42 protein-coding genes and 1 tRNA gene (2 of these 43 running past the window's edge) are annotated in these 57671 nt (G+C 37.4%); 24 read left to right on the top strand and 19 right to left on the bottom strand.

What is annotated here, in order from left to right; all coding sequences use genetic code 11:
- From pheT to ACFINK_RS02055, 6 genes are all read left to right on the top strand, one after another.
- Nucleotides 1–565 carry the end of a phenylalanine--tRNA ligase subunit beta gene (gene pheT / locus ACFINK_RS02080; RefSeq protein ID WP_375611409.1) on the top strand. Its footprint begins 1850 nt before the window's first position, so the window shows 565 of its 2415 coding nt (coding positions 1851–2415); its start codon lies beyond the left edge, outside the window; its stop codon occupies nt 563–565.
- A 290-nt stretch (nt 566–855) separates the two neighbouring features.
- Nucleotides 856–1764 (top strand): metal ABC transporter substrate-binding protein, encoded by a 909-nt coding sequence (locus ACFINK_RS02075; protein WP_375611408.1) that lies wholly within the window; start codon nt 856–858, stop codon nt 1762–1764.
- Nucleotides 1761–2591, top strand: a complete 831-nt coding sequence (locus ACFINK_RS02070) for a manganese/iron ABC transporter ATP-binding protein (protein ID WP_375638161.1) — start codon at nt 1761–1763, stop codon at nt 2589–2591. The genes ACFINK_RS02075 and ACFINK_RS02070 overlap by 4 nt, the downstream gene beginning before the upstream one ends.
- Nucleotides 2588–3454 (top strand): metal ABC transporter permease, encoded by an 867-nt coding sequence (locus ACFINK_RS02065; RefSeq protein WP_375611406.1) that lies wholly within the window; start codon nt 2588–2590, stop codon nt 3452–3454. Before ACFINK_RS02070 ends, ACFINK_RS02065 begins: the two co-directional genes overlap by 4 nt.
- The gene (locus ACFINK_RS02060) at nt 3451–4356 is read left to right on the top strand and encodes a metal ABC transporter permease (RefSeq protein ID WP_273790250.1); all 906 of its coding nucleotides are present in this window, start codon (nt 3451–3453) and stop codon (nt 4354–4356) included. The genes ACFINK_RS02065 and ACFINK_RS02060 overlap by 4 nt, the downstream gene beginning before the upstream one ends.
- 410 nt (nt 4357–4766) lie before the next feature.
- Nucleotides 4767–5153 carry a YbaN family protein gene (locus ACFINK_RS02055; protein ID WP_375611405.1) on the top strand — a complete coding sequence of 129 codons (387 nt, stop codon included), beginning with the start codon at nt 4767–4769 and terminating at the stop codon, nt 5151–5153.
- Between the two features lie 1465 nt (nt 5154–6618).
- Here the strand turns inward: ACFINK_RS02055 and pncB are convergent.
- The 5 genes from pncB to aroA all read right to left on the bottom strand — a co-directional run bounded on the left by pncB (nt 6619) and on the right by aroA (nt 20657).
- A complete protein-coding gene (pncB, locus tag ACFINK_RS02050; protein ID WP_375638160.1) occupies nt 6619–7923 on the bottom strand; it encodes a nicotinate phosphoribosyltransferase in 1305 nt (434 codons plus the stop codon).
- Nucleotides 7924–8055: 132 nt separating this feature from the next.
- A complete protein-coding gene (locus ACFINK_RS02045) occupies nt 8056–16626 on the bottom strand; it encodes a glycoside hydrolase family 94 protein (protein ID WP_375638159.1) in 8571 nt (2856 codons plus the stop codon).
- A 226-nt stretch (nt 16627–16852) separates the two neighbouring features.
- Complete coding sequence (rpsA, locus tag ACFINK_RS02040; RefSeq protein WP_375638158.1) at nt 16853–18553, bottom strand: 30S ribosomal protein S1; 1701 nt, start codon at nt 18551–18553, stop codon at nt 16853–16855.
- Between the two features lie 131 nt (nt 18554–18684).
- A complete protein-coding gene (cmk, locus tag ACFINK_RS02035) occupies nt 18685–19332 on the bottom strand; it encodes a (d)CMP kinase (protein WP_375611402.1) in 648 nt (215 codons plus the stop codon).
- Nucleotides 19329–20657 (bottom strand): 3-phosphoshikimate 1-carboxyvinyltransferase, encoded by a 1329-nt coding sequence (gene aroA, locus ACFINK_RS02030; RefSeq protein WP_375638157.1) that lies wholly within the window; start codon nt 20655–20657, stop codon nt 19329–19331. The genes cmk and aroA overlap by 4 nt, the downstream gene beginning before the upstream one ends.
- A gap of 187 nt (nt 20658–20844) precedes the next feature.
- On the opposite strand from aroA, the gene ACFINK_RS02025 reads away from it, so the two are divergent.
- Both ACFINK_RS02025 and ACFINK_RS02020 read left to right on the top strand, forming a co-directional pair.
- Nucleotides 20845–21225, top strand: a complete 381-nt coding sequence (locus tag ACFINK_RS02025; RefSeq protein WP_375611400.1) for a TIGR02300 family protein — start codon at nt 20845–20847, stop codon at nt 21223–21225.
- Between the two features lie 117 nt (nt 21226–21342).
- Nucleotides 21343–21418: transfer RNA gene (locus tag ACFINK_RS02020), tRNA-Ala, on the top strand.
- Between the two features lie 1599 nt (nt 21419–23017).
- Here the strand turns inward: ACFINK_RS02020 and ACFINK_RS02015 are convergent.
- On the bottom strand, nt 23018–23605 hold the full coding sequence (locus tag ACFINK_RS02015) for a transglycosylase SLT domain-containing protein (protein WP_375612813.1): 588 nt from the start codon (nt 23603–23605) through the stop codon (nt 23018–23020).
- 111 nt (nt 23606–23716) lie between these two features.
- A complete protein-coding gene (locus ACFINK_RS02010) occupies nt 23717–24898 on the bottom strand; it encodes a DNA recombination protein RmuC (RefSeq protein WP_375612812.1) in 1182 nt (393 codons plus the stop codon).
- 90 nt (nt 24899–24988) lie between these two features.
- Between ACFINK_RS02010 and def the strand changes: the two genes are divergently transcribed.
- Genes def through truA form a run of 3 tightly spaced genes read left to right on the top strand, consistent with a single transcriptional unit; the run spans nt 24989 to nt 27199 of the window.
- A complete protein-coding gene (def, locus tag ACFINK_RS02005; RefSeq protein ID WP_375620854.1) occupies nt 24989–25525 on the top strand; it encodes a peptide deformylase in 537 nt (178 codons plus the stop codon).
- Entirely contained in the window at nt 25525–26454 is a 930-nt protein-coding gene (gene fmt, locus ACFINK_RS02000) for a methionyl-tRNA formyltransferase (RefSeq protein ID WP_375620855.1), read from the top strand. The genes def and fmt overlap by 1 nt, the downstream gene beginning before the upstream one ends.
- Before the next feature lies 1 nt (nt 26455).
- A complete protein-coding gene (gene truA, locus ACFINK_RS01995; protein ID WP_375612809.1) occupies nt 26456–27199 on the top strand; it encodes a tRNA pseudouridine(38-40) synthase TruA in 744 nt (247 codons plus the stop codon).
- 32 nt (nt 27200–27231) lie between these two features.
- Here the strand turns inward: truA and ACFINK_RS01990 are convergent, their stop codons facing one another.
- Nucleotides 27232–28095, bottom strand: coding sequence for an LOG family protein (locus ACFINK_RS01990; RefSeq protein WP_375611394.1), 864 nt, complete (start codon nt 28093–28095; stop codon nt 27232–27234).
- A gap of 106 nt (nt 28096–28201) precedes the next feature.
- Here ACFINK_RS01990 and dapD point away from each other — a divergent pair, with 106 nt between their 5' ends.
- Complete coding sequence (gene dapD, locus ACFINK_RS01985) at nt 28202–29050, top strand: 2,3,4,5-tetrahydropyridine-2,6-dicarboxylate N-succinyltransferase (RefSeq protein ID WP_375611393.1); 849 nt, start codon at nt 28202–28204, stop codon at nt 29048–29050.
- A gap of 574 nt (nt 29051–29624) precedes the next feature.
- Here the strand turns inward: dapD and lepA are convergent.
- Nucleotides 29625–31430, bottom strand: a complete 1806-nt coding sequence (gene lepA / locus ACFINK_RS01980; RefSeq protein WP_375611467.1) for a translation elongation factor 4 — start codon at nt 31428–31430, stop codon at nt 29625–29627.
- A 1036-nt stretch (nt 31431–32466) separates the two neighbouring features.
- Here lepA and ACFINK_RS01975 point away from each other — a divergent pair.
- A complete protein-coding gene (locus ACFINK_RS01975) occupies nt 32467–32622 on the top strand; it encodes a hypothetical protein (protein WP_375638156.1) in 156 nt (51 codons plus the stop codon).
- Between the two features lie 280 nt (nt 32623–32902).
- Here ACFINK_RS01975 and ACFINK_RS01970 read toward each other — a convergent pair whose 3' ends face one another.
- From ACFINK_RS01970 to dnaK, 4 genes are all read right to left on the bottom strand, one after another.
- Nucleotides 32903–33817, bottom strand: coding sequence for a DMT family transporter (locus ACFINK_RS01970; RefSeq protein ID WP_375611392.1), 915 nt, complete (start codon nt 33815–33817; stop codon nt 32903–32905).
- 32 nt (nt 33818–33849) lie between these two features.
- Nucleotides 33850–34755 carry an acetylglutamate kinase gene (argB, locus tag ACFINK_RS01965; RefSeq protein WP_375611391.1) on the bottom strand — a complete coding sequence of 302 codons (906 nt, stop codon included), beginning with the start codon at nt 34753–34755 and terminating at the stop codon, nt 33850–33852.
- Nucleotides 34756–36475: 1720 nt separating this feature from the next.
- The gene (dnaJ, locus tag ACFINK_RS01960) at nt 36476–37618 is read right to left on the bottom strand and encodes a molecular chaperone DnaJ (protein ID WP_375611466.1); all 1143 of its coding nucleotides are present in this window, start codon (nt 37616–37618) and stop codon (nt 36476–36478) included.
- Between the two features lie 158 nt (nt 37619–37776).
- Entirely contained in the window at nt 37777–39669 is a 1893-nt protein-coding gene (gene dnaK, locus ACFINK_RS01955; protein WP_273790233.1) for a molecular chaperone DnaK, read from the bottom strand.
- Between the two features lie 959 nt (nt 39670–40628).
- On the opposite strand from dnaK, the gene ACFINK_RS01950 reads away from it, so the two are divergent.
- On the top strand, nt 40629–41183 hold the full coding sequence (locus tag ACFINK_RS01950; RefSeq protein ID WP_375611390.1) for a copper chaperone PCu(A)C: 555 nt from the start codon (nt 40629–40631) through the stop codon (nt 41181–41183).
- Between the two features lie 110 nt (nt 41184–41293).
- Here ACFINK_RS01950 and lysM read toward each other — a convergent pair whose 3' ends face one another.
- On the bottom strand, nt 41294–41749 hold the full coding sequence (gene lysM, locus ACFINK_RS01945) for a peptidoglycan-binding protein LysM (protein ID WP_375611389.1): 456 nt from the start codon (nt 41747–41749) through the stop codon (nt 41294–41296).
- 386 nt (nt 41750–42135) lie between these two features.
- Here lysM and ACFINK_RS01940 point away from each other — a divergent pair, with 386 nt between their 5' ends.
- The 6 genes from ACFINK_RS01940 to thpR all read left to right on the top strand — a co-directional run bounded on the left by ACFINK_RS01940 (nt 42136) and on the right by thpR (nt 47182).
- Nucleotides 42136–42858 carry a response regulator transcription factor gene (locus ACFINK_RS01940; protein ID WP_005774392.1) on the top strand — a complete coding sequence of 241 codons (723 nt, stop codon included), beginning with the start codon at nt 42136–42138 and terminating at the stop codon, nt 42856–42858.
- A gap of 39 nt (nt 42859–42897) precedes the next feature.
- Nucleotides 42898–44682, top strand: coding sequence for a sensor histidine kinase (locus ACFINK_RS01935; RefSeq protein ID WP_375611388.1), 1785 nt, complete (start codon nt 42898–42900; stop codon nt 44680–44682).
- 23 nt (nt 44683–44705) lie between these two features.
- A complete protein-coding gene (locus ACFINK_RS01930) occupies nt 44706–45170 on the top strand; it encodes an HPr kinase/phosphatase C-terminal domain-containing protein (protein WP_375612806.1) in 465 nt (154 codons plus the stop codon).
- A gap of 136 nt (nt 45171–45306) precedes the next feature.
- The gene (locus ACFINK_RS01925) at nt 45307–45705 is read left to right on the top strand and encodes a PTS sugar transporter subunit IIA (protein WP_375611386.1); all 399 of its coding nucleotides are present in this window, start codon (nt 45307–45309) and stop codon (nt 45703–45705) included.
- A gap of 17 nt (nt 45706–45722) precedes the next feature.
- Nucleotides 45723–46016, top strand: a complete 294-nt coding sequence (locus ACFINK_RS01920; RefSeq protein ID WP_012754483.1) for an HPr family phosphocarrier protein — start codon at nt 45723–45725, stop codon at nt 46014–46016.
- Between the two features lie 626 nt (nt 46017–46642).
- Entirely contained in the window at nt 46643–47182 is a 540-nt protein-coding gene (gene thpR, locus ACFINK_RS01915; RefSeq protein ID WP_375611385.1) for an RNA 2',3'-cyclic phosphodiesterase, read from the top strand.
- Between the two features lie 106 nt (nt 47183–47288).
- Here thpR and grpE read toward each other — a convergent pair whose 3' ends face one another.
- Both grpE and hrcA read right to left on the bottom strand, forming a co-directional pair.
- Nucleotides 47289–47951, bottom strand: a complete 663-nt coding sequence (gene grpE, locus ACFINK_RS01910) for a nucleotide exchange factor GrpE (RefSeq protein ID WP_375611384.1) — start codon at nt 47949–47951, stop codon at nt 47289–47291.
- Nucleotides 47952–48075: 124 nt separating this feature from the next.
- The gene (gene hrcA / locus ACFINK_RS01905) at nt 48076–49146 is read right to left on the bottom strand and encodes a heat-inducible transcriptional repressor HrcA (RefSeq protein WP_273790224.1); all 1071 of its coding nucleotides are present in this window, start codon (nt 49144–49146) and stop codon (nt 48076–48078) included.
- A 513-nt stretch (nt 49147–49659) separates the two neighbouring features.
- Here hrcA and rdgB point away from each other — a divergent pair.
- Both rdgB and hemW read left to right on the top strand, forming a co-directional pair.
- Entirely contained in the window at nt 49660–50307 is a 648-nt protein-coding gene (gene rdgB / locus ACFINK_RS01900) for an RdgB/HAM1 family non-canonical purine NTP pyrophosphatase (RefSeq protein WP_375606138.1), read from the top strand.
- Complete coding sequence (gene hemW / locus ACFINK_RS01895; RefSeq protein WP_375638155.1) at nt 50304–51503, top strand: radical SAM family heme chaperone HemW; 1200 nt, start codon at nt 50304–50306, stop codon at nt 51501–51503. Before rdgB ends, hemW begins: the two co-directional genes overlap by 4 nt.
- Nucleotides 51504–53108: 1605 nt before the next feature.
- Here hemW and dapE read toward each other — a convergent pair.
- From dapE to ACFINK_RS01880, 3 genes are all read right to left on the bottom strand, one after another.
- The gene (dapE, locus tag ACFINK_RS01890; RefSeq protein ID WP_375611380.1) at nt 53109–54281 is read right to left on the bottom strand and encodes a succinyl-diaminopimelate desuccinylase; all 1173 of its coding nucleotides are present in this window, start codon (nt 54279–54281) and stop codon (nt 53109–53111) included.
- Nucleotides 54282–54502: 221 nt separating this feature from the next.
- Nucleotides 54503–55249 carry a M48 family metallopeptidase gene (locus ACFINK_RS01885; RefSeq protein WP_375611379.1) on the bottom strand — a complete coding sequence of 249 codons (747 nt, stop codon included), beginning with the start codon at nt 55247–55249 and terminating at the stop codon, nt 54503–54505.
- Nucleotides 55250–55280: 31 nt separating this feature from the next.
- Complete coding sequence (locus ACFINK_RS01880; RefSeq protein WP_375612802.1) at nt 55281–56060, bottom strand: alpha/beta hydrolase; 780 nt, start codon at nt 56058–56060, stop codon at nt 55281–55283.
- A 196-nt stretch (nt 56061–56256) separates the two neighbouring features.
- Between ACFINK_RS01880 and infC the strand changes: the two genes are divergently transcribed.
- Nucleotides 56257–56775, top strand: coding sequence for a translation initiation factor IF-3 (infC, locus tag ACFINK_RS01875; RefSeq protein WP_026500140.1), 519 nt, complete (start codon nt 56257–56259; stop codon nt 56773–56775).
- A 594-nt stretch (nt 56776–57369) separates the two neighbouring features.
- Nucleotides 57370–57671, top strand: the beginning of a protein-coding gene (locus ACFINK_RS01870; protein WP_375611377.1) for an ABC transporter ATP-binding protein. It continues 1465 nt past the right edge of the window; the window shows 302 of its 1767 coding nt (coding positions 1–302); its start codon is at nt 57370–57372; the stop codon falls past the right edge of the window.

The following is a 57671-nucleotide window of genomic DNA, read 5'->3' as shown; positions in this document are numbered from 1 at the left end:
TGATGCCAAAGCAGATGCTTTAGCTATTTTAGAAGCATGCGATATGGATGTTGGGAAAGTGCAGATTGAAGTTGGAGCACCGGATTGGTATCATCCTGGTCGTTCAGGTGTCATAAAACTTGGATCAAAGATTATTCTTGGTTTTTTTGGTGTTTTTCATCCTGCTACATTAGAAAAGTTAGATGTCAGTGGCCCTTTATGCGGCTTTGAAATTTTTCTAGATCGAATTCCAGAATCAAAGAAAAAAACGACCAAAAGCCGTCCTCCTTTGAAACTCTCACCTTTTCAAATGGTGCGGCGTGATTTTGCCTTTATAGCGGATAAAACTGTTGCCTCTTCTCTTATTATTCGTGCGGCAGGTGGAGCTGATAAAAAACTTATTCATTCAGTGCAGGTTTTTGATATTTTTGAAGATTTAAGCTTTGGTGAAGATAAAAAATCTGTCGCAATTGAAGTAACTATTCAGCCCATAGAACGGACTCTAACAGATGAAGATTTAGAAAAGCTTGCCTCAAAAATCGTGGATAATGTTACCAAAATGACAGGTGCATATTTGCGCTACTGAGTATTCTCATTTTTTATGAGATATTTTACATGAAGTGGGAGCTTGTTTGAGTACTCCCTTTTTGTTTAGCACTCAAGAGCTATAGAGCTTCTTGAAAGGGGATCTTATTACCAAAACAAGCTGCTTAAATCATCAGTTTTTTCAATATGAAAAAACTGTTTTTAAACATCTTGAAAAGTTATTTTTTCTCTTAATCCTTCATTGCAAATGTAAAAGATAACTGCTATTGCTAAATGATAATGCAAATTATTTGCAATAAAAAGAAGGCATATAAAGGAAAGAGAGAATCAATGAACGTAAGAACGTTTTTCACCATAGTTTTTGGAAGTGTTATTTTTTTTACACCCAATTTTGCTTTGTGTGCTGGTAAATTTAAAGCTGTTACGACATTCACTATCATTGCTGATATGGCACGCAATGTAGCAGGTGATGCCGCTGATGTTGAATCCATTACAAAACCAGGTGCGGAAATTCATGAATACCAACCCACCCCACGCGATCTTATGCGTGCTCAGGGAGCTAACCTTGTATTGTGGAATGGTTTAGAGTTAGAGCTTTGGTTTGAAAAGTTTTTTCAAAATATCAAGGATGTTCCAAGTGTTGTTGTTTCAAAAGGTATTGTACCCATTAAAATTGGTGAGGGCCCCTTTAGCGGTAAACCCAATCCTCATGCGTGGATGTCACCGACCTCTGCTTTGATTTACGTTGATAATATTCGCGATGCTTTTGTAAAATATGATCCTGAACATGCTGAAATTTATAAACAGAATGCTGAAATTTATAAACAGAAAATTCGTGCAACGATTGATCCAATTAGGGCTGAATTAGAAGCTGTACCGCAAGATAAACGTTGGCTTGTGACTAGTGAGGGGGCTTTTAGCTATTTGGCGCGTGATTTTGATCTAAAAGAACTTTATTTATGGCCCATCAATGCTGACCAACAAGGAACACCACAGCAGGTCAAGCATGTTATTGATATGGTTCGCAAATACAATATTCATGCAGTTTTTTCTGAAAGCACTATTTCCCCTGCGCCTGCTAAGCAGGTTGCCAGAGAAACAGGAGCTAAATACGGTGGTGTTCTTTATGTTGATTCTTTAAGTGAGAAAAATGGTGAGGTACCCACTTATATTGATTTATTACGTGTCACGAGTGGGCGTATTAGCAATGCTTTAGTAGAGGGAGTAAAAAACCAATGACGGAATGTGGAATTTTTGCCCAAGGAGTAACGGTAACATATCGTAATGGACATACAGCTTTACGCGAAGTGAATTTTGAAAGTCCAAAGGGTTCTATTACGGCATTGGTTGGTGTTAATGGATCCGGTAAGTCAACGTTATTTAAAGCGATTATGGGGTTTGTACGCCCCTCAAAGGGAAAAATTCGTATGTTTGATTTGCCCGTTGATATAGCTTTGAAAAAAAATCTCATTGCTTATGTTCCTCAAAGTGAAGATGTTGATTGGAATTTTCCTGTCTTGGTTGAAGATGTTGTATTGATGGGGCGGTACGGTCATATGAATTTCTTTCGCTATGCCCGTACACAAGATTATGAGGCCGTTCGTATTGCCTTAGAACGCGTTGATATGTTGGCTTTTGCCAAGCGCCAAATTGGAGAACTTTCTGGTGGACAGAAAAAGCGTGTTTTCCTAGCGCGCGCGCTTGCACAGAAAGCAAAAGCTATTTTATTAGATGAGCCGTTTACAGGGGTTGACGTTACAACAGAAGATAAAATCATTGCTTTGTTACAAGATCTCCGTAAAGAAGGAGCAGTGATCTTGGTTTCAACTCACAATTTGGGTTCTGTTCGCGAATTTTGTGATCATACAGTTTTAATAAAAGGTACTGTTTTAGCTTCTGGGTTAACAGAAAAAATCTTTACAAAGGAAAATCTGGAGAAAACTTTTGGAGGGTCTTTGCACCACCATATTTTTGATCTTCAAACCACAAAAAAAAATGATGTTTTCATGGGAAGAAAGCAGTCTAGCGTTTGTGAAGATATTGAAAGAGTGGAGCACGTTGCATGATTTCTTGGTTGCTTGAGCCACTGAGCTATCAATATATGGTGAATGCAATGTGGGTTTCTGGGTTAGTTGGGTGTGTTTGTGCCTTTCTTTCAGCTTTTTTGATGTTAAAAGGTTGGTCATTGATTGGTGATGCACTTTCCCATTCGATTGTTCCTGGTGTAGCAGGAGCTTACCTTTTAGGGTTACCTTTTTCACTCGGCGCTTTTTTTTCTGGTGGTCTTGCAGCAGCAGCAATGCTCTTTTTTAACCACCGGACAAAGCTTAAAGAAGATACCATTATTGGGCTCATTTTTTCTTCCTTTTTTGCCTTTGGGTTGTTTCTCAAATCATTAAAACCAATGGCTGTTAATATTGATACGATTGTTTTGGGAAATATTTTAGCAGTGAGTTCAACAGATATTCTACAATTGGCTTTTATCGGCTTTGTTTCGTTGCTTATATTGCTTTTGAAATGGAAAGATCTTCTTGTGTCATTATTTGATGAAACGCATGCGCATGCCATTGGATTAAACGTAAAATTTTTAAAGATTCTCTTTTTCACATTGCTTGCCGCTTGTACTGTTGCTGCGATGCAAACCGTTGGAGCATTCTTAGTCATTTGTCTTGTTGTGACACCTGGGGCAACGGCCTATCTTTTAAGTGATCGTTTCGTGAACATCTTGGTTATTGCAGTTGTAATTGGAACCTTCACAAGTGTCTTGGGTGTTTATGTGAGTTATTTTTTGAATGCACAAACGGGGGGGGTTGTAGTGCTTTTTCAAGCATCTTTATTTGTTTTGGCTTTTATTTTTGCTCCTAAACATGGGTTTATTGCTGCGCGCTTACGCATAAATGCGGCAAAAAAGGGTGTAATATTATCATGATTGATCAATTACTGCTTCCGTTTCAGTTTTCTTTTATGCTTAAGGGTATGCTTATTGTCATGATTCTTTCTATTCCCATGGCGATGCTTTCCTGTTTTCTTATTTTGAAAGGATGGGCGCTGTTAGGCGATGCCATTTCTCATGCAGTTTTTCCAGGTGTTGTTGTTGGTTATATGACAACACCATGGGTAATCGCATTTTTAACTTCTTTGCCATTTGCTTGGTTTCAGCATATGCGTCCAGAGAATATTACAATGACTTTGATTACTTGCGGTGCTTTTGTTGCAGGAATGGTGTGTGCACTATTAACGGGTTTTTTAGGGAGCAATAGCCGTATCAAACAGGACACGGTGATGGGTGTGGTCTTTTCTTCAATGTTTGGTTTGGGGCTTGTTTTAGCCACGTCTATTTATAGTAGCTTAGATTTGAATCATATTCTATTTGGTAATCTCTTGGGTGTTAACTGGCTTGATATAACGCAGACGGCAATCATTTCTGCTGTTGTCACTTTTATTTTAGCAGCAAAATGGCGCGACTTTATGCTGTATATTTTTGACACAGTTCAAGGACGTGCAATGGGGTTACCAATATCTCTACTCCACTATACCCTGCTAACGATGATTTCTCTTACAATTGTTGCGGCTTTGAAAGCTGTAGGTATCGTACTCGTTATTTCTTTACTGATAGCACCAGGAGCAATTGCCTATCTTGTCACAAAGCGGTTTTCTTTTATGTTAATGATCGCGATACTTGTTGCAGCTTTTTCTGGTTTTTTAGGGATTTATCTCAGCTTATTTATCGGCTCTGATTCTGCTTCCACAATTGTGTTGATCTTGACGTTGATTTTTATGGCTATTTTCATGATGATTTTCTTTCGTCGAAACACAGTTCAAGAGACTTGAAAGTGTTAAAATTCATGCATATCAGCCATGCATTTTTATATATTGTTTCTCATTTTTATTTTAATTAGAGTTTGGGGTGCTAGGTTATTTTTCCTCCTAATATCTAGCAGGTGAATGCAGTAAATTTTCTCCCCCCCCCAACACTGCATTCTTAATTAAGAGGCTGCATTGATTTTTTCTGCAGCCTTTTTATTTTTTTGTTTTTCTAAAATCTCTCCTCTTTTCTTGAAATCATTTAAAATGATTATAATATTGTGTAAGCTATTCGGTATTTTCAAGGAACTTATAACAGCAAAGACACTTACGCATGAAGGGGTAGAGCGTAATTGTACACTCAGACATGTAAACAGAAAAAAACAGATACAATGTTTTTGTATAGGGTTTTGCGTAGAGGAAAATAGTACGAGAAAATGAAAAAAGATTTGAAGATATCGCACCCTTTACGTATCTGCTATTATATAGCAGGGTGGGCGATGGTTATATTAGGTATTATCGGTGTCGTATTACCTATTATGCCAACTGTGCCTTTTTTATTGGTTGCCTCATGGTGTTTTACGCGTTCTTCTCCACGTTTTCATCAATGGTTGAATAATCATCGTATTTTTGGTCCCCCTATTAAGCGATGGGAAGAAAAAAAAGCAATCTCTCCATTCGTTAAAGTTTTTGCAATGATGAGTATGACAGGAGGATTTTTATCCTTTTTTGTAATGCTACACCCTCCTTTGTGGATTTCTTTACTTGTTGCGGTTATATTATTGCTGATTGCCATTTATATTGTAACACGTCCATCTTCCTAATGATAAAAAAGGCTTTATGGGATACTCTTTTTAGCTTCAACTTATTTGTAAAAACTATGAGAACTTTTAAGTTTTGAATATAAGCTCTCCATTTCCAAAATGCATATGAAATAGCAAGCTTTTTGAACGCAATTAATTAATAATATGTTTGTGAAATAATTTTTATGAACACTCAAAATGTTCTCACTTGGTAAACAATGATAAATCACATTCATGGAAGAGAGTCATTATTTTTGTAAAGCATGTTTGTATGAATCTCTACATATACATCATTAAAAAGTCATTGATATGATAGTCATTTCTTTCTAAAAGACATTTCGTTTGTTTTCATATCTCTTAATGAGGATATAATACAAAGCTTACTAAACACCATCATTTTTATACTTATACAGTTAAGAAGCCGGTCTATTATATCAATCTTTAATGTTACATCTGTTATTAACTTAAGAATAATTCATAAGACACAACAGAGTTTTTCAAATGGTTTTATATATACACGCATTCTTATTATAATATGCGAATAAATAATTTCTCTGTCTTTGTATAAAGCTTATTCGAAATAAAAATATTATTGCATTCTCTGTTTTTTAATGAAGTCATGCCCCTCACGTAAAACAAAAGGTCTCCCAAATCATGTTATTTACACATTTATTTTTAATGAAACATTTCTCAACGCTTTACTCATTTCATAATAGCAGACTATACATGGATAAAGTAAAATCTCCTGTAACATGTATAAAATCTATTTGAGCACCATCATCCTTGCCTTTCAAAATGCACACCAATAGTCACCATGCTATTTGTCATCCTCCAATTTTGCCTTAGTAATTCCTAATGCTACAATTATAGCTTGTCATCTGGTTTTGTATATTTTGACACTAGATTTTGTACCAATTTATTTTTTTCAAAGAGTTTAAAGATGTTCTCAAAGGGTTTTGAAAGCCTTTTCTCATTTTTACTTATGGAAACGCACTTTTTTCTGATTTTCGGTAATTTTTGCAATTTTAGGTGTCAAAATCTATTTTGATAAAACGCGCATTGAATGGTCAAAATTGTACATAAAAACAACAAATTACCACGTATTCCTACTTAATCCAACCTCTTCCCACTTAGTATAAAACCTACTGTCAAACTACAACAATAACCCTTAGAACTTGAAAACCTTCATACATGCAAGGAGATGAGTGTGCTTGATTTAACAGGGTTAAAATGAGAAAATCTCCTTGGCTAAACTTCCTTGGCACGTTAAGTATTTTTTTAATGCGTCGTAAATATTTTTAAGTCTTATCTATCGCGCCTTATGTAAGTGAAGCGTATGCGTGGTAGGCCAAGTAGAATCTGCTCAAAAACAGCCGAACTGTTTACAAACCAGCAAAGGTTAAGAATCCTCGTCCTTAGGGTAGGACAAAAATCAATCTTATAAACAATATGATGGATCAATATACTTGTTTTAAAGAACCGGAAACTATGTCTTTATAGGTCTAGCAATTCGCTTTTTATTACCAAAAAAATTGAGATAACGTTGTACTTCTTTTGAATCACCGATCGTTTTTTCAGGATTATCTGAAAGTTTTACGGCTGGTCGACCATTGGCATAGGTCACCTTACAAACAAGGGAAAGAGCATCAAGAGTTTCGATTTCCTGAGGTGCACAGCCTGTAAAATCATTGGTAAGATCCGTGCCCCATCCAAAACTCATGCGCACTTTACCATAGAAATGATGATAGGTTTTTTCAATTGTATTGACATCAAGAGCATCAGAAAAAATTAAAAGTTTTTTGCGTGGATCTTTTCCTTTTTCTTTCCACCATTGAATAATACGTTCACCACCTTCAATAGGAGGCGCACTATCGGGTCTGAAACCCGTCCAATCAGCGACCCAATCTGGTGCATTGCGTAAAAATTCTTCTGTACCAAAGGTATCAGGTAATACAATGAGAAGATTTCCACCATAATAACGATTCCAATCTTGCAAGACTTGATACGGAGCTCTGCGTAATTCATCATCATTGTTGCTGAGAGCCGCAATAACCATAGGCAATTCGTGTGCATTGGTTCCAAGAGCTTCTAAATCCGTATCCATGGCAAGAAGAACATTAGAAGTTCCAGTAAAAGAATGACCAATGCCTTCTTTTAATGCTTCCACACACCAGCGCTGCCATAAAAAAGAATGGCGACGCCTTGTCCCAAAGTCAGATATTTTAATATCAGGCAATTTTTTGAGACGTTCAACTTTACTCCACATTTTTGCTTTAGCACGCGCATAAAGTACATCAAGAGCAAAACGATCTAGTTTTTTGAGAGCAGCACGTGAACGTAATTCACTAATAATAGCAAGGGCAGGAATTTCCCACATGGAACTATGGGCCCAGGGTCCATGAAAATGAAGGATATATTGGCCATCTTTGCGGGTGAGTTCATATTCTGGAAGTTGAAAATTCTCAAGCCACTGAAGAAAATCCGGTTCAAAAATTTGTTTGCGTCCATAAAATGTATTACCAGCAAGCCAAATCATTTCTTTTTTTGTAAAGCGCAAACTAAGAGCATGATCAAGTTGGGCACGCAATTCACTCTCATCAATATCGTCGGCAAGACGTATTGTTTTAGAGCGATTTATGAGGGAAAAAGTAACATTAACATTAGGATATAACCCCCAAATCATCTGCACCATTAGAAGCTTATAAAAATCCGTATCAAGAAGTGACCGAATAATGGGATCAAGTTTCCAAGTGTGATTGTAAACACGTCTAGCAATATCCGGATGATTCATAACCTTTTTCTTTCATTTTCATAAAATCTAAAATATTATGCACCAACACGGCTAATATAGGCGGTGCAATATAACAACTCTACAGTTTTGGACAAGAATAAAAAGTCTGATCTCTTTTTTCATCTTTAATCTTTAAGATTTGACAATACGTATAATTTCATGCTGACCTGTTTTTTGTAACTTTATCCCTATATGAACTTCGGTATATTCTTTGCTATTAATATAGAGCATATTTTTAGGTCCCCATTTTACTTTAATGCAATAAACGGCATCATAAAACTTCATTGTTGCTTCATATTTTGGCCAAATAGAGGGTAAATGTGGCTGCAAAAACAATAGGTCTCCCTGACGCTGTATTCCAAGAATAGCTTGTGTTGCGGCGCGATAAAACCAACCGGCTGAACCTGTATACCAAGTCCAACCGCCTTGACCACATCGTGGTTCAACAGCATAAATATCTGCGACCATTACATAAGGTTCAACACGATAAATTTCAGGATCTTGTCCATGGGTAATTGGGTTTATCATAGAAAATAAAGCATAAGCTTTATCGTTTTGTTCCATTTCAGCCAACGCAAAAATACTCCAAATGGCACCATGCGTGTATTGACCACCATTTTCTCGAATTCCTGGAGGATAACCTTTTATATAACCAGGCTCGAGCGTACTTTTATCAAAAGGCGGCCAAAAAAGGCGAATGAGTCCGCCTTTTTTATCATAGAGATGTTCCAACATTGATGTCATTGCTTGTTTTTGACGTTCAGGCGATGCCATTTGAGAAATGATAGCCCAAGATTGAGCAATGGTATCAATTTGACATTCATCATTGATTTTAGAGCCAAGAGGTGTTCCATCATCAAAATAACCACGTCGATACCAAGCACCATCCCAACCATTTTTCTCTAGGCATTTTGTTAAATGTTCAAGGTACGTACTCCATATTTGCATATGGCTATTGTCAGCACGTTTTTTGGCTAAAGAGATAAATGCTTGTAATGTGTACCCAAGAAACCATCCTAACCAAATGCTTTCGCCTTTTCCTTCCACACCGACCAAATTCATGCCATCATTCCAATCCCCACCTAAAATAAGAGGGAGACCATGTGGTCCGCAGCGTTTAATGGCAAGGTCTAAAGCTAAAACACAATGTTCATAAACTGTTGCAACCTTTGGGGATTGGGTGGGTTGAAAATAAGCATCCTGTTGCCCACTTTTGAGAACATCACCTTCAATAAAAGGAATGAGCGTATCAAGAAAAGCGTCATCACCAGTGGTAGTGACATAAAGAGCTGTTGCATATGCAAGCCAAACGATATCATCAGAAATGTATGTACGAACACCAGCATTTGTGTCAGGCAACCACCAATGTTGCACATCACCTTCAAGAAATTGGTGCGCTGCTGCATTTAACAATTGTTCACGTGCTAATTGTGGTTCCAGCAATAACAAAGACAAGCTATCTTGTAACTGGTCACGAAAACCAAATGCACCACTCGCTTGGTAAAAGCCTGCGCGTGCCATGATGCGGCATGCGTAGATTTGATAAGGAAGCCAATGGTTGACCATAAGATTAAAAGAAGCATCAGGTGTTTTGACTTGGAAAGGAGAAACAAAATCACTCCATTGCTGTTTTTGTTTTGTGAGCTGAATTTCAAAATCACTTGCACGTACTTGATTGAGTAATTTTTCAGCTTCTTGCCTATTTTCAGCACTGCCAAGATAGAAGATGATTTCTTTTGTTTGCCCTGGTTGAAGATCAATATCATAGGCGAATGCTGAACAAGGATCACATCCTGCTTCAATGGTATTCGAAAGAGCAGCGGCTTTACGGATCGCATTTGGACGTGTTACGGTTCCCGTTGCACCAATAAATTCAGCGCGATTGGTCGTAGTGCTGGTTGGCATTTCGGACGCTGATAAAAATGTAACTTGTTGAGATTTCTCGATGTGATAGGGATTTTGAATAAAATGTGCACCCCATCTGGTCTCATAAGAGGAAACAATAAAGGGGGCATATTTTGTACGGACATTTCCCAAAACCCATTCAACATAATTATAAAGGCGTAAACTGCGTGGTTTTTTCCCTTCATTCGTAAGGATAAGACGTGAAAAGCGAATAGGTTTTTCGGGATCAAGTGTATGAGTCAATTCTAATGCGATTTCTGAATGTGTTGATTTAAAAGTTGAGAATCCAAACCCATGACACGCCTCATAGACAATATTTTCGTCACATTCAACAGTAGAAACGGGTGAGAAACGTTTTAAAGACTGGCGATCAACCAGATAAAGAGCTTCTCCTGGTCGGTTAGACGTTGGATCATTCGCCCAAGGAGTTAGTTGATAATCGCGGCTATTGTTAGCCCAAGTAAAAATTGCACCTTCAGCAGAGACATGAAAACCAAATCTGTGATTAGCAATGACATTAATCCACGGATGCGGTGTAGTGGTACGTCCATGAAGACGTATTACATAATGATTGTGCTGATTAAAACCACCGTAACCATTCCAATATCTTAGATCTTCTCCATTTGGGAGAAAAGAGGATGGTTTTTGTTGGCTAATAAGACCAATGGAAGAAAAAAGATTTTGTTCAGTTTGTGTTGTAAATTGCTGTCCTTCGTTATATCTTGGCAAGTCTAATTGATCATAAGGTTCTTGATAATTTTTACGAACTGTGAGATTAAAATCATTCTCATCAAGTCGTTTAAGTTGTTCAGATAAAGAGCCATTTTGGGCATCAAGAACGATACGCGCTGATGCAAGAAGCGTTTTAAAACTCTGTTCACTCATTTGATCGCGTCGAAGCATGAAAATATGTTGGCGTTCATCTGCTTTTTGCGTGTGGTGATAATAAGATTCACAGACCCACTCAAGAGCGCGTTGTGTACTTTGTATATAAGAAAATGTTTGTTCATTAAGAATGACCAAATCAACAATGAGTCCACGCATACGCCAATATTCATGTGCTTTAAGGAGCTCGCGCAGTACAGTTATATTTCCCTCGTTATTTAATCTAAGAAGACAGAGTGGATTGTCTCCTGAGATAGACATGGGCCAAAGATTAGACTGTTTTCCTAGCGTTTTTGCTAATATTTCAGAAGGAAGACGCCACGTTCTTTCTGGATAAATAAGTGGTGTTGCATATTTTTGATAGACAATAGCTTCTTTAAGCTGGGTTCCGCTCTGATACAGTGCGACTTGTGAGCGCGTCCATGCCATTGAAAGTTCTTTTTGAAACATATCAGGTTGTCGATAATGTTTAATATGATTATTTAGCGCTTCTTTTGTATGAGCAGCAAAAGTCCAAAAAATAAGTTCTGCTTTTTCATGGGCTGGAATTTTTATACGGCATCGCAATGACATAACAGGGTCAAGAACACAACCTTGACTGTTACTGAAACGAGCATTTTGGTCAAATGCAGCAGGACGATGAATGGATCGCCCCCGACCAATAAACAGAGAGCGATCTGTTTCAGCTTCTGTCTCTTGGAGAATATCTGTTGTACTAGAAACAAAATGAGCAACATAGATTTCAGGGTCACTAGGCGAGCGTTTGCGCCTTTTGGCAAAAATTGTTTTACCTTCTTCAGTAATTTCTGTCTCTATAAACATACGGGAAAAAACAGGATGAACTTGGTCTGTATCCATCGTGGCAAGTGCTAATTCACCATAAGAAGTCACTTCAATGAGTCGGTCTTTATTTGTCGTATTCATCAGTTGAATACGTCTCCCTTCGCCACATCCTTCAGATGTAATAAGACATTCAAGTGTTGATTTAATACCATCAACCATTTTTGTATATTCAGCCTTTTCATCTGTAAAAATGCTGACAGCGTCTTCTTCAATAACACGTGTTGGCTCACCAGTAACAGACCACCACCGTCCACTATGCGTATCACGTAAGAAGAATAAAGTACCTTGTTGATCTTCTGTTGCATCAGGAATAAAGCGCGTAATCGCATAATCGTGCCAACGACTGTAACCAGAACCGTTCGCTGTTAACATGGTAGAATAAAAGCCATTAGACAAAAGTAAAGTTGCTCGTGGTTTGAGTAACGGGTTTGTAATAATGCGCAAAGGGGCTGCGTCAAATGCTTGAGACTTATTGCGCATACGATTAACAGCTTTGGTATGAATAATAGGAATGAGATGAGGCGCTCTTTCCTGTAAGAGCAATTGTGTTGCTTCAATAACGGGATCACGGTGAAAACGATCACGCATTCGCCCTTGAAAAATAACATTGTTAAGAGCAAGAATAGACATGCCATGATGATGCGCATAATAATTGCGTACAATGGCGTATTTTTCCCCTGTTTTCACACGTGTTGGAGTAAAATCAACAGAGTCATAATAACCATATGTTCCTAAAGCTCCAAGATCACGGAGTCGTTTTAAATTAGCGACAGCGCAAGCAGGAGCATATTGTGCCGCTAGAAGGCTGGCATAGGGAGCAATGACAGCATTGCGTGAAAGACCACGTTGGAGTCCGAGGTTTGGAACACCAAAATGAGCGTATTGGTAATTCATTAAATGATCGCGAGCATTAAATGCGGCTTCTGAAATACCCCATGGCAATTCCCGTTTATGGGCATATTGTATTTGACAACGAATAATCAATCGATTTGTTTGATCTAGGAGAGATCCTAAAGGTTCATGCATTACGAGAGATGGCATAAGATATTCGAACATTGATCCAGACCATGATAGGAGTGCACCTTTCCCACCTATGGGTACGAGAAGTCGACCAAGACGAAACCAATGTTTAAGTTTTATATCTCCTTTTGCGATGGCAAAAAAGCTTGCAAGACGTGCTTCTGAAGCAAGCAGGTCATAACAATTTTCATCGAGTTTGTTTTCTTGAACACGATATCCAATGGATAAGAGATGCCGTTTAGGCTGTTCTAAAAAGTCAAATTTCATATCAAAGGCTATTTGCCTTGCCGCTATAGCCAGCCTGTTTAGTTTTTTACGTAATTTTTCAGTATCACAATGAGCAGTCGCATCATTATGATGAGCGTTACAGGTGTCGATAAGGCATTTAGCCCAAGAAAGCGCACGAGCAGATTCTATCGTTTGAATTTTGTGGTCAAGTTCACCGACTAAGTGCACAATATCATGGGCTGCAAGTGAAAGATCTATGATGTGAGAAGGAATCGTATTTTCTTGTTCTATAAAAGTGAAGATAGAATCATGAAAACGAGTGATGTTTTCTTCGATTTTTTGGCGTAAAGAGCGTAAACTGGGTTGATGATCTGGAATTTCTCTGACAGTTTCTTCAAGAATAGCAAGAACATCCGATAAGCCTTCTCGATCACTTTGAAAAAAAACATGAGGTTTTTCAGCCCATTCACTTAAGGCAGAAGAGAGTGTTACCAAATGACCGGCAAGATTTCCTGAATCAACGGTTGATACATAAGTAGGCAAAAGAGGCCTGAGTGTATCCGTTTCATACCAATTATAGAGATGACCGCGGAACTTTTCCATTTTTGCAAGAGAGCGTAATGTACATTCAATACGGGTAATGGTCTCTTCAAAACCAATCCAACCAAAATCACGTGCAGCAATAATAGAAAGGAGATAAACCCCAATATTCGTAGGCGATGTACGTTGAGCAACAAGAGGTTCAGGATCTTCTTGAAAATTATCGGGAGGCAAATAGTTGTTTTGTGCATTGACAAAGGTTGCATAATAAAGCCATGTCCGCCGTGCAATAGAACGGAGTTTTTTTTCATCTTTTGAAGAAAGATCAAGGCTATCTTGAAAGGTTGAAGGTTGACTCACAATCCAAGCAATGAAGGGTGAAAAAAACCATGCTATCCCAAAAGGCAAAGCAACCAAGCTTGCAAAACTATCAGAAAAAAGAGGGAGTGCTATAGTAAGAATACCAATAAGCGATGCTGGTGCCATTGTAAAAACATAGAAACGCAAACTATTGGGTATTGATTTTGTTGCGGCAGAAGTTTTCCATTCAAGAAGATGCTGTTTTGAAATCGTCATACGATAGAGTGTACGAATAATCGCATCGGTCATAAAATACGCCGAATGAGCAAGAAACGTCGTTTTAAGAAATATATCAGCGCTTGTAAGAGCAATTTTGTTCCAAATTAATTGAAAATGTCCACGCAAAGAATGATCTATATTGGATGAGACAAGCGTTTTTAATACACATAGAATGGGTGAAATGAAGGAGCTAAACAACAAGAATAGTTGCCAGACGATTGCACTCTTTAAAGACAAAAAAGCCCATCCTGCAAATGCTGCGATTAACCACATAAGTGGAGTGAGAGAACGACGTAAATTATCCTGCATTTTCCAACGCGTCACGGAACTTATTTGACGGTGGGGAAAAAGATAAGGCAAAAGCTGCCAATCACCGCGGACCCAACGATGATAACGCATAACATCAATATTGTAAGCGGTTGGATAGTCTTCAATGACTTCTATGCTACTTACCAGAGCAGTACGAGCATAACCTCCTTCTAAGAGATCATGACTAAGAATAGTATTTTCTTTAATTTTTCCATCAAGTGCTTGTTCAAATGCATCAATATTATAAAGACCTTTACCGATAAAGGTGCCTTCTCCTAAAAGATCTTGATAAGTATCAGAAACAGCAAAAACATAAGGATCAATGCCACGGTTGATAGAAAAAACCCGTTGGAGAATTGATGTTTTTTTTCCTGTTGTAAGAGAAGGAATAATGCGTGGTTGTAAAATGCTATAGCCCTTTACAACCTTTCCACTTTGTGGATCAAAAACGGGATAATTGAGTGGATGGTTAAGCTTTCCAACAAGTTTCGCGACGCTCTCTGGAGTAAGACGTGTATCACAATCCAGCGTCATAACAAAACGGCAATCCATAGGAAGATGTGGATTGCGAGGATAAAAGCTTGTATTTTTATCGCCTCTTAAGAGCCGATTAAGTTCATGAAGTTTTCCTCGCTTTCGTTCCCATCCCATCCAACATTTTTCGCTTGTATTATAAAGGCGTCGGCGATGTAAAAGGAAAAAAAGCGGAAGTTTATCACGATGATAACGACTATTGAGTTTATCAATACTCTTTTGCGCATAGTGCAATAAATCAAGATCATCTTGCGTTTCTCTCAATGGAGCATCCACCCAATCTGTAATGAGTGCAAAATGAATGGCACCTTTAGGATTGGAAAGATAGTGCACTTCAAGATTGCGCACTTGTTCATCAATGTCAGCGCGTGATGTCATCAAAGTAGGTACAACAACCATTGTCCGTGCATGTTTTGGAATACCTTCTTTATATTCATAACCAATGAGTTGTTTTGATGGGACAAACCACGAAACAACAGTGTTAAATAAAGCAAAAGCAGCATCGATAGCAGGAAAAAGCGCCAATCCAGTAAAGCAAAAAGACATCCATTGTGTCATGCCAGATAGCTGTAAAAGGGCGTAAATTACCAGCAAAAGAGCAAGCGTCAGAAAAGAGACAGGAACGGCGATGACTCTCAATTTTGAGCAACAGGAAGCGCGTGTCCATTTTATGAGAAAGGGCGGAATATACCCACAAGCCTTTTCAAATATGCCACGACCATCATCAACAAGGTACCACCCCACACAAGAATGATGAGGCATATCTTTAGAAGTGGAATTTGCCATTTCTACAACTTTATGTGCAACTTCCAGTTCACTAAGAGGCGAAAAGCGAGAAACTTTTTCAATGACTTGTCGATAAATATTGCGTGAGTGAGCATCAATTTCAGAAAAATCACTATTTTTACGCAAAATAGAATCGACACAACTCACTGTTTCAAACCATGCTGTCCAATCAACATCATCTATAGCTTTAAGAGAACAGATAATATTTCCCATGGTCACACCATCTGCTGCTTGTCGGGTATGTTCATCAGCTGTTGCAATCTCTAAGCTACTGCCTTGGCTTTTCAATTGCTTTTCAAGCCAAGTTAATGCTACGGTTGAATCGACAGATGCACTGCGCAGGCGATAGAATAAATGTGCTGAAAAAGTTGGATCAACAGTAAATGGTTTATACTGCGTAAAAAGAGAGTGTAGATTTGTTTTATTTTCTACAAGAGAAATTTTATCAGCTACTTGACTAGCAAGATGGCGCATATGTCGCGCTTTTTCGATACGTACTGAAAGACGACGGACATTTTCAATGAGCAGCATTTGCATAACTGAAGGAAGAGCCCACAATTCACCAATTGTGAGCGCACAAATTTCTTGAAATCCGTTGGTCATAGCAGTGAGTGTTTCTTGTGAAAAGCTGCTATCGGTATGCGCAATATAAAGCCAAGTTAAAGCAAAAATTCGTGGTATTCCGGCTTTGTGTGTAGAAAGAGGAAGTTGCTTTATGAAGGACTTGGGTAGATTACGACGTAGCTTTTGTATGGTTTTATCAATGGTGTAATGATTATCAATGAGCCATTGAGCAGATGGTGCGATGGTTTCATCATTTCGGGCAGCAAAATCACTGGTATGAAAGGCATGAAGAATAAGTTTAGCATTTTCATTCAATCTCTTGCGAAAATCTCCTACTCCTTCATATTCAGGGAGTAAAATTTCTTTACCAGAAGCTATATCATGCCCTAAGTTATAAAGATCTTCCTGTACCTTATAAATTGCACGAAGAGGAAAATCCGTATTAATAAAATGATCTTTTTTCTCTTTTTGAGAAAAAAAGCACTTTATGAAAGGTATTATGCACGTCATAGTGTCCCATTGTTATTCAATTACATTGTTTTTTATTTAAATTTTAAGCATTTTATCTGAATAGTGAACCGTTGTTAGACAAAAAACAAACTTTTTGTTTTTATTTGCAAGCATTTATAATTTTTGTTTCAATAATTTAAAAATAAGCAGACAATTTTTTTATAAAATAAAAAGGTCACTCCTAATGAGTGACCTTAATAATAAAACCAACTTTAATGATTGATGATTAATCTTGTTCTTGTTTTTTCAAAGCTGCACCCAGAATATCACCAAGAGAAGCACCTGAATCTGTAGAACCATATTGTGCAACAGCTTCTTTTTCCTCTGCAATTTCTAAAGCTTTAATCGATACTGAAATTTTACGTGTTTTTTTATCAAATGCTGTGATGCGAGCATCAACCTTTTGCCCAATTGCGAAACGCTCAGGACGTTGCTCATCACGATCACGCGCAAGATCAGCACGCCGAATGGTTGTCTCAAGGTTGTGGTCAATCAATTTCACACCAATGTCATTGTCGTTAACAGCAATCACTTCGCATGTTACAACTGCACCTTTTCGCAATTCGCCAGAAGCAGCTGCTTCTCCAACTTTATCGCTGGAAAGCTGCTTAATTCCAAGAGAAATGCGCTCTTTTTCAATGTCAACATCAAGGACCACAGCCTTAACGATATCGCCTTTATTATAAGTATCAATAACTTGTTCACCAGGACGGTTCCAATCAAGATCAGACAAATGAACCATACCGTCAACATCGCCTTCAAGCCCAATAAACAGACCAAATTCTGTTTTATTTTTAACCTCTCCTTCAATTTGCGAATTGATAGGAAATTTATTGGCAAAAGCTTCCCATGGATTTTCAAATGTTTGTTTTAAGCCAAGAGAAATACGCCGTTTAGAAGGATCAATCTCAAGAACAACCACTTCTACTTCTTGTGATGTAGACAGAATTTTTCCAGGATGAACATTTTTCTTTGTCCAGCTCATTTCAGAAACATGGATCAGCCCTTCGATTCCTGGTTCAATTTCAACAAAACCACCGTAATCAGTAATGTTGGTAACAGCACCCGTAATTTTTTTACCAATCGGATACCGGACACTGATGCTTTCCCAAGGATCACTTTCAAGCTGTTTCATTCCAAGAGAAATACGGTGCGTATCTTGATTAATGCGAATAATCTGCACTTTAATCGTTTGGCCAATTGTGAGCACTTCAGATGGGTGATTAACACGCCGCCATGCCATATCTGTAACGTGCAAGAGACCATCAATCCCACCAAGATCAACAAAGGCACCATAATCTGTAATATTTTTCACCACACCTTCAACGATTTGGTTTTCTTCAAGATTTTGTACGATTTCTGAACGTTGCTCAGCGCGACTTTCTTCTAAAACAGTGCGACGTGAAACCACAATATTGCCACGACGACGATCCATCTTCAAAATTTCAAAGGACTGTGAATTATGCATGAGGGGTGAAACATCACGAATGGGACGAATATCAACTTGGCTGCGAGGCAAGAAAGCAACGGCACCATCAAGATCGACTGTAAAACCACCTTTTACTTGGCTAAAGATCACTCCATCAACGCGTGCACCAGCATTGAATTTTTCCTCCAAACGGACCCAACTTTCTTCGCGCCGTGCTTTTTCACGCGATAAAACAGCTTCACCCATCGCATTTTCAATGCGTTCAATGTAAACCTCAACTTCATCGCCAACTTGCAAAGAACCATCTTTTGCTTTAGCTCCAAATTCTTTGAGAGGAATACGTCCTTCGACTTTAAGACCAGCATCAATAATGGCCATGTCTTTTTCGATTGCAATAACACGACCTTTAACAACAGATCCTTCATTAAGATCATTAGTTTGAAAAGATTCTGTTAAAAGGGCTTCAAAATCCGCTGTTGTGGGATTGTATTGTGACATAAGAACTCCTAATATATACCTTGTATTATAAGGTATGAGCGCTAGGTTAGTGTTAACATAAGTAACTCCCTAGCCTTTTCCTTGAATAAAGGAAAAAAGTTAGCGCTAGGCTGGAAGTTACCTTAACGAATTTATCCAATTATATGCATTTTTATGATTGGATCAACAAAACTGCATGCAATTTCAAATGTTGCTTCTATACTCAATTCTGACGTATCAAGCAAGTGGGCGTTTTTTGCTGGTTTTAGTGGACTTTGTTTGCGCGTTATATCGCGACTGTCGCGCTGTTCAAGTTGAGCTAGGATTTCATGATAATTTGCTTGAACACCTTTTTTTAAAATCTCTTGGTAGCGGCGTTTGGCGCGTGTTTGAACATTGGCTAGAATATAAAACTTGATATCGGCATCAGGACAAACAATAGTTCCGATATCACGCCCATCAAGCACACAGCCGGGCAAAACTTTAGCAAAGTTGCGTTGTTTTTCGACAAGAATTTTGCGTACAGCAGGATTAATTGCTATTTTTGAAGCCGCTTCACCAAGTTCATGAGAAGAAAGAAGAGAAGGATTTAAGGTATTAAAATCAAGTTCTTTAGCATAAATAATAGCATTTTTTTCATCATTAAGAGCTAAATTTTGTTGTAAAAGCGTATGAGCAACACTACGATAAGTAAGACCAGTATCGAGATGGCGAAGGCGATAATGTGCAGCAATTTTGCGTGCTAAGGTTCCTTTGCCTGAGGCTGCAGGTCCATCAATGGCGATAACAAAAGGCTTCAAGCGATTTTTCCCCCAAGTTGTTTTATAAAAGGAATAAATTCTGGAAAGCTCGTAGCGATCATTCGTTTATCATCAATGGTAACAGGTTTTTCTGATACAAGCCCAAAAATGAGAAAACACATAGCAATTCGATGATCAAGATGTGTGGCAACATACCCACCCCCCAAACCTTTGGCAGAACCTTTTCCATAAACAATAAGAAAATCTTGACCTTCTTCACAGTCTACGCAATTAATTTTTAATCCTTGAGCAACAGCAGACAATCGATCTGATTCTTTTACACGCAATTCTTCAATTCCTAGCATAACTGTTTTGCCTTCTGCAAAGGCTGCTGCTACTGCCAAAGCAGGATATTCATCTATCATCGATGGAGCACGTTCTTTGGGCACCGTAACGCCTCTAAGGACCGATGATTTTATCCGTAGATCAGCAACATCCTCTCCACCTGTTTGACGTCGGTTCAAAAATTCAATTTGAGCACCCATTTCCCACAATGTTTCGATAAGTCCTATTCGAGAGTTATTTATCAAAACATTTTCAATGGTGATATCAGAGTCTTCTACAAGAAGGGCTGCGATAATTGGAAAAGCAGCAGAAGAAGGATCCCCCGGAATATGAATCGTTTGTCCAGTAAGATGGGGTTGACCATTAAGATGAATCAAACGCGCACCTTCGTTATCTTTTTCTATTTCAAGTTGCGCACCAAATGCTTTTAACATTTTTTCCGTATGATCTCGTGTCAGAACTGGTTCAATAACAGTTGTAATGCCAGCGGTATTGAGTCCAGCAAGCAGGATTGCTGATTTAATTTGGGAGGAAGCTATTGGAACACGGTAACGAATCGGATTAGCCATTTTCGGACCATAAAGCGTTAAAGGAAGGTGATCGTCGCGCGTTGCCTCAATTTCAACCCCCATGAGACGCAGTGGATCAAGGATACGTCCCATTGGACGTTTAGAGAGAGAAGCATCACCAATAAAGGTTGTTTTCATATGATACGGACCAACCATTCCCATAACCAAACGAGCACCTGTTCCAGCGTTTCCAAAGTCTAAAGGTTTTTGTGCAGCTAAAAGGCAACCATTCCCTGTTCCTCGTATGATCCAAAAGTCTTCTTTTTTAATAATACAGGCACCCATAGCTTGCATAGCAGCAGCTGTATTGAGTACATCAGCGCTTTCAAGTAATCCATGAATATATGTCTCACCACTTGCTAATCCTCCCAATATAAGAGAGCGATGAGAGATTGATTTATCTCCTGGTATTTGAATTTTTCCAGAGAGACTACTCGATTTATAGGTGGTTATAGGGATTGCTTTTTGCATGGAAATTCTATTTAATTCTATCTAACTTTTATGAAATTGTGCATCCTTTAGCACATGCTTTAAAAGACGTCATGAAAAAATCACTGTGGAACAGTGTATTTATCTTTGACAAAGGTATTATTTTTCGATTAAGCACCATAAAATTTATCTTTTAATGGAATAATAGTTAATCAAAGAGGCACGGTTTATGGCAAAACAAGAACTTGGAACTAAACGTGTTGATCCAGAAACAGGAAAAAAATTTTACGATCTAAATCGCGATCCTATTGTGTCGCCCTATACAGGGATTTCTTATCCGCGTTCTTACTTTGAAGTTGCAGCAGCGGAAGCAAATAATGAAGAAGAAGTTGATACTGAAGAGCTTGATACAGCACTTGAAAAATCTGCTTTTATGCTTCTTGAAGATGATGATGTGGATTCTAAAGATGACGATCTTCCTGATTTAGAAGATAGTGATGTAGATCTTGGTGATGATGATGATACATTTTTGTCTCATGATGGTGACGATGAAGATGATGACGTTACTGATATTCTCGGAGGCGGTGTTTCTAATGATGACGATGCTTAAAAGAAGTAAAAGAGGACATCTTTTCTATTGAATGTAAATTCTTCTTGATCTTCAATTTTGATCGTTCTAGAAAAGCTGGAATTGTATACTGTCTTTTTGGGACAATTTGTTTTTATAGGGGCTATAGCTCAGCTGGGAGAGCGCTTGCATGGCATGCAAGAGGTCAGCGGTTCGATCCCGCTTAGCTCCACCAAAAAGACCAACTGTTCTATCAAGGGAATCAATTATAATAAAAGATGTGTGCATCAATTTAAAAGGTTTATGTGCTATTTAATTATCATTCCAATAGCGCCTGTTCCTTGCATCTTAATGATATTATAATACATTTTTAATCATTTGTTGGATTATAAAATTTACTGTCGCAACCGTGAAAGTAGATAATTTTTTATGCTTTGCACAGAAATAGAAAATGAGCTGTTTAACCTGCGCCTTGTCTTAAAGGACAAAATTTGAATTTCCTTTACCACAATATTTCCACAAATATCATAATATGTTGGTTACCGGTATCTTTTTAAAAGATATGAAGTACTTAAACAAAGAGTAGAGAATAAAATATTAAAATATACTTCTCAATTATTGCGAATCAGAACTTTTTTCGAGTATTTTTAGCCTGATCAGATGTTCTGCCAATTAAAAATTATCCACCTTGAGTAGCGTATACCTGCTCAATACTAAGGTATATTAACACTTAAATAATATATTGAATCAATTAATTTTTTTCCTTGCACGTCATAAACAAGGTCGAGGTGTAAGAGCAAAGTGGTGCTATCATTATATGTGCTAATTCCCAATGTTACGGATAATTCTTACATTTGAGAATGTATGTTCATAAAAAAACATTTTTAGTCTTTTCTTTCACAGTTTTTATCCACATACCCATTGTGCTTGTTATGTGCAAGCCAATGGTTTTATTGATTCAACCTCAAGAGATCTGAAACGATAAAACCCTACGCCATTCGAGATTCTTACTTTAATATGAATAACGATATATTATCTTTATAAATCAATATGCTTAAACCATTTAAGAAAAAGAATAAAAACGCTTCTCATAAATATTCTCAAATGCAAAAGCTATCACAACATTGGAGACTGACTTGTTACTTCATAGGCGTTACAAATCTTTCTCTGAATATTCCCTACCCTGAATATTCATTGTGTATAAAGTTGCATATACCTTATCATCCTATAAACGGGAGTGTTTTTACAATACAATAAGATAACTTCTTTCAATTAAGATGAACTGGATGGACGACTATGTTTTATTTCATACAATACTAAATACACTTAGTTTTTTTGAAGACTGTAGCGCCCTCTTTATACAAAACAACGTTTTTTCGTTTAATGCATTTCTCGTTTTTTTATATTGAATATTTTACCCTTTTTATGATGCCCGAATTGCATTTGTTTTAATTGCTATTTTATACGCTTAACAAAGAAAATATTCATATAATAATCAGCCAGTAATACGCATAATGAAAATAAAAAATGATATTATATTTTAAAATTTTTCTTCAATAACCTCTAGTACTTAGCCCAATGCGAAATGCCAACACTAAATAGAAAATGGTTTCTATTATAATTTTTTTTAACAAAGGAAGTAAAAATGTCGAGAGTATCTTCAAATATATTGTGTATTGCAAAAGCTTTCTGTCGCTTGAGTTTATTCTAAAAAATAACAATTTATTTCATTGAACGATCAGAAAACGACACTATTTTATCATATCATGTGGAATTTTGCTTTCGAATAATTTTATCCCATCAATTCCCTGATTGAGATTTTCAAAAATCTTCCCTAATGCCATCCACATCTTTTTAATTGCTGTTCATAGAGCCTCGATATCCTTGCCATGCGCTGTGCTGTCTGTGAAAGCGCAGCACTGACATGCCCACCACTACGTGCATAAGCACCATGCCCCATATGATAATTTAAATAAAGGCTATATGCATCATCAAACCTCACCCCATTGCGTTGAACACTTTGGCTATGATACCAAGCAACAAAATCAGCAGCATCTGCGAAATTCGTACGCCATGCAAAAGACTTTCCTGTAGAGCGAAGATACATTGCCCATGTACTATCAAGCGCTTGAGCATAACCATAAGCTGTCGACCGACGCTTCCATGGAATAAAACCAAGTAGTTTTTTGCGTGGAGGACGTGCATTGTGACGAAAGCTCGATTCCATCTTAATGGTTGCAAGAATAATAGGCATAGGAATTCCATAGCGCATTTCCGCTCTTTGAGACACCTTACCCCAATTGTCAAAAAAACCATTTTTTTGTGCTAAAATAGCACAAGCATTATTTGTGTGGATGGGAGTGGTTGTTGCGCATCCCTCTAGCAAAAACACCAGTGCCCCTAAAAACAAAAGGTGTCGCATATTCCTATTCCTCTCGTTTAAGAAATAAAACAAGATAGAGATACTAAAAAATGATTACCAATCAATAAAGAACATGATCTAACTTGTAATATCTAAGAAGCTTGCTTTGCTTTATTCCTCATCAGCAAAACGCAATGTTTGCGACTGAGCCAATGTTGTCATTTTTGTTGGTTCAGAGTAATTTTCTTTTAATTCGACAGTTTCAATGCGATTTGCCCGTTTCATGATTTTGGAGGACGATATCAAAATTCCCTCTATATCTTCACCTGCTTTATGAAAGTGCTTCTGTAGTGCGCGAACACGCGTATCCATTCGTCCAAAATCTTCCATCAATTTTGCTACTTCTGATTGAATTAAATGCGCTTGTTCACGCATACGCGCATCTTTCATAATGGTTTGTACCACTTGGACAGAGAGCATCAACAAAGATGGTGAAACAATAATCACATGGGCTCTATTGGATTTTTGTACCAATGCCTCAAAGTCCTCATAAATTGTTGCGAAAATCGATTCAGATGGCACAAAAAGGAAAGCAGTGTCATGGGTTTCTCCAGGAATCAAATATTTCTGTGCAATATCACGAATATGAACTTCCATATCGGTACGAAATTGGCGTTCTGCCTCTTGACGCTCTTGCGCTGATTCTGCCTTACGCATAGCATTCCAAGCTTCCAGAGGAAATTTAGCATCAACAACAAGAGAAGGAGCTTTATTGGGCATATGAATGAGACAATCTGGGCGCTTTCCATTGGAAAGAACAGCCTGAAAAGCATAAGCATTTGTTGGTAAGGCATCGGCAATAATTGCTTCCATCCGCCCCTGACCGAAAGTACCACGCGTCTGCTTATTGCTTAAAATGGACTGCAACTGAACAACTTGTCCCGTAAGCGATTGAATATTATTTTGTGCTGCATCAATCACTGCTAAACGCTCTTGCAAACGATTCAAATTTTCATAAGTGGATTTGGTCTGTACCTGAAGTGTTTGGCCTAAGCTTGTTGTCATCCCATTGAGTTGCTCACTGAGTGATTTATTCAATTCAGCCTGCCGTTGACCAAAAATTTCCGCCATCGTTTGCATTCGTCCTTGCATTTCAGCTTGTGTTTTCAGCAAGGTAGCCATCTGCATTTGTGCCTCACGTGCGCGTTCAGCAATTTCATTTTCCAAAAATGCTTTTTTTCGATGAGAATGTATCAACATAAAAAATGCCAAACAGACAAGTATAAATAAAAGCAAAAGCATTAGTTTAGAAAAAAAATCACCAGCGAGTATGGAAAAAAACGAATCAAACATAAATTGTAATATAACGCTCTTATTGTAAAAAAACGCAAGAATCCGTTATTCAATATTGACCAATAACAAACCATTGATTAATCTCTACTTATGCCAATGAGATCTTTAGTTACTTTACCTGATCCGATTTTACGGGAAGTGTCCAAACCTGTTGAGCAGGTCGATTCAGCTCTCCAAAAACTTGCGGATGACATGTTGGAAACCATGTATAATGCTAAAGGCGTTGGTCTTGCTGCTATTCAAATTGGTATACCGCTACGTATGTTGGTTATAGATGTCTCTGGAAATTCTGAAGATGAGCAGAAAAAACCACTTGTTATTATCAACCCTGAAATTTTATGGCTTTCAGATGAGCGTAATATTTACAAAGAAGGTTGTCTTTCTATTCCTGATTATTTTGCAGAGGTTGAACGTCCTAAACGCCTTCGTGTTCGCTATCAGAACCGTGAAGGAAAACAAACAGAAATTGAAGCAGACGATCTCTTAGCAACTTGCTTGCAGCATGAAATTGATCATTTAGATGGGCGCCTTTTTATTGATTACATTTCAAAGATCAAACGCGATATGGTGATACGAAAATTTAAAAAACGCGCAAAAGAAAAAAACATGCAGGAAGCAGTTTTGTAATGGCTTTACGATTAAGTTTTATGGGAACACCAGATTTTTCTGTTCCTATTTTACATGCTTTATTGGATGCAGGTCATGATGTTGTTGCTGTTTATAGTCAACCCCCTCGTCCAGCAGGACGTCGAGGACTTAAATTAATCCCCTCCGCTGTTCACACCGTAGCAAAAGAAAAATCCATTCCTGTCTTCACGCCTCAAACACTCAAAACAATCGAACAACAGGAGCAATTTGCAGCACTTTCTGTTGATGCTGCTATTGTGGTGGCTTATGGACTCCTTTTACCCAAAGCTATTCTCGAAACGCCACGTTTTGGTTGTTTTAATGCCCACGCTTCACTCTTACCACGTTGGCGTGGTGCTGCGCCTATTCAACGAGCAATTATGGCTGGTGATAAAGAAACAGGTATCATGATCATGAAAATGGATGAAGGACTTGATACGGGGCCTATCGCTCTTTCTCGCTCCATCCCCATTACTGATAACACCACCACTGCTGAGCTTTCAAACAGACTTTCACATATTGGCGCAGAACTTATGGTAGAGACTTTATCCACTCTTGAAAAAGGACAACTTAAACTGACCCCACAATCAGAAGAAGGCATCACCTATGCCGCCAAAATTAGAAAAGAAGAGACCCGCATTGATTGGACAAAACCTGCAGAGTTTATTCATAGGCATATTCGCGCGCTCTCTCCCTCTCCTAGTTGCTGGTGCAATATGAATATCGGTGGACGAGAAGAACGTGTAAAAATTCTTGATAGTCGTTTAACAACAGGTCCTTCTCTTGAAATTGGACGGATAGAACCAGATTCTTTGATTATCCATTGTGGGCAAGGACGGATAGAAATAACCTCTCTCCAAAGATCTGGCGGTAAAATTCTTGAGTGCGCAACCTTTTTGCGAGGTGCTCATATTTCTGCTGTTTTTTAAGATGCCACGTTTTAAACTCACTCTTGAATATGATGGTTCAAATTATGCTGGTTGGCAGCGTCAAGCAAAACTTCACACGATACAAGGAGCTCTTGAACAAGCAATTTTTTGCTTTAGTGGACAACAATTGACCATAACAACAGCAGGAAGAACCGATGCGGGCGTACATGCTACGGGACAAGTTGCGCATGTTGATTTTGAAAAAAACTGGCTCTCCCATACTGTGCGTGACGCGCTCAATGCTCTTTTACGTAAACAGGGAGAGGCGATTTCAATCTTAAATGTAGAAAATGTCCCTGATGACTTTGATGCACGATTTTCCGCTGTAAAACGCCATTATCTTTTTAAAATACTTAATCGTCGCTCTCCACCAGCTTTAAATGCCAAACGCGTGTGGTGGATACCAAAACCTCTTCATGCTGAAGCCATGCATGAAGCTGCGCAAAAGCTTGTAGGACAACATGATTTTACAACTTTCCGTTCAGCACATTGCCAAGCCAAAAGCCCTATTCGCACCCTTGAACGTCTCGATATTCAAAGAGAAGGTGAAGAAATTTTCCTTTATGCACAAGCTCGTTCTTTTCTTCATCATCAAATCCGTTCATTCGCAGGAAGCCTCATGGAAGTGGGTATTGGACGTTGGACAGCTCAAGATCTCGAAACAGCTCTTCATGCTAAAGATCGTAAACGTTGTGGTGTTGTTGCCCCCCCCTCAGGACTTTATTTAACCAAAGTAGAGTATTAATTATCCTTCAAGAGTGAGCATCTCAAAAGTCGTTAAGGCAGTTTATAAAAAGAACGAATTTCTTCAAAAGCTTCTGCTGCTGTATTAACAAATTTCACAAAATTAATATCAGTAGGAGAAATTGTACCTTGTGCAGACAGATACTCAAAATTGACAGTATTGCTCCAAAATTCTTTGCCAAACAATAAAATTGGTACCTGTTTCATACGCCCCGTCTGTACTAAAGTTAACGTCTCAAACAGTTCATCCAGAGTTCCAAATCCGCCAGGGAAAATGGCTAGGGCTTTCGCTCGTACTAAAAAATGCATTTTGCGCATCCCCAAATAGTGGAAATTAAAACACAAATGCGGTGACACATACGAATTAGGCTCCTGCTCATGTGGTAAAATAATATTCAAGCCAATCGTTGGGGCACCAACATCACAAGCACCACGATTTCCCGCCTCCATGATTCCTGGTCCGCCCCCTGTAACAACCACAAATTCACGATATTGTGTCGTAGCAGAATAAAGTGAGCACAAACGTGCAAACTCTCTTGCTTCATCGTAATAATGTGACATAGCATGCAAATTTTTCTTTTGTATTTCATTCTTTGCAGCCCACGCTGCTTGCCCAGGTTCAGGAATACGCGCACCACCAAATAAAACAACTGTTGATTGAATATCATATTCTTTAAGGGTTATTTCCGGCTTTAAAAATTCAAGACTAATACGTTGTGAACGCAGCTCTGGACGCATCATAAAATCTTGATCGATATAGGCTAAACGATAAGTAGACGAACGCACCTGTGCTGAATTAGAGACTTTATGGATCTGTTGTAGAGCATCCTTCGTATGGAGAAGTGGCGTCCAGTTTTCTTGCTCCCTTTTTCTTTTTTCTTTACAGCTTTTTTTCATGCACCTGTCCTACTTCCTCATCGTTTTATTGACTGAACACATTTCTTCGCGTAGTTCATAGAGAATAAATCTTGAAGCTTTCAACTTGTTTAACGGAACTCTCGTCATGACCCATATCACACAACTTGAAATTATTATCGAACAAGCTTTTGACGATCGCGATTCTATCGATACTACCACAAAAGGCGAAATACGTGAGAGTGTTGAACATGCATTGAACCTTCTTGATAAAGGTGAAATCCGTGTTGCAGAACGACAAAAAAATGGACAATGGCATGTTCATCAATGGTTGAAAAAAGCGGTTTTACTCTCTTTTCGGCTTAATCCTATGCAAATTATTACTGGTGGAATCAATGGGACACATTGGTGGGATAAAGTTCCTTCAAAATTCTCTGGTTGGCAAGAGGCAGATTTTAAAAGTGCTGATTTCCGTTCCGTTCCTGGAGCCATTGTACGTCATTCTGCTTACATTGCACCCAATGTTATATTGATGCCATCCTTTGTCAATCTTGGTGCTTTTATCGATGAGGGCACAATGGTTGATACATGGACCACCGTTGGTTCTTGTGCACAAATTGGTAAACATGTCCATCTTTCTGGCGGTGTTGGTATTGGAGGTGTTTTAGAACCACTGCAAGCAAATCCAACAATCATTGAAGATCATTGCTTTATCGGTGCTCGCTCTGAAATTGTTGAAGGCTGTATTATCCGTGAAGGTGCTGTTTTGGGAATGGGAGTCTTTATTGGAAAATCAACAAAGATTATTGATCGTACAACAGGTGAAATTTTTATTGGTGAAGTACCAGCCTATTCAGTGGTTGTACCAGGTTCTCTCCCCGGAAAACCTTTACCAAATGGTGAAGCAGGCCCAAACCTTTATTGTGCTGTTATTGTAAAACGCGTTGATCAAAAAACACGAGAAAAAACATCTATTAATGATCTTTTACGTTCTTAGACACAAGATTAATTCATAATAATATTTCATCGTTTTTTAACTTGAATAATAACCTCGAATACAAGGATTCTCTCATTTCAAATCCTTTCATAGTGAATCAATCACTATCATTTCCTTGCTCGTTACAAACACAGTTGGTATGTGGGTAAGAAACACTTCAAGAAAAGAGTGAAATACCTTTAATGAATTCTCTCAAGTGATAAGGACTGTCATAATATTTTGAGCTGAAAAAGAGTATGATAGGTGCGCTTTGCACCTTTCTGACGCGTAAAAGCGGTAATGCCAAATGGATTTTATATCATTCACAGTGTATTTTACGTTATATTTTTCATAGCCCCCGTTGTGAAATGGAGTTTGATGTATTGAGTGATGATTTACGAAAACGAGCACGCCAATATGCAACATAAATGTATTTTGTTTAAAGCATTCTGTTTTACGTGAGAAAGTGATACCATTATGCAATACACAAGAACATGAAGCACGACGCAATTCTATTTAAAAGTGTTCTTTAAACACCTGAACCAATCGACAAAAGCAAAAGCGCAATCAATGAGAGAAAATACCCCTTTTTTCATTATTTGTTCATTTTGAGCGCTTGAATAAATGCCGATTGTGGAATTTCTACTTTTCCAAATTGGCGCATCCGCTTTTTGCCTTCTTTTTGCTTTTCCAAAAGTTTGCGCTTACGCGTAACATCACCCCCGTAACATTTCGCTGTTACATCTTTACGCAAAGCACGAATCGTTTCGCGCGCTATAACTTTACCACCAATAGCCGCTTGAACTGGAATCTGAAACATATGCTGAGGAATAAGATCTTTCAGTTTTTCACACATTGAACGCCCGCGCTTTTCTGCAATCGTGCGGTGAACAAGCATCGATAATGCATCAATAGGCTCTCCATTCACCAAAATAGACATTTTAACTAAATCACCTTCTGCATAATCTGTCATTTGATAATCAAAAGAAGCATAACCCTTTGAAATCGATTTTAGCCGATCATAAAAATCAAAAACAACTTCATTCAGTGGTAAATCATACGTTACCATAGCACGGGTTCCAACATAGGACAAACCAACCTGTACCCCACGCCGCTCTTGGCATAGCTCTAAAATTGACCCAAGATAATTATCAGGAGTCATGATTGTCGCTCGAATCCATGGTTCTTCTATGGAAGAAATTTTAACCACATCAGGCATATCCGCTGGATTGTGCAACTCTTTAACAGAACCATCATTCATATTCATGCGATAAACAACTGAAGGTGCTGTCGCAATTAAATCCAAATTAAACTCACGCTCTAATCGCTCTTGAATAATTTCAAGATGCAGAAGTCCCAAAAATCCACAGCGAAAACCAAACCCCAAAGCCGCAGATGTTTCCATTTCAAAAGAAAAACTCGCATCATTTAAGCGTAATTTGCCCATGGCTGCACGCAAATCATCAAAATCGGCAGCATCAATTGGAAAAAGTCCACAAAAGACAACCGGTTGCGCAGGCTTAAAACCAGGTAAAGCATTTTCACAAGGACGGCGCTCTTCAGTAATCGTATCCCCAACCCGTGTATCTGCTACCTCTTTGATAGAAGCAGTGATAAAACCAATCTCGCCCGGTCCTAATTCATCAACCTGTACCATTTTAGGTGTAAAAACCCCAACGCGCTCAACTGGATATTTTGCTCCTGTCCCCATCATACGAATGGTTTGGCCTTTTTTTAAAATACCATCTATCACCCGTACCAAAACAATAACACCAAGATATGCGTCATACCAGCTATCAACCAACATTGCTTTCAAGGGATTTGCAACATCGCCTGTATGTGGAGGTGGTAATTGTGCAACAATTGCCTCCAGAACATCAGGAACACCCAAACCTGTTTTTGCTGATATTTCTACTGCTTGAGATGTATCAATGCCTATCACATCTTCAATTTGTTCTTTAACACGCTCAGGTTCTGCTGCTGGAAGATCAACTTTATTGAGAACAACAACCAACTCATGGGAATTATCAATGGCTTGATAAACATTTGCTAACGTCTGCGCCTCTACGCCTTGGCTTGCATCCACCACCAACAGAGAACCTTCACAAGCTGCCAGTGAACGCGAAACTTCATAAGCAAAATCCACATGACCTGGTGTATCCATAAGATTTAAAATATAGGTTTCACCATTCTTTGCCTTATAGTGTAAACGTACCGTCTGTGCTTTAATAGTAATTCCACGTTCACGCTCAATATCCATGGAATCGAGTACTTGTTCTTTCATCTCACGTGTATCAAGCCCACCTGTTATTTGAATCAAACGATCAGCTAAAGTGGATTTGCCGTGATCAATATGCGCCACTATGGAAAAATTACGAATATAATTACGATCTATTGTCATATAAGGCGATTTAGCAAAGAATAATACAAAACGCAAAGACCAATTATGCTCCAGCTCCTTACAAAAGAATATAAACCTAAAAAGCCTCTCAAAACACAACTTTTTATAGCCTAAAAAATGAGGCTTTTATTTGCTAAATTAAATCCAAGGCTGCTAAAATGATCTTTTCGCATCTTATTTGATAACTCATATGCTGTAGTAAGCTGGCACCATCACACACTTTGCCAATCTTCAATATTGCGACGATCCTTTACATTTGAAAAATTTTATAAGAGATATGCTTTTCTTTTACAGTTTTTACCCACATGTCCCCACCCACTCACTTGTGACGTGTAAGAAAGTGATTTGGATTGATTTAACATGAAAATGATTTGACGTGAGAAAATTTTACGGTATTCAGGGTCATAATTGAATGTGAGTAATGCTGTATTATAATTATAAATCAATGTATTATCATATTTATATGATGGGCGTGTATATCACTTAGGCTTGCAATAAAATTCGCAAGAAATGCTTTTTTATTTGTACGCAATAATCTGCTTTTTTAGCAATCTTATATACAATAATATGAATATCGAGGGTGTTTCTTCTCAATTTTTAAAACTTTAGAAATGTGCTCTATTGAGTGATGTTTTATATACTTTTTATACAACTCCTTCCTTCTTCTATTAAAGATAAAACACACCAATCCTCTTCGATTCATTGGATAACGCATTGATTTATAATGATCGTTTATTGTTTTGCAATTTAAATGAAAACTCTGAATATCGCGAGCCTCTCTCATTTTAAATCTTCTCATTAAATCTTCTCATAATGAATCAATAAATTTTTTGCTTCCCCATTATAAAACAGAGCTAGTGTATGGATAAAAACGTTTAAGAAATGAGTCAAAATGCCTCTCTCTTTCAAATGACAAAGGCTATCGTAATATTGAGAACAGATAAAGAAAATGCTAGTGCCTTTTATTTTAAGTAAAATGATGATGTTCTGTGGTTTTTCTATACTTCATGCAGACCGTCAATGAATATGATGTATATTGAGAAAACTATCTTTAAAAAAACGCTTTAATGTACAACGTTATGGGCGGTACTGTGGGCGTTCTATTTTGCGTGAGAAGCGTAACTCTATTAAAGGACAAAAGAAACAACGTGCGACAGTGCGTAATTTTCATTATTCAAAAACACTACCGTAGATGTTTTTGAAAGTTGTTAAAGCCGAATTTAAAAATGATCGTAAAGATGAGCGTTAATTTTTAACTTTATATCACCTCATGTTTTGGCTCAATGAAGATTGTCTGCCCAGTTTAGAAATTAGACAAACAGATAGAAGTATACTATTTCTCCAATTTGGTATGCAAAAACTGGAATAATTTATAGAACTTCTTAATCATCTTAATATTAAAAAAGCTCCAAAAAGGAAAACTCTACAAGCAAAAATCTCATGCAATAAAATCATAATAAAAAAATGTATAGCTAATCAATTTTTTTAATTGCTTTATTTTTTTTACGCCATTGTGAAGGTTGTAATTCAGCCACAATGATCCCAATCAGAATAAGCAAACCGCCCAATAAAGCTAAGGGAGATAAATGTTCTCCAGCCAAACGCCCAACAATACCAGCCCATACCGGTTCACCTGCGTAAATGAGTGTCGCACGCGTAGGGGAAATAGACTTTTGTGCCCAATTCATAGCTAATTGAATGATGGCACTCATTAATGCCAATCCTATACCAATATTAAACCAAACCCACGAAAATTCAGGAATGCTTTCTCCCATCAAAGGCATACAAGCAAATGAAAAAAAACCACTAAAAAATAACTGAATAATGGTTACACGCCGACTATCAACCTTGTTCGCAAAAATTCCGATGAGTATGACTTCTCCAGCAATCGCTAAAGCGCCTAACAAAGTTAAAATTTCGCCTTTTGAAAAATCAAAATTTCCCGGCTTTTGTCCTGAAATAAATACAAGCCCAATAAAAGCGAAAATAATGCCAATCCAACAAGCTAAACGGGGAGGTTTTTTAAAAACAATCCATTGCAAGATTGGAACCATCGGTACATAAAGCGCTGTGATAAAAGCTGACTGACTACTAATAATTGTTTGAAGTCCAGCTGCTTGAAAAGCATAACCAAAAAACATGGCTAAACCTATTGCCATCCCAGCGAAAACTTCATAAACAGTTATACCTTTTATAGAGCGCCAAAAAATTACCCCACATATAAGAGATGCAACAATAAAACGAAATCCAACAAAAAACAGAGGACCACTATAGCGTACCGCAATGTGAATGACTAAAAATGTAATGCCCCACAATATTGTCGCAGTAAATATTGCCAATTCTGGCTTACTTAATAAAGGATATTTAAACTGTTTTAGATTCACCATGAAAAACTTTCTCTTCCAATTTTCCCCACAATTTATGAAACAATAAGCGTTCCAACTCCCTGTTCGGTAAACAGCTCTAGTAAAACAGAATGAGGAGTTTTACCATTTAAAATGACAACACCTTCCACACCATTTTGAAGGGCTTTTATGCAAGTCTCTACTTTTGGAATCATGCCTCCTGAAATTGTCCCATTTTTAATAAATTTCTCAGCTTCAGAAACTGTCAATTCTTTTAAAAGTTTACCTTGTTTATCCAAAACACCAGGAACATCAGTGAGAAATAAAAGGCGTTTAGCCTCTAATGCACCAGCAATAGCTCCAGCAAAAATATCAGCATTGATATTATAAGTTTTACCATCGCGTCCTGGAGCTACAGGAGCAAGAACTGGTATCATTTCAGAAGATGCTAAAAGATCTAGCAATGTGCGGTCAACTTCAACAGGCTCACCAACAAACCCCAAATCTAAAACACGTTCAATATGCGAATCAGGATCAATGACAGTTTTATAAGCCTTTTCGGCAAAAACCATATTGCCATCCTTGCCGCATAATCCTATTGCCCATTCACCCTCAGCATTGATGAGAGCAACAATTTCTTTATTTATGGAACCCGCTAAAACCATTTCAACCACTTCAACGATCCGCTCATCGGTTACCCGTAGTCCGTTTTCAAATCGTGATTCAATCCCCATTTTCATTAAAATTTCAGCAATTTGAGGCCCACCACCATGAACAACAACAGGATTGATCCCCGATTGCTTTAATAGAGCAATATCACGCGCAAATGCTCGCCCCAAAGCAGGATCACCCATAGCATGGCCGCCATATTTTACCACGACCGTTTCATTTTCATATTTTTGCATATAAGGTAAAGCAGACGATAAAAATGCTGCTTGTTTTTCCAAAACATCTACATCACCGTTTTTAGCATCATCCATCAATAGAGCCTCCTCATCACTTTTTACCATCTCTTAATGAAATTTAGGAAAAGTGAAAACAATAAAACCAAACTTTACTCTATCCACCCCCTCCCCTGAAAATCGTCAATTTTCCTCTAAATTACGAAAAAGGAATAGCAAAATGAAATACAAAAAACTTCCTTTAAAAATTGACAGCGAAAAATTAAACAAAATAGACGTAAAAAAATGTCATTATTTTATGATCTTATATATAAAATTGAAAAGCAAAATTTTGAAGCTAAGCCGTACATTCAACTCATTAGTTTATCCCTATGGATACTTAACAATGAATAGGAATATATACAACCATTGATTTTGTAAGATAAAAATAAAGTTTCTTATAATAATAAAATTAACATATTCCCAAGATAAGAAATCACTCAACTGCTTTATAGCTTATCCCAATAAACTATAACTTTGGTTTTAAAAATTTGACTTTTTCTCAATCATTAAACATGAGGAAATGTCAATTGAACGCTCCTCATGGAGAATCATAATAAGTTGATTTATAATCATAATTTATCTTTTTATATCGTAAAATCGAAAAAAGGCTTTGCAAAATTATCATATATTGTGACTTTATTTCGATAACTCTTCAGAAGCATCTTCGTAAAAGCATTTAATTGTTTAGATTACTCTCTTCGTAAGGTTTTATAAAACTTCTCATTTTTCATGATCGGTCATTAAGTTTTTCTTTCTGCATAGCGATACATGCTTGAATTATTCAATGTTTTGTAGAATTTTTAATTCTTTTAATTATGTTATTTTATGAAAAAAGATTCATTTCGTAAATTTCTCTTTCCATATCACCAATCAATTTCAACAATATATCGTGCTGTTTTCTAAGCATATTGTGCTATTTTTTATTGTATTTATTTTTTCTTTTTAAAGGTAACTTCCTCTATCTTCCCACCAACTTTTTATTATGCCAATAAATTCAATTAAGTGAATTCCATCGAATCTGTTTCCCCACAAGAGAGATATATCGAAAAGTGTTTTGTTATGTCTTCTTTAGCATTCAACACACATTATCTCATTCCACAATTTCTTTGGAACAAAATAAACTTGATTATAGCGTTTTTATTATCTGGAAAAACTATTTATGACATCAGAAATACAAAACTAAATCCGCATCTAAAAAGACATGATTACTGCTAAAAGCTAAGATGAGGCATGTAAAAGCTATTCCGAACAAAATAACCCTTATTTTAAAGGAAGCAGTGATTAAAACTATGAAAAATGCCAAAAATAAAATCGGTTATAAGAAGTTGATACTTTATTTGAAAAAGATGGATTGCCTAACAGCTTATTTAGCGTTTCTTGGCAAGCCGCTACCTATTTTATAGTTTTATTATAGAGCCTTTAAAAAGAAATTTTGAGTGAAAAAATAAACACCAAAAATACTGAATGCATAAAGGCAGTTATCATGACACTGGCAATATTTATTATCAATCACTCAATTGCGTTCTTATATGGATAAGCCCTTTTTAAAATGTCATAGACACTCAAAAATCAGACTTATCCATAAAACTCATGAAATATAAAAACTATCAGCAGCAGGAGTTTATCCTAAATTAGCTGTCTCTCTCTTTTCTTTTCAAGAAAAAATGCTTTTCAAAGATAATGAGACAATAGAAAGCTTAATGAAAATAACTTTCCCACAGTTCTCTCTAATTATTCTGAGAACATTCACATAATTTTAACCAGAAATATTTTCAAAAAATTCTTTCATACGTGAAAAAAAACCATGTGATTGCGGTGAATTTTCATGATTTGAGAGTTTCTCAAATTTTTGCAACAATTCACGTTGTTCCTGCGTTAATTTCTGCGGTGTCTCAATCGTGATATGGATGTAAAGATCACCCCTTGCTTGCTGACGGCGCAACATGGGCATACCTTTGCCTCTAAGGCGGAATTGACGTCCATTTTGTGTCCCTTCTGGAATCTTAACGCGTGCTTTAACACCATCAAGGTCGGAAACTTCAAACTCTCCTCCTAAAGCAGCTGTTACCATTGAAATAGGAACGCGACAGTGAAGATCTGCTCCTTCTCGCTGAAAAAACTCATGCGGTTTAATGGAAAGGAAAATATAAAGATCACCATTGGGGCCACCACGAATACCAGCATCACCCTCACCAGAAAGGCGAATACGCGTTCCATCTTCAATACCAGCTGGAACATTTACGCTTAATGAACGTTTTTTCTCTATACGCCGTGTCCCCTGACATTTGGGGCATGGATCCGTAATAGTTTCACCACGTCCATGACATGTAGGACATGTCCGCTCAATAGAAAAGAACCCCTGTGCAGCACGCACACGACCAGATCCATGACATGTTCCACAAACTTGCGGCTTAGAGCCTTTTCTCGCTCCTGATCCTTCACAAACATCACACGTAACGGAACTGGGAATATTAATTTCTGCAGTTTTTCCTGAAAATGCTTCTTCTAAAGTCACTTCCATATTATAACTCAAATCTGCGCCACGTTCGCGACTATCACCACGCTTACGGTGTGTCCCTCCCATAATCTCACCAAAAAAGTCTTCGAAAATATCCGCAAATCCACCACCAGCAGCAAAACCACCAAAGGGATTTGCTCCCCCTTGACCACCGCTATTTTCAAAGGCCGCATGGCCAAATCGATCATAAGCAGCACGCTTCTGGGGATCTTTAAGAACTTCATAGGCTTCGCCAATTTCTTTGAATTTTCGCTCTGCCTCTTTATCCCCCGCGTTGCGATCAGGATGATATTGCATTGCCAACTTACGAAAAGCAGATTTCAACTTTTTATCATCACATTCGCGAGTCACGCCAAGAATTTCATAATAGTCAACCTTCATCATGTATTCCTGATAATTTTTCTGTCATCCATCTTTATGGATAATATTGCTTTTAATTTATATTTTTAGCAACAAAGTTGCAACTTATCTCAAATAATAAAGCCCAGCCTTATATTTCAAAGGCCGGGTTTATCAATTAATCAACACATATGCTGACACTATTTCTTCTTATCATTAACTTCTTCAAAATCAGCATCAACAACATCATCATTCTTTGCCTCTGTTTCAGTGTCAGCGCTCGCTGCTTGTGAGGCTTCGTACATAGCCTGTCCAAGTTTCATACTGACTTCTGCTAATTTTTGCATCTTTGTTGTTACTTCTTCCGTATCACTGCCTTCAAGCGCAGATTTCAAATCAGATATTGCTGTTTCAATCTGTCCCTTTTCTTCAGCTGATACTTTATCGCCATATTCATTGAGCGACTTTTCAGTTGAATGAATAAGAGCCTCCGCTTGATTTCTAGCTTCAACACCTTCACGGCGTTTTTTATCCTCAGCCGCGTGCTCTTCTGCATCCTTTACCATTTTTTCAATATCAGCATCACTTAAACCACCTGATGCCTGAATACGAATTTGATGCTCTTTACCTGTTCCCTTATCTTTGGCCGAAACATTAACAATACCATTCGCATCGATATCAAAAGTAACTTCAATTTGAGGTATACCACGTGGGGCTGGAGGAATACCAACAAGATCAAATTGAGCCAATAACTTATTATCACTTGCCATTTCCCGTTCACCTTGAAAAACACGAATCGTCACAGCACTCTGGTTATCATCAGCTGTCGAAAAAACTTGCGATTTTTTCGTCGGGATAGTGGTATTGCGCTCAATAAGGCGTGTGAAAACCCCACCCAAGGTTTCAATACCCAAAGATAAAGGTGTTACATCTAGCAACAACACATCTTTGACATCGCCTTGCAATACACCTCCTTGGATGGCAGCACCCATTGCGACCACTTCATCAGGATTAACGCCTTTGTGTGGATCCTTACCAAAGAAGCTCTGCACAACTTGCTGAATCTTGGGCATACGTGTCATTCCACCCACTAAAACAACTTCGTCAATCTCACCGGCCTTTAATCCAGCATCTTTCAACGCAGCTTTACAAGGTTCAATGGTACGCTGCACTAAATCGTCAACGAGAGATTCAAATTTTGCCCGAGTCAATTTCATTGTTAAGTGCTTGGGACCTGATTGATCTGCCGTGATAAATGGTAAATTGATTTCTGTTTGCTGTGACGAAGAAAGCTCAATTTTTGCTTTTTCTGCCGCTTCTTTTAAGCGCTGTAAAGCGAGTTTATCATTTTTCAGATCAATTCCTTGTTCTTTTTTGAATTCATCGGCAAAATAACCGACCAAGCGCATGTCAAAGTCTTCACCCCCTAAAAACGTATCCCCATTGGTTGACTTAACTTCAAAAACGCCATCTCCAATTTCAAGGACTGAAATATCAAATGTACCACCACCAAGGTCGTAAACAGCAATTGTTTTTCCGTCCTTTTTGTCCAAACCATAAGCTAAAGCAGCAGCAGTTGGCTCATTAATAATCCGTAAAACTTCAAGTCCAGCAATTTTACCTGCGTCTTTCGTGGCTTGACGTTGCGCATCATTAAAATAAGCAGGAACCGTAATAACGGCTTGTTCAACTTTTTCACCAAGATAAGATTCTGCTGTTTCCTTCATCTTTTGCAAAATCATAGCTGAAATTTGTGACGGAGAATATTTCTTTCCCGCCTCTTCAACCCATGCATCACCATTGTCACCTTTAACAATTTTATAAGGAACAAGCGCTTTATCTTTTTCAACCATAGGGTCATCAAAACGGCGCCCTATCAAACGTTTAACTGCAAAAACTGTCCCTTCAGGATTTGTCACCGCCTGCCGTTTAGCAGGCTGCCCAACAAGCCGCTCCCCCCCATCAGTAAAGGCAACAACGGAAGGTGTTGTTCGCGCTCCTTCTGAGTTTTCAATAACTTTTGCGTTTTTGCCATCCATAACAGCCACACAAGAGTTCGTTGTCCCCAAATCAATACCAATTACTTTTGCCATATTATAATCTCCATTCAGCAAGCTACCTCAACCTTCATAAAGCATCTTTTTAAGATAGCTCCTCATAACACCTAAAGCCCGTATATTGCTTCAAGCAATATAAATAATAATAAACTGCAAGTCGCAACAAGCCTTGCTGCCTCGTATATAAGAACAGGCTTTTATTGCTACAAGAGAATAATGAGAGAAACATCTCCAAAATAAAAAATTTATTTTAAAATAGGCACTCTAATGACCCATAAATACCATATTTATGAGAGACTTGAGAGCATAATATATTTTTCTTGCAATTCTCAAAAAATATATCTTTCTATAAAAATTAAAAAATAAAAGAATGATTGCACTCTCGCTCTTGATCTTCTCATCATTGATAAAATCATACTCACGTAAAAGCTTTTTAAAAGGCGAATAATTTATATCACAAATATTATAAATTTTCCTTGGACTAAAATAGTCATCATATCTAATGCTCATATCAGTAAAGGTATTATCTATCGATCTCCTTTCAAAAATTCTCCTTCTAACGGTCTCATTGTTTGCGGCTATTTGAAATCTGTGCTTTAAATTCATCTAAAGCGTTTTTTCTTAACTGTATAATTTTGAACTTTGAAAATATATAAAAATACCTCTGTATAAACGCTTTAAAATGCCAAGAGCTGTCATAATATTAAAATTGGTAAAGTAGTTGATGATTGTTCTGTATTATATCTTCATTAAGTAAAATAGTAGTGCATCATAGATTTTATACCATTTGCAAATACTATTTATGAGATGAACACGGAAGCGTTAAGAGGTGTGTTGTCATTGTAAATCTTACTGTCTTCTTTTAAATTTCAAGAATTCTATGATTTTTATATTCAAATCAATTTCATTTTAGCATTTCTTTCTTTTATTTTAAATAAAAGCTCTGCTAAAATAAAAATATTCAAAGTGTGAATCTTATGAAGGAGGGTAAATCAATGATGACATCTATTATTAAAAAAATAACAAATCTCATCTTTAAGAATATAATACATACACAATATCCATACAAAAAGGTTATCATAAATATCGTGTGTGCTCTTCTCTTTGCTGGTATAACCTTGCCAGCAGGTGCTCAGCAATATAAACTTGGCGACATAGAAATTCTCAATCCTTGGACACGCGAAACACCTAGAGGTATAAGAGTTGGTAGCGGTTATCTCTACATTATTAATCACAGTAATACCCCAGACCGTTTGGTTTCTATTTCCACAAACGGAGTAAAAACAACAGAGATACACTCTATGGCTGTCGTTAATGATATTATGAAAATGGAAAAAATGCACAATGGCATTGAAATTCCGGGAAATGGCGAAATCACGCTTAAGCCTGGCGGTGATCATATTATGTTCATGGGGCTTTCACAACCATTTAAGTTAGGTGATAAAATTAGCGCAAAATTAACATTTGAGAAAGCAGGAACCATTGATGTTGATTTCTCTGTAAACGCTATGAAAGTACCATCACCTTCTAAATCCTCTCCTGTTCACTAAGCTCCTTTTATTATAAATACACACTTTATAAAATGAAGAAGCGTGAAATTTTTTACGCTTCTTTATTTTTTGTTTAATGCCATCAGTAAAAAATTATCCCCTTTGATGAATTAACTATGGTCAATTTCAGGAATACGTAAAACTTGTCCAGGATAAATTTTATCGGGAGATTTTAGCATTGGCTTATTGGCTTCAAAAATAAATGTGTTTTTATTACCTTGCCCTTTTCCATAAACCTCTTCAGCAATTTTCCAAAGATTATCACCAGATTTAACCTCATAAAAGCGAGAAGTTTTTCTAGGCGTTGTATCTATAACCTTTAATTGATTAACATCTACAGAAGAGATACCTTGTGAATTGCCAACAACCAGCAGTGCTTTTTCAAGTGTTTCCCTATCTGGAACTTCACCGCTTAAAATAGCTTTACCGTCTTCAACTTGAATATTGACTTTTTCTGTACCGAGTTGAAAATGATCAAATGCTCTCTTAAAATCCTTTTCTTTTGGTTCATGGTCCCCAATACCTAACTTTTCCCCTACGGTTTTAATAAAATTAAAAAATCCCATTACGACCTCCTTTCGTGTAGCAGAAACAAATTTTTGTGCATATATTGCCACATTCTTTTCTTTGCTCTTAAAACACATAGGCAGATTTTCTAAACTTCAACAATCAAAACTACATCTGTTCAATTATGAGACAAATACAATAATAAACTTTGTAATAAACCTTGATAAAAAAAGCCTTTATGAAAATTTTCTCTCAAATGAAGGGATCTTAATAGACGTAGAAACATTATAAATTATGAAAGCAAAACAAGATTTTACAGTAATGACAAAAGGTTTTTTACTTTGCTACAATTTGTATCATATTTGTTTTGCAAAAAAAATATGAACTCCCATATAAATAAGTGTGGGTAATTTGCTACCACAGCAATAGAAAGGTCTAAGAAACCATGAAAGATACACCAACAATCACGCAAACGATTGTACTTGTTGATGATGATCGCAATATTTTGACATCTTTATCTTTTGCGCTTGAGACAGAAGGATATCGGGTTGAAAGCTATACAGATGGAGCATCTGCACTCAAGGGTCTCACACTTCACCCTCCACACTTAGCTATTTTTGATATTAAAATGCCCCGAATGGATGGGATGGAACTTTTGCGTCGTTTGCGTCAAAAATCTGATCTTCCAGTTATTTTTCTTACCTCTAAAGATGATGAAATTGATGAATTATTTGGTCTCAAAATGGGAGCTGATGATTTTATTACTAAACCTTTCTCCCAACGTCTTCTTATTGAACGCGTGAAAGCTATTTTACGCCGTTCTAATGCACGTAACCAACCGCTTTCTACAGGAACTTCTTCCACCTCTTCTCTCAAACGCGGAGATCTTGTGATGGATCAAGAACGCCACACCTGTACATGGAAAGATAAACCTGTTATTTTAACCGTTACGGAATTTTTGATTCTGCAAACCTTAGCACAAAGACCAGGAGTTGTAAAAAGTCGTGATGCTTTAATGGATGCTGCTTATAGTGATCAAGTCTACGTAGATGATCGCACCATTGATAGTCACATTAAACGTCTGCGTAAAAAGTTTAAACAAGTGGATGATGATTTTGCAATGATTGAAACACTTTATGGTGTAGGTTATCGTTTCCACGAGGTATAAAACTACTTTGTCGCAAAAATTTGAATGGCAATCAAATCGATGACAGACAATTCTCAACTGGAAACTTTACAAAAAACAACCGTTAATGGTACATCCTCAACGCCATTTCTTATGTTCGCTCGTTTGCATCTTCGAACACAACGTCTCTTTAGACAATTGCTTTTTTCCAGCCTCACACGTCGCATTGTTATATTAAACATTGCTGCTCTTGCTGTTTTAGTTACAGGCATTTTATACCTTAACCAATTTCGCGATGGTTTAATTGAAGCAAAAATCAAAAGTTTATGTACCCAAGGAAAAATTATTGCTGGGGCTATTGCTGCTTCTGCAACAGTAGATACAAATTCTATCCTCATTGACCCTCAAAAACTCTTAGAGTTACAGACTGGTGAAAGCGTTACACCCGCTCCTCAATCAACCGATTCTTGGGATTTTCCTATTAACCCTGAGCAAGTTGCCCCTCTTTTACGGCGTCTTATTACACCTAAAACGACAAGAGCACGTATCTATGATCGTGATGCTACTCTCCTTCTTGATTCGCGCGTTCTTTATTCTAGTGGAGAAGTTTTTAGTTATGATTTACCCCCACTTAAAACAGAACAAAACATGTGGGATCGCCTTACTTCATGGTATTCAAGCGCATTTTATGGCAAAGGTATTGCTCTTGACAGAGAACAAACAAAAACCAGTGGTATTGCTTATCCAGAAGTGTACCGCGCATTAAACGGATCTCTTGCTACGGCTAAAAGACGCAACAGACAAGGGCAATTAATTGTTTCTGTTGCCGTTCCTGTTCAACGCTATCGCGCAGTGGTTGGAGCTCTTCTTCTTTCAACCACTGGTTCCGATATTGATAACATTGTAAAAGGCGAAAGACTGGTTATCTTTAAAGTTTTTGCCGTTGTAGGTAGCGTACTTTTGGTTCTTTCTCTCTTTTTGGCCCATACGATTGCCCATCCATTAAGTAAATTATCTGCCTCGGCTAATCGAGTGCGTAATGGTAATAATCAGCGTGTAGAAATTCCTGATTTTTCAATGCGTGAAGATGAAATTGGTCACCTTTCAACTTCTATTCGTGATATGACTAATGCCCTTTATATGCGTATTGAAGCCATTGAACGCTTTGCTGCTGATGTAAGCCACGAATTAAAAAATCCTCTCACCTCTCTACGCAGTGCTGTTGAAACGCTCCCTCTGGCTAAAAATGAAGAAGCACAAGAGAAATTGCTGGAAATTATTCAACATGATGTGCGCCGCCTTGATCGGTTGATTACAGATATTTCTGATGCATCGCGACTCGATGCAGAGCTTGCACGAGAAACCGCAGAGATTGTTGATATGACACCGCTTTTGGAAAGTCTTGTTCATGCTGTTCAGGAAGTGTATCGTAATACGCAAACTATTGATATAAGCCTTAATATTGTCCCACGTCCTCATGGAAAAGCTTATCTTGTATTGGGACATGAACTTCGTTTAGGACAAGTGATTTCAAATCTTCTTGAAAATGCGCGTTCTTTTATTCCTCGGAATCGTGGCAAAATTTGCATTACTATGAAAAGCCATGCTTCAACCCTTATTTTAACCATTGAAGATAATGGCCCAGGTATTCGTTCAGAAAATATTGAACGCATTTTTGAACGTTTTTATACAGATCGACCAAATGAAGATGCTTTTGGACAAAACTCTGGACTTGGCCTTTCTATTAGTCGGCAAATCATCGAGGCTCATAATGGGACAATTACAGCCGAAAATATTATCGATCCTACACTTGGGAAGTGTAAAACTGGTGCACGTTTTACTATTATGCTTCCGCTTGCTAAATAAATCTTTTATCCAAAGTAAAAGGCATGAAAACAAAATGTGAAATACTCCACGCAAATTGCCTTCAACTGGGCGGCAAGGGGCTGTTAATTATAGGTCCATCGGGATCAGGAAAATCAACCATCACCCTTTCTTTGCTTGACCGCGCTGAGTGGTCAAAACGTGAAGCGAAGCTTATCAGTGATGATTATACAATGTTGCGTGCGGAAAATGGAAAGCTTCACGGATACACTCCCGATAATTTAGAGGGCGGCATCGAGATTCGTGGCGTTGGTCTTTATATGATAGAATTCAAAAAGCACACAACTATCGATTGTGTTATTTTTCTCGGTCCGGAATATGAACGTTTTTCCACAAATAAAACTTTTCAATTTGAAAATTTGCACATTCCTCTTTTAAAACTTCCCTCTCTTCGTGAAGCCGATTGTACAGCCATTTGTCAAGCTATTGAAGCATTTTTGTTTAGAAAAATATGGCAAAAATCTGTCTAATTTTTTTCTAAAGATAAAAAAATCACAATTTTTGCCTTTTTTTTGCAAATTTTTCTTGGCAGCAAGATAAAGCCTTGTACAATGTCTTTCCCACCAACTATGGTTGGGTCTTATTAGTTAACAGGAGTTTGCGTAAATGATTGGACTCGTGCTTGTAACGCACGGTGAGCTGGCTGTCGAATTTTTACATGCCGTGGAACATGTTGTTGGAGTACAAGAAAAGTTCGCAACAATATGCGTTTATCCCGATGACGATATAGATCAGCGCCGAGGTGATATTATAGCCGCAGTAACCGATACAGATACGGATCATGGCGTCATCATATTAACAGATGTGTTCGGTGGAACACCATCAAATATAGCTATTCCTGCTATTGAAAAAGGACGCGTTGAAATGATTGCGGGTGTTAATTTGCCCATGCTTATTAAACTAATTTCTATTCGCAAATGTCCTGATATTTCATTATCAGACGCGTTAAGAATAGCACAAGAAGCAGGGCGTAAATATATTAATGTACCAAGTATGATTTTATAGCGGATAATAAAATACCAATGTTTTCCAAAGATACCCTCCCATGTATAAGTCGTCATTTCAATATCTGTAATAAACGTGGGTTGCATGCACGTGCTTCTGCAAAATTTGTACAAACTGTTGACAATTTTAATGTTACTGTTGAAGTTGAAAAGGACGGGAAAATTGTTGGCGGATCATCAATTATGGGACTTATGATGCTAGCGGCTTCATCCGGTTGCAACCTCACCATTCGTGTTTCAGGACCAGAAGCAACAGATGCTCTTAATGCTCTTGAAAAGCTCATCAATAACAACTTTGGAGAGGAAAACTAGTGCTTTTTCATCATAAACAAAGATGATAATTCTTAGAAAATAGGAACTTTCGATCATTATTTTGAATTTTAATTTCTCTTCCCGCTTTTATACCAATATTCATATCCATTATAGATTGGCATAATTATCATAAATGTAAAAGCTTATAGTAATTTTGTTATGCTCGATTTTTTTCTTCCTTTCCTAACATTATTTGACCAATTTGAATAGTTTTGCGTATTATGGCTATTCCCCGACTTAATCATATAATTAAATTTTTACAGAAAAGAGAACTCTTCACCTTGTATTAAAGTATGCTTTATTTTAGGCTAAAGATAAATGTCAAAATAATTTCGCACATCAAAAATCTATCAACTTTTCTTATTTTCTGCTAACTTTGTAGCCTTTATAATACACAAGTAATCTTCCATTGCACATCATTGTGATACAGATCCTGAAAACGCAATTCTTATCAATATCATAACCATTTTCTTAAAACGAATAAGCTTTGTACGACCATAATTATAGTAAGCATTTTTTAGACATTCTTTTTCTATACTATTGCCTTGTTTTCTGTGGTACGTGCCCCGCCCTTATTATCTATATTGCGCTTGGGATAGCATCTTTCATTATAAGGAGATAATATCATGGGTCGTCTATTTAGTGCTCTTCAGATTCCTCAACAAACAACAAAAGCCCTCGTATCATTGCAAAATGGCTTACCAAAAGCGCAATGGATCAACCCGCAAAATTTTCATGTCACCTTATCTTTTTTTGGCGAAGTTGAAAGCTCCTTAGCAGATGAAATTATGCATACCTTTAACACTATAGAACTTCCTTCTTTTACGCTACAGATAAAAGGTTTTGAAGTTTTTGGTTCAGAAAATGCTCCTCATTCTCTTGTGGTTCGCATTGAACCTTGTGAAAAGCTTACTCTTTTACATGAAAAGATGCAATATATTCGGAATAAATTAGAGTTAAAGCCTGATGAAAGACTGTTTATTCCGCATATCACTCTTGCACGAATATTTGATATTAATCTTAAAGATCTTTCTTCTTATCTATCTTTTCAAGATGATTTTTTTGTCCCTCCTTTTGAAGTTGATCATTTTGTTTTATTGTTATCGGCCTCTCCCTTAAATAAGGCTCCCTATATTGTAAAAGGAAGTTGGGCGCTTCAAAGATAAAAGGGTGTTTATAACACCCTTTAAAAACCCTTTAAGAAAAGACTTCATATATGTGTAATTGCAGGGAATACTGCATTTTATGTTGGAGATTTATTATTGATGTGTTTTAAGCCGAATCAGCTTCAACAGAAGCTTCTTTTGCTCCTCCTTTAGCTACACCCACTATAGCTGGACGTAGTACCCTTTCCCCGATAATATAACCTGCCTGAACCACTTGTTGAACAGTATTATCTGGAACATCAGCATTGGGAATTTCAAACATCGCTTGATGAAAGTGAGGATCAAATTTTTGCCCCTCTGGATGAATTTTTTGCACCCCATGACGTTCTAATGCTGCCATCATGGCACGTTCAGTCATTTCAACGCCTTCTGCCAATGATTTCAAACCAGCATCACTCTCCCGTGCACCTTCTGGAATAGCTTCCAAAGCACGATTGAGATTGTCAGAAACCGATAACATATCCCGTGCAAAATTAGCAATGGAATAAGCTCTTGCATCCGCCACATCTCGCATAGTACGGCGTCGAAGATTTTCCATATCTGCAACAAGACGTAAAAGCTGATCTTTCAGTTCTTTATTTTCATCCTGCAAAGACGCTAAAAGATCACTAACCTCATTGCTTTCTGTTTCAACGACTTCGTGTTCCTCTGTTTTATGTGTTTTTAAAAATTCATCGGCTGCCTGTTTAAGTGTATTACGATCAGCTGGATTTTTTAAATCACAATTTTCAAATGAAGCGTCAGTAAATTTGTTTTTTTCATCAGACATAAAAATTTTATTCCTTCATAAGATTCGTTATTCTCGATATCGAAATTCTACAGACAAAAATCAAGGGGTAGCGATGTATATAATACAATGAGCTTTTATAGTACAAATACTTACTTGCATCGTTTTAACGCAATAACTGTGACACAAGTTGAGCTGTATAATCAACCATGGGCACAATCCTTGCATAATTAAGCCGTGTAGGACCAATAACACCTAAAGCACCAATGACTCTTTGTTGTGAATCTCGATAAGGTGCTACAACTAAAGAAGAACCAGAAAGTGAAAATAACTTATTTTCTGAACCAATAAAAATTCTAACCCCAGAACCTTCATCCGTTAAATCGAGAAGCTGTGCCATACTCTCGCGCGTTTCAAGATCATCAAACAAATGGCGTAACCGTTCTAAATCTTCTTCTGCTTTCACATCTTCAAGTAAATTGCTACGCCCGCGAACAATGAGGTGTATTTTATGATCAGCATCTTCTCCTCCCCAAAGAGCTAATCCCGTTTCAACAAGATGATGTGATAAATCATCAAGTGCGGCCCTTGTTTCTGCGCATAAGCGGGCAATTTCCCCTTTAGCTTCACTCAATGTACGCCCTTGAATATGGGCATTGAGAAAATTCGTTGCTTCCGTCAATTGTGCATGGGTAACCCCTTCTGGTAAATGAACAATACGATTTTCAACTTCACCTTGTTGAGTCACCAAAACGGCAAGAGCGTGCTCCCTATCAAGGCGCACAAATTCAATATGTTTCAATGTTCCTTCTTGTTTTGTTGCTAAAACAAGCCCTGCCCCACGTGAAAGATCTGAAAGAACTCGGCTTGCTTGAACAAGAAAATGTTCAACCGATTGTGCATGACCAGCCTCTTTGACTTGCATTTCAATATTTTCTCGCTCTTCGTTTGGCAAATCACCCGCTTCCATAAATGCATCAACAAAAAAGCGTAAACCTGATTGTGTTGGCATTCGACCCGCAGAAACATGTGGTGCATAAATCAAACCGAGGTGTTCAAGATCACTCATCACATTGCGAATCGTCGCAGGCGATAATGTCTGTTGTAAAAGCCGCGAAAGATTACGTGATCCTACAGGTTCACCATCATTAAGATAAGCTTCAACAATATGGCGAAAAATATCACGCGAACGTTCATCAAGATATTTTAGTTCATTATCAATAGTTTTGTGCTTCATCACAATTGTTTCACTACTTTTAAAATCCTCATCTCTTATATAAGTTTTGCCAAGGTTTGGTCAAATAGTCTAAAGTAGTATAAAAACATATTATCCTATTGAGCTGTAAAATGCTACCTTTCAGAGTGATGCTTGATAAATTACGCAGGAAATATTTTTGTTAGAGTGTGTGAGAAATATTTAAGATTAAGAATTGATCTGTAAAGTGGTCTGCTGTAGGGACTTGTCAAGAGAATCTAGATTGATTAAAAACCGCTGTAAATAGAAAATTTCACCCTTTAGAGCAAGCAGAAAATTGGAAGTTTACCATAAAATGCTATCATAAAAAAGACATGTCTTTCCTATCTTTGCAAGGTTATCTTCGTACAAGATAAAAAATTTTATTGGAACAAAATATCATAAAACATGTAAAATAATCATATCATGTAAAATCAAGCAGAATATGTGTGTATGAGCATTTAAGCCGATTTTTAGCACAAAAATAATTCCCCTTTCATTTTTGGAGAAATCTATATGAGAAGCATAGCAGATAAAAAACTTGTCATTGCTACACATAACACCGGAAAATTGCATGAAATCACTACTTTAATTACGCCTTTCGGTTTAATAATACAATCGGCAAAAGAACTGGGCTTGCCAGAACCAAAAGAAACAGGAAAAACATTTGAAGAAAATGCTTATATTAAAGCTTTTTCAGCAGCAAAAAAGACAGGACTTCCTGCCCTCTCTGATGATTCAGGCTTAGAGGTAGATGCATTGGAGGGTGCGCCAGGCGTTTATACCGCTGATTGGGCAATTCAAGCCGATGGTACACGTAATTTTCCAAAAGCTATGAAAAAAATAGAAAATGAACTCCAAAAAGTCGGAGCACGAGAAAAAAACCAACGGAAATGCCGTTTTATATCCGTCATTTGCATTGCATGGCCTGATGCTCATGCAGATTACTTCCGCGGATGCGTTGAAGGAACGTTCATTTGGCCTCCACGGGGAGACAAAGGCTTTGGTTTTGATCCTATTTTTTTACCCGATGGATATGAAAATACCTTTGGAGAAATGTCAACAGAGCAAAAACACAACTGGAAATGTAATGATATTCCCCCTCTTTCACATCGCGCACGTGCTTTCAAACTTTTGGCAGAAAACCTTTTAGCATTCTCATGAATGAACCTTTTGGCATTTACATTCATTGGCCCTTTTGTGCAGCTAAATGTCCTTATTGTGACTTTAATTCGCATGTTCGCATCCATGGTGTTGATCAACCACGTTTTGTCACCGCCTTTAAGCGCGAAATAGAAACGCAATACCACAAAATAGGCCCACGCCATATTACAAGTATTTTTATTGGTGGAGGAACCCCTTCTCTTATGGAGCCGCAAACTGTCGATGCCCTATTGCAAGCACTTGCAAAAAAATGGGTAGTCGATGATAAAGTTGAAATTACATTAGAAGCTAATCCATCCAGTGTGGAAGCAGAGCGCTTTCGTGGATACCGTGCGGCAGGTGTTAATCGCTTATCTCTAGGGATACAAGCGCTCAATGATAAAGTATTGCGCAAACTTGGCCGACTCCATAATGTGGAACAAGCTCTTTGCGCTATTACTTTAGCACGGCAAATTTTTCCACGTTTATCTTTTGATCTCATTTATGCCCGCCCCGAACAAACCCTTGAACAATGGAAATCTGAACTTGTACAAGCAATTGATTTAGCAGCGGACCATCTTTCTCTTTATCAATTGACGATCGAAGAAGGAACCGCCTTTAAACGGCTTCATGATGCAGGAAGACTTATCCTTCCCCCATCAGAGCTAGCAGCAGATCTGTATCATCTTACTCAAGAAATAACGGCACTACATGGACTTCCTGCCTATGAAATCTCAAACCATGCAATGCCCGGTGCCGAATCAGCACACAATCTTCTTTATTGGCGTTATCACCAATATGCAGGCTTTGGTCCAGGAGCACATGGACGTTTCATTGAGCATACACCGAATCATTCCTCTTTCTGTTCAAAAACATTGTCATCACACCTTGAAAACCGCGAACGTTATGTCACAATAAATGAAAAGCATCCCGAACAGTGGCTTAATTTGGTAGAAACAACAGGACATGGCTGTATTGAAACGGAACATTTAACCACTGAACAACAGGCAAATGAAATGCTCCTTATGGGATTACGCCTTTGCGAAGGCTTAGAACTTATACGCTATGAAACCTTAAGCCCTAAACGCATTCCAATGGAAAAACTGATCGATTTACAACACCAAGAATTGATAGAAATGGTGGATAACCAACGCTTAAAAGCAACAACCAAAGGACGTATTGTTCTTGATCACATCATCAGCCAACTCGCAAACTAAAGTTTTTATAACAACATACTTATTTTAATCATAATTATCATTTTTCACAGCAAAGGTGAGATTAGAATATCGTGAGATTCTCTCATTTCAAAACTATTTATAGCAAGCTAGTTACCGCCATTTGCTTACACCTTAAAAAGGGAGAAGCATGTGGATAAAAACTATAAAAAAGGAGTAAAAAGGCCTCTTATGAACACTCTTAAGTGCTAAAAGCTATTGCAATATTTTGAGCTAGAAAGTGTATGGTGCTCTAACTTTATTTTTCATAAACATAAAGATGGGGAGGCATTATAGATTTTATATTACAACATTCATAAGCACCGTAGTAGCACAAATGTGACAAACATTGAGAAAATTTCTTTAAAACAAGTATGTGAATGCATAATACGATAATGTATTGTTCTTTATGAAATCGTGGCACCATTTAAAGAACCAGAGAAATAAGCATGAAGCCATGCATCAGTCTCTGATTATTTAAAAAGATATTACTCTAGTTACTTTTGAAAACCGTAAAGCCGAATAAAAAAGAAAGTAAAAAAAGCACGCTGATTTTCACCTTTATACCTTTTATATTTTCCCTCAATGAGGTTATGTTTGTATGTCTGTTTCAGAGATTATAAAAAATAGATATACACAATGCTTTTATCCTATTCTGGCATGTAAAAGCTGTTATCGCAAAAAATACTGAACCAATATTTATTTGAGATACGCGGCCGTATGATCGGTATTAATTTATAGGTAACAGCAACATCATGAGCTTTACTAAACAAATAATGCACTCAAATGACAAATATACTAAATATGAATCGGTATTGCTTTGTTAGCGAGTGAAACGATGTTAATCTCATATGATCTTACTTGTATGCGTATATGCTTATAAGTGTCTATACGCGTCCTTTAAAGTTATTTAATTAAAAAATTGAGAATAATACTAGGACAATCCTTGGCTAAAGAAGTCAACGTGATGCTACAAAAGAATTTCTGTGTACCTTTATCATAACCAATATTAAAGCTGATTAAATAACCTCACCTTCTATCTCGTAATGATATTGCAACGGAAGTTCTTGGGGACAAAAAAAGCAGAGCAAAATATATGAAATAAAATAAACTTAAAGCGCTTTTCCTATAGTCTTTATTCTAAGAGAGTCTAATTGGAACAAGAAGTGCCTTTTGTGAGAGCTCAGAAACCATATTAAAACATGAGCTGTGAATGAGCGCATTTATGTTGTACGAACTTTTTACAATAGCAGCATGTTTTTGTGTGTCTTCATGGCTTCAACCTGTCACTACACAATGATGATATAATATTCATTGTTTTCCATATATGATTGCACCGCCTTTCTACACCTTAAAGAACGAATATTTTCAATCCAATATGGTCTAAACAGTTCTGCTTCTTCAAGCAGGTCTCTTTTGGCTTTTCAATTATGTAATTCACTTAACTTAAAGACTCTACAGGCAAGAATCCCAACTTAAGAATATTCATTACTTACTCTAAGACTACTTAATATATTAAGTTTTACGAGTCTCGTATCACCACACCATAAATGGCAATATCTTATGGCACAACAAGATAAAGGTATTTTTGAACCAGCAACCTTTTCTTTATGCAAAAAATTCAATAATAAAACGCTCATAAATAGTAGTAAGTGTTTCCATTGCATCAAGGGCTACACACTCATCTACCATATGCATCGTTTGCCCTGGTAAGCCAAATTCAACCACTGGGCAATAATCCTTAATAAATCGCGCATCTGAAGTACCACCAGAAGTGGAACATTCTGGTATATTCCCTGTTACACTTTTAATAGCATTGGATAAAGTTTGAATGAGTTTATCATTTTTGGTCAAAAAAACATCTCCTAAACTTGGAATCCATTCAAGCTGATAAGAGGGATATTGATCACCATTGTTTTTTGATTGCACCAAAGCAAGACGCTTTTCAATTTCCTTCATCAGTGTTTCTTTTGTCCAAAGATCATTGTAGCGTATATTAAAATGAACTGTTGTCTGCGCTGGGATAACATTGACCGCTAAATTACCGGTATCGATGCTTGTTAGCTCTAAATTACTGGGTTGAAAATTTTCTGTCCCTTTATCTAAGACGATTTGTGTCAATGCTTGAATAAGCTTACTTGCCAAAGGCAAGGGATTGGCAGCCCTCTCTGGAAAAGCAACATGACCTTGACGACCCTTCACGGTAATGACACCAGAAATCGATCCGCGGCGACCAATTTTGATAATATCACCAACAGTCTTTACGCTTGTTGGTTCTCCCACAAGAGCCGCAGTCCATTTTTCGCCTTTTTTTTCTGCCCATTTGAGAAGTTTTACCGTACCATTAACAGCAGGCCCCTCTTCGTCACCAGTAATTAAAAGGCTTACCCTTCCTTTAATGGGTCGTTTCTCAAGAACTCGCGCTAGAGCCGCAATAAAACAAGCGATACCACCCTTCATATCAACAGCACCCCGCCCATATAATTTCCCCTGATCTATAACAGCTTCAAAAGGTGGGTAAGTCCAATCTTCCAATGCACCTGGCGGTACGACATCCGTATGACCCGCAAACATAAGATGGGGTCCTTCACTCCCCATTTTTGCATAAAGATTTTCAACATTATCTGTATTTTTATCCGTAAAAACAGGGCGATCGACGTGAAATCCCATTTTTTTCAAAAATTGTTCCAAAGTTGATAAAGCCCCTGCTTCATGAGGTGTAACAGAAGGACAACGAATAAGTGCCTGTAATAGCTGAAGTGGATCTGTAAGAACAGACATAAAAAACCTTCCCATTTTTTATAAGTCATCGGAACTTAGGGTTATTACGCTGAATTACAAAAAAGATAAAGCAAAACATTGAAGACACTCAGCAAACCAAGCAGGGGAGAACAATCGTGCTGAGAGCTTCAATGGCTTCCTCATTATACATGAGCAAGCACACACTCAACAAAACACTCAACAAAAAGTTCCGTTAAATATTGCCTTCATTTGAAAGTTTTTTACGCCTCTAAATTATATGAATCAAAATTAATTGCATGCAGTCTAGGAGCATTTTCTTTCAACCAAGCACGATATGTTTTACTATCAGGACATAGCTCTTCACAAAGAGCCCAAAATCTTGGCCCATGATTCATTTCAACAAGATGAGCAACTTCATGGGCAACAACATACTCAACAACTTCTTTTGGTGCCATAATAAGGCGCCAAGAAAAAGAAAGACGCTTATCGATTGAACAAGAGCCCCAACGACTTCTCGTATCTTTATAACAAATGGATTTGACTTTACGCTCTACCTGATGAGCATAATGTGCCACCAAAGGCGTTATAATAAGCGCCGCTTGTTTTTTCAAAACGTCAGCAATGCGTCTTGGGAGATATTCTAATTGACCATAAACAATAATTTCAGGCCCTTGCTCCGCATCTGCTGTAATGATTTCTGTTACCCCACGTCCCTCTCTATGCTTTATGGTATGAGAAACACCCAATAAGGGAATTGTCGCCCCCTCTTTGAGATAAGCATTTTTATGAGAGATTTGTACATGAGCAAGACGTGCCTCAATCCAAGATCGATGCTTTTCAATAAAATTTTCAACCGCATAGAGATTTATTGCTGGTGGTGTTGTTACACAAATCTCCTGACTTCTGGCATCAATACGTAAGGTAAGACGGCGCGCATACTTATTTTCCCGCACCCGTACAGGTACAGAGCGCTCAGAAAAAATAAAATGCTGTTTAGAAATGCTCATATATTTTTATCTTCATCAATAAATGTACCCCTTACTTTGCATTAATCTGATTAATAAAAGATCTCAATACTGTTTCAAGGCAATCTAAATCTTGTGGACGAGAAAAGCGATGATCCGCATCACGAACAAGTGTCAATGTTACATCATGGAGAGGTAAATGATCAAGTAAAGTCAATGTATGCTGATAGGGGATATCTTCATCTTCCATCCCTTGTAGAATATGGACTGGACATCCAACATCAATGCATCCTTTCATAACACAATTTTCGCGCCCATCTTCAATCAATGTTTTTGTAAAGGGCATTGGCTCTGTATCATCAACTGCAGGTCGTTCAATATAGCCTTTCTCCTCCAAAATCTTCCATTCTTCTGGGCCTAATTTTGGTTCCACCAATGTTTGTGTAAAATCAGGTGCTGGAGCAATCAATATCATGCCAGCAAGCTTCTTATTTTTCTGTGCTAGCATCATTGCAAGCCTTAGCGCAATCCACCCCCCCATAGAGGAACCAATCAAAATTTGTGGACCCTCACAATAGGTTTCAAAAGTCGCTAAACTTTCCTTAACCCAACGCGAAATTGTTCCTTGAAAAAAATCACCTTCAGATTCTCCATGTCCAGAATAATCAAAACGTAAACAAGACAAATCATTCTTCTGAGCAAACTGATCAACTAACGTTGCCTTACTTCCTAACATATCGGATTGATAGCCAGGAAGCCAAACCAAACCTGGAGATTGGCGCCCCTTGCGATAGCGTACTGCAAGTGCGGTGTTCTCAAATGAAAAAAACTGACAAGGAATATTTTGATCCATGATTTTTTATCCTCTATAAAACAATTTCTTTAAATTAAGAGAAAAACTTTTATAATCTAAATCATTCCAAAAAGTAATAAATCAAATAATGAAAATAACACGAATTATAGTTGTTTTTAGGTACATAATTGTATATTAAATTAACTGTAGTTGAATCAAAATTTAAGGAGCATAAACCATTCGTAAACCGTTTAAAATGACACCTACCCAAAAAGACGGACCACGTTCAAATCAGGATATTCGGGTACCTCATGTTCAGCTTATCAATGATGAGGGACAACATCAGGGAGTTGTTGCGATACAAGAAGCTCTTGCTATGGCTGCAGATGCGGGACTTGATTTGGTTGAAATTGTACCAAATGCGGAGCCACCTGTATGTAAAATCATCGATTTGGGAAAATTAAAATATCAAACCCAAAAAAAAGCTGCTGAAACACGTAAGAAGCAAAAAGTCATCGAAATCAAAGAGATTAAGATGCGCCCAAATGTTGATGTCCATGATTATGGAGTTAAACTCAAGGCTGTTCATCGCTTTATTGATCATGGTGATAAAGTAAAGATTACTTTGCGTTTTCGTGGTCGTGAGATGGCTCACCAAGATCTTGGATTAAAGCTTCTTCAGCGTGTAAAAGAAGATACAAGTGAAATTGCCAAAATCGAATTGGAGCCAAAGCTTGAAGGCCGGCAAATGATGATGGTGATAGCACCTAAATAGTTTTGCATTGGAATAATATTCGCATGCAACGCATCAAAATGATGTGTATAGTATTATTTAGAAGCACCACATAGAATTTTTGTGGTGCTTTTAAGGTTTTATAAATGTGTATAAATCCTTTTAAGAGTTTAATAATGCTTTATCAATTTATAAGAAGAATTCGTTATTTTGCATATTAATGAGAAAGCTCAAACATTGTAAGGTCTTCTTATTTCAATCTCTCTTATCATGCAATGCGGCAAAATTGTTTGCTTACACATCACAAATGGAGATGATACATAAAATTATTAAAAAAGCAGAAATGTTTTTTGTGAACCATTTCAAGTGCCAAAGACTATCACAATATGGAAATTGGTAAATACAATAGAGAAACTCGCCGGTACCTTTTATTGAAAACTAAAAATAATGATGAACAACGAATTTTCGTTATACCTTTCACAGAAACTTTGCACTACATTCTTCACTCTCACCGTCGTGAAATTGATGTGATGAACCTTGAAAGAAAAAGCTATTTTTGTAAAAAAGATTAAGGGGCTTTTTAATTAAGAGTGTTTCAATCTTGCATAAAATAATGAGAGAATATAGAAGCTCTTCATGGCTAAAAAACAAATTTCCTCTTTTGACAAACATCTTATTATCCGCCTTTTGCGAGAAAATTTTCGTAAACATATGCGTTGGTACAGTGCGGCTATCTTCTCAATGATCATCATTTCTTGTACCACAGCAACCAGTGCATGGATTATGCGGGATGTTGTTAATCAGATTATTGATGCACAAAATTTTCCTATGATTGTTTTGATTTCTAGCTTCATTGCTTTTATCTTTATTCTCAAAGGAGTTGCAACTTTTTTCCAAACTTACTTTCTAAACAAAGCAGGCAATAGTATCATTGCTGA

It is taken from the genome of Bartonella sp. AA16NXGY, from assembly GCF_042197325.1.
Lineage (GTDB): Bacteria > Pseudomonadota > Alphaproteobacteria > Rhizobiales > Rhizobiaceae > Bartonella.
Note: the sequence above shows the minus strand (reverse complement) of the source record. Positions and strands in the feature narration are given on the sequence as shown.

What these genes read in the sequence shown, in the direction of transcription:
- ACFINK_RS01970 (WP_375611392.1), bottom strand. Translation starts at nt 33,817, where the DNA reads ATGGTGAATCTAAAACAGTTTAAATATCCTTTATTAAGTAAGCCAGAA.
- dnaK (WP_273790233.1), bottom strand. Translation starts at nt 39,669, where the DNA reads ATGGCAAAAGTAATTGGTATTGATTTGGGGACAACGAACTCTTGTGTG.
- ACFINK_RS01930 (WP_375612806.1), top strand. Translation starts at nt 44,706, where the DNA reads ATGAAAACAAAATGTGAAATACTCCACGCAAATTGCCTTCAACTGGGC.
- aroA (WP_375638157.1), bottom strand. Translation starts at nt 20,657, where the DNA reads ATGCAAAAAGCAATCCCTATAACCACCTATAAATCGAGTAGTCTCTCT.
- ACFINK_RS02025 (WP_375611400.1), top strand. Translation starts at nt 20,845, where the DNA reads ATGGCAAAACAAGAACTTGGAACTAAACGTGTTGATCCAGAAACAGGA.
- ACFINK_RS01950 (WP_375611390.1), top strand. Translation starts at nt 40,629, where the DNA reads ATGATGACATCTATTATTAAAAAAATAACAAATCTCATCTTTAAGAAT.
- ACFINK_RS02055 (WP_375611405.1), top strand. Translation starts at nt 4,767, where the DNA reads ATGAAAAAAGATTTGAAGATATCGCACCCTTTACGTATCTGCTATTAT.
- infC (WP_026500140.1), top strand. Translation starts at nt 56,257, where the DNA reads ATGACACCTACCCAAAAAGACGGACCACGTTCAAATCAGGATATTCGG.
- ACFINK_RS02045 (WP_375638159.1), bottom strand. Translation starts at nt 16,626, where the DNA reads ATGACGTGCATAATACCTTTCATAAAGTGCTTTTTTTCTCAAAAAGAG.
- hrcA (WP_273790224.1), bottom strand. Translation starts at nt 49,146, where the DNA reads ATGAAGCACAAAACTATTGATAATGAACTAAAATATCTTGATGAACGT.
- ACFINK_RS02015 (WP_375612813.1), bottom strand. Translation starts at nt 23,605, where the DNA reads ATGCGACACCTTTTGTTTTTAGGGGCACTGGTGTTTTTGCTAGAGGGA.
- ACFINK_RS01990 (WP_375611394.1), bottom strand. Translation starts at nt 28,095, where the DNA reads ATGAAAAAAAGCTGTAAAGAAAAAAGAAAAAGGGAGCAAGAAAACTGG.
- ACFINK_RS01920 (WP_012754483.1), top strand. Translation starts at nt 45,723, where the DNA reads ATGTTTTCCAAAGATACCCTCCCATGTATAAGTCGTCATTTCAATATC.
- fmt (WP_375620855.1), top strand. Translation starts at nt 25,525, where the DNA reads ATGGCTTTACGATTAAGTTTTATGGGAACACCAGATTTTTCTGTTCCT.
- ACFINK_RS01925 (WP_375611386.1), top strand. Translation starts at nt 45,307, where the DNA reads ATGATTGGACTCGTGCTTGTAACGCACGGTGAGCTGGCTGTCGAATTT.
- ACFINK_RS02060 (WP_273790250.1), top strand. Translation starts at nt 3,451, where the DNA reads ATGATTGATCAATTACTGCTTCCGTTTCAGTTTTCTTTTATGCTTAAG.
- truA (WP_375612809.1), top strand. Translation starts at nt 26,456, where the DNA reads ATGCCACGTTTTAAACTCACTCTTGAATATGATGGTTCAAATTATGCT.
- lysM (WP_375611389.1), bottom strand. Translation starts at nt 41,749, where the DNA reads ATGGGATTTTTTAATTTTATTAAAACCGTAGGGGAAAAGTTAGGTATT.
- dapD (WP_375611393.1), top strand. Translation starts at nt 28,202, where the DNA reads ATGACCCATATCACACAACTTGAAATTATTATCGAACAAGCTTTTGAC.
- ACFINK_RS02075 (WP_375611408.1), top strand. Translation starts at nt 856, where the DNA reads ATGAACGTAAGAACGTTTTTCACCATAGTTTTTGGAAGTGTTATTTTT.
- lepA (WP_375611467.1), bottom strand. Translation starts at nt 31,430, where the DNA reads ATGACAATAGATCGTAATTATATTCGTAATTTTTCCATAGTGGCGCAT.
- ACFINK_RS02065 (WP_375611406.1), top strand. Translation starts at nt 2,588, where the DNA reads ATGATTTCTTGGTTGCTTGAGCCACTGAGCTATCAATATATGGTGAAT.
- ACFINK_RS01935 (WP_375611388.1), top strand. Translation starts at nt 42,898, where the DNA reads ATGACAGACAATTCTCAACTGGAAACTTTACAAAAAACAACCGTTAAT.
- ACFINK_RS02010 (WP_375612812.1), bottom strand. Translation starts at nt 24,898, where the DNA reads ATGTTTGATTCGTTTTTTTCCATACTCGCTGGTGATTTTTTTTCTAAA.
- dapE (WP_375611380.1), bottom strand. Translation starts at nt 54,281, where the DNA reads ATGTCTGTTCTTACAGATCCACTTCAGCTATTACAGGCACTTATTCGT.
- ACFINK_RS01940 (WP_005774392.1), top strand. Translation starts at nt 42,136, where the DNA reads ATGAAAGATACACCAACAATCACGCAAACGATTGTACTTGTTGATGAT.
- ACFINK_RS02070 (WP_375638161.1), top strand. Translation starts at nt 1,761, where the DNA reads ATGACGGAATGTGGAATTTTTGCCCAAGGAGTAACGGTAACATATCGT.
- dnaJ (WP_375611466.1), bottom strand. Translation starts at nt 37,618, where the DNA reads ATGAAGGTTGACTATTATGAAATTCTTGGCGTGACTCGCGAATGTGAT.
- thpR (WP_375611385.1), top strand. Translation starts at nt 46,643, where the DNA reads ATGGGTCGTCTATTTAGTGCTCTTCAGATTCCTCAACAAACAACAAAA.
- pncB (WP_375638160.1), bottom strand. Translation starts at nt 7,923, where the DNA reads ATGAATCATCCGGATATTGCTAGACGTGTTTACAATCACACTTGGAAA.
- rpsA (WP_375638158.1), bottom strand. Translation starts at nt 18,553, where the DNA reads ATGTCACAATACAATCCCACAACAGCGGATTTTGAAGCCCTTTTAACA.
- def (WP_375620854.1), top strand. Translation starts at nt 24,989, where the DNA reads ATGCCAATGAGATCTTTAGTTACTTTACCTGATCCGATTTTACGGGAA.
- argB (WP_375611391.1), bottom strand. Translation starts at nt 34,755, where the DNA reads ATGGATGATGCTAAAAACGGTGATGTAGATGTTTTGGAAAAACAAGCA.
- rdgB (WP_375606138.1), top strand. Translation starts at nt 49,660, where the DNA reads ATGAGAAGCATAGCAGATAAAAAACTTGTCATTGCTACACATAACACC.
- ACFINK_RS01880 (WP_375612802.1), bottom strand. Translation starts at nt 56,060, where the DNA reads ATGGATCAAAATATTCCTTGTCAGTTTTTTTCATTTGAGAACACCGCA.
- grpE (WP_375611384.1), bottom strand. Translation starts at nt 47,951, where the DNA reads ATGTCTGATGAAAAAAACAAATTTACTGACGCTTCATTTGAAAATTGT.
- hemW (WP_375638155.1), top strand. Translation starts at nt 50,304, where the DNA reads ATGAATGAACCTTTTGGCATTTACATTCATTGGCCCTTTTGTGCAGCT.
- ACFINK_RS01885 (WP_375611379.1), bottom strand. Translation starts at nt 55,249, where the DNA reads ATGAGCATTTCTAAACAGCATTTTATTTTTTCTGAGCGCTCTGTACCT.